General features: G+C 62.9%; 51 protein-coding genes, 2 tRNA genes and 1 riboswitch (1 of these 54 only partly in view). Of the genes, 24 read left to right on the top strand and 29 right to left on the bottom strand.

Going from position 1 to position 56,273, the window contains the following annotated elements:
* From ACIQLI_RS21385 to ACIQLI_RS21370, 4 genes are all read left to right on the top strand, one after another.
* Positions 1-1,721: RHS repeat-associated core domain-containing protein (locus ACIQLI_RS21385; protein WP_400392211.1), on the top strand; the 1,721-nt coding region annotated here is incomplete at its 5' end.
* A complete protein-coding gene (locus tag ACIQLI_RS21380; protein ID WP_400392208.1) occupies positions 1,722-2,102 on the top strand; it encodes a hypothetical protein in 381 nt (126 codons plus the stop codon). It begins immediately after the preceding gene.
* A gap of 80 nt (positions 2,103-2,182) precedes the next feature.
* Positions 2,183-2,533, top strand: a complete 351-nt coding sequence (locus ACIQLI_RS21375; RefSeq protein ID WP_400392205.1) for a hypothetical protein — start codon at positions 2,183-2,185, stop codon at positions 2,531-2,533.
* A gap of 277 nt (positions 2,534-2,810) precedes the next feature.
* Positions 2,811-3,365, top strand: coding sequence for a DUF805 domain-containing protein (locus tag ACIQLI_RS21370; protein WP_400392202.1), 555 nt, complete (start codon positions 2,811-2,813; stop codon positions 3,363-3,365).
* Positions 3,366-4,798: 1,433 nt separating this feature from the next.
* Here ACIQLI_RS21370 and ACIQLI_RS21365 read toward each other — a convergent pair.
* Positions 4,799-4,888: transfer RNA gene (locus ACIQLI_RS21365), tRNA-Ser, on the bottom strand.
* A gap of 138 nt (positions 4,889-5,026) precedes the next feature.
* Here ACIQLI_RS21365 and ACIQLI_RS21360 point away from each other — a divergent pair.
* Genes ACIQLI_RS21360 through ACIQLI_RS21350 form a run of 3 tightly spaced genes read left to right on the top strand, consistent with a single transcriptional unit; the run spans position 5,027 to position 7,453 of the window.
* Entirely contained in the window at positions 5,027-6,040 is a 1,014-nt protein-coding gene (locus ACIQLI_RS21360; protein WP_400392199.1) for a zinc-binding alcohol dehydrogenase, read from the top strand.
* Between the two features lie 3 nt (positions 6,041-6,043).
* The gene (locus ACIQLI_RS21355; RefSeq protein WP_026547653.1) at positions 6,044-6,442 is read left to right on the top strand and encodes a 6-carboxytetrahydropterin synthase; all 399 of its coding nucleotides are present in this window, start codon (positions 6,044-6,046) and stop codon (positions 6,440-6,442) included.
* Positions 6,443-7,453, top strand: coding sequence for a glycosyltransferase family 4 protein (locus ACIQLI_RS21350; RefSeq protein WP_400392196.1), 1,011 nt, complete (start codon positions 6,443-6,445; stop codon positions 7,451-7,453).
* Here ACIQLI_RS21350 and ACIQLI_RS21345 read toward each other — a convergent pair.
* From ACIQLI_RS21345 to ACIQLI_RS21335, 3 genes are all read right to left on the bottom strand, one after another.
* Positions 7,431-7,721, bottom strand: coding sequence for a hypothetical protein (locus ACIQLI_RS21345; protein WP_261611438.1), 291 nt, complete (start codon positions 7,719-7,721; stop codon positions 7,431-7,433). The genes ACIQLI_RS21350 and ACIQLI_RS21345 overlap by 23 nt on opposite strands.
* Before the next feature lie 156 nt (positions 7,722-7,877).
* The gene (locus tag ACIQLI_RS21340) at positions 7,878-8,258 is read right to left on the bottom strand and encodes a VOC family protein (protein ID WP_400392192.1); all 381 of its coding nucleotides are present in this window, start codon (positions 8,256-8,258) and stop codon (positions 7,878-7,880) included.
* 27 nt (positions 8,259-8,285) lie between these two features.
* Entirely contained in the window at positions 8,286-8,822 is a 537-nt protein-coding gene (locus ACIQLI_RS21335; RefSeq protein ID WP_400392189.1) for a nucleoside deaminase, read from the bottom strand.
* A gap of 22 nt (positions 8,823-8,844) precedes the next feature.
* On the opposite strand from ACIQLI_RS21335, the gene upp reads away from it, so the two are divergent.
* From upp to ACIQLI_RS21315, 4 genes are all read left to right on the top strand, one after another.
* Positions 8,845-9,480: a uracil phosphoribosyltransferase gene (gene upp, locus ACIQLI_RS21330; protein ID WP_090825061.1), complete on the top strand. Its 636-nt coding sequence runs from the start codon at positions 8,845-8,847 to the stop codon at positions 9,478-9,480.
* A gap of 47 nt (positions 9,481-9,527) precedes the next feature.
* Positions 9,528-9,905: a glyoxalase superfamily protein gene (locus ACIQLI_RS21325; protein ID WP_089593728.1), complete on the top strand. Its 378-nt coding sequence runs from the start codon at positions 9,528-9,530 to the stop codon at positions 9,903-9,905.
* A 45-nt stretch (positions 9,906-9,950) separates the two neighbouring features.
* Positions 9,951-10,634, top strand: coding sequence for an HAD-IA family hydrolase (locus ACIQLI_RS21320; protein ID WP_400392186.1), 684 nt, complete (start codon positions 9,951-9,953; stop codon positions 10,632-10,634).
* A gap of 65 nt (positions 10,635-10,699) precedes the next feature.
* A complete protein-coding gene (locus ACIQLI_RS21315) occupies positions 10,700-12,091 on the top strand; it encodes a pyridoxal phosphate-dependent decarboxylase family protein (protein ID WP_400392183.1) in 1,392 nt (463 codons plus the stop codon).
* On the opposite strand, the gene ACIQLI_RS21310 is transcribed toward ACIQLI_RS21315, so the two are convergent.
* The 4 genes from ACIQLI_RS21310 to ACIQLI_RS21295 all read right to left on the bottom strand — a co-directional run bounded on the left by ACIQLI_RS21310 (position 12,088) and on the right by ACIQLI_RS21295 (position 16,636).
* A complete protein-coding gene (locus tag ACIQLI_RS21310) occupies positions 12,088-13,098 on the bottom strand; it encodes a dolichyl-phosphate beta-glucosyltransferase (protein WP_400392180.1) in 1,011 nt (336 codons plus the stop codon). The genes ACIQLI_RS21315 and ACIQLI_RS21310 overlap by 4 nt on opposite strands.
* A gap of 170 nt (positions 13,099-13,268) precedes the next feature.
* Positions 13,269-14,096 (bottom strand): hypothetical protein, encoded by an 828-nt coding sequence (locus ACIQLI_RS21305; protein ID WP_400392177.1) that lies wholly within the window; start codon positions 14,094-14,096, stop codon positions 13,269-13,271.
* A 3-nt stretch (positions 14,097-14,099) separates the two neighbouring features.
* A riboswitch (cyclic di-AMP (ydaO/yuaA leader) is annotated at positions 14,100-14,287 on the bottom strand.
* Between the two features lie 108 nt (positions 14,288-14,395).
* Positions 14,396-15,892, bottom strand: coding sequence for a sensor histidine kinase (locus ACIQLI_RS21300; RefSeq protein WP_400392174.1), 1,497 nt, complete (start codon positions 15,890-15,892; stop codon positions 14,396-14,398).
* A gap of 3 nt (positions 15,893-15,895) precedes the next feature.
* Entirely contained in the window at positions 15,896-16,636 is a 741-nt protein-coding gene (locus ACIQLI_RS21295) for a response regulator transcription factor (RefSeq protein WP_354232720.1), read from the bottom strand.
* A 652-nt stretch (positions 16,637-17,288) separates the two neighbouring features.
* Between ACIQLI_RS21295 and ACIQLI_RS21290 the strand changes: the two genes are divergently transcribed.
* Together ACIQLI_RS21290 and ACIQLI_RS21285 are read left to right on the top strand one after the other, a co-directional pair.
* Positions 17,289-18,155, top strand: a complete 867-nt coding sequence (locus ACIQLI_RS21290; protein ID WP_354232719.1) for a winged helix-turn-helix domain-containing protein — start codon at positions 17,289-17,291, stop codon at positions 18,153-18,155.
* 271 nt (positions 18,156-18,426) lie between these two features.
* Entirely contained in the window at positions 18,427-18,951 is a 525-nt protein-coding gene (locus ACIQLI_RS21285; protein ID WP_400392170.1) for a SixA phosphatase family protein, read from the top strand.
* A gap of 47 nt (positions 18,952-18,998) precedes the next feature.
* Here ACIQLI_RS21285 and ACIQLI_RS21280 read toward each other — a convergent pair whose 3' ends face one another.
* A complete protein-coding gene (locus ACIQLI_RS21280; RefSeq protein ID WP_354232717.1) occupies positions 18,999-19,325 on the bottom strand; it encodes a hypothetical protein in 327 nt (108 codons plus the stop codon).
* Positions 19,326-19,451: 126 nt separating this feature from the next.
* Complete coding sequence (locus ACIQLI_RS21275; RefSeq protein ID WP_400392167.1) at positions 19,452-20,369, bottom strand: LysR family transcriptional regulator; 918 nt, start codon at positions 20,367-20,369, stop codon at positions 19,452-19,454.
* Between the two features lie 73 nt (positions 20,370-20,442).
* Here ACIQLI_RS21275 and ACIQLI_RS21270 point away from each other — a divergent pair, with 73 nt between their 5' ends.
* Complete coding sequence (locus tag ACIQLI_RS21270; protein WP_400392164.1) at positions 20,443-21,357, top strand: EamA family transporter; 915 nt, start codon at positions 20,443-20,445, stop codon at positions 21,355-21,357.
* Between the two features lie 54 nt (positions 21,358-21,411).
* On the opposite strand, the gene ACIQLI_RS21265 is transcribed toward ACIQLI_RS21270, so the two are convergent.
* Both ACIQLI_RS21265 and ACIQLI_RS21260 read right to left on the bottom strand, forming a co-directional pair.
* Positions 21,412-22,890 (bottom strand): gamma-aminobutyraldehyde dehydrogenase, encoded by a 1,479-nt coding sequence (locus tag ACIQLI_RS21265; RefSeq protein ID WP_400392226.1) that lies wholly within the window; start codon positions 22,888-22,890, stop codon positions 21,412-21,414.
* Between the two features lie 113 nt (positions 22,891-23,003).
* A complete protein-coding gene (locus ACIQLI_RS21260; RefSeq protein ID WP_400392161.1) occupies positions 23,004-23,681 on the bottom strand; it encodes a TetR/AcrR family transcriptional regulator in 678 nt (225 codons plus the stop codon).
* 179 nt (positions 23,682-23,860) lie between these two features.
* On the opposite strand from ACIQLI_RS21260, the gene ACIQLI_RS21255 reads away from it, so the two are divergent.
* Genes ACIQLI_RS21255 through ACIQLI_RS21230 form a run of 6 tightly spaced genes read left to right on the top strand, consistent with a single transcriptional unit; the run spans position 23,861 to position 32,216 of the window.
* Positions 23,861-25,573: an amidohydrolase gene (locus ACIQLI_RS21255; protein ID WP_400392158.1), complete on the top strand. Its 1,713-nt coding sequence runs from the start codon at positions 23,861-23,863 to the stop codon at positions 25,571-25,573.
* Entirely contained in the window at positions 25,570-27,255 is a 1,686-nt protein-coding gene (locus ACIQLI_RS21250) for an ABC transporter substrate-binding protein (protein ID WP_400392155.1), read from the top strand. The genes ACIQLI_RS21255 and ACIQLI_RS21250 overlap by 4 nt, the downstream gene beginning before the upstream one ends.
* A gap of 1 nt (position 27,256) precedes the next feature.
* On the top strand, positions 27,257-28,285 hold the full coding sequence (locus ACIQLI_RS21245; RefSeq protein ID WP_400392153.1) for an ABC transporter permease: 1,029 nt from the start codon (positions 27,257-27,259) through the stop codon (positions 28,283-28,285).
* Positions 28,282-29,139, top strand: coding sequence for an ABC transporter permease (locus ACIQLI_RS21240; RefSeq protein ID WP_400392150.1), 858 nt, complete (start codon positions 28,282-28,284; stop codon positions 29,137-29,139). Before ACIQLI_RS21245 ends, ACIQLI_RS21240 begins: the two co-directional genes overlap by 4 nt.
* Positions 29,136-30,758 (top strand): dipeptide ABC transporter ATP-binding protein, encoded by a 1,623-nt coding sequence (locus ACIQLI_RS21235; RefSeq protein WP_400392147.1) that lies wholly within the window; start codon positions 29,136-29,138, stop codon positions 30,756-30,758. The genes ACIQLI_RS21240 and ACIQLI_RS21235 overlap by 4 nt, the downstream gene beginning before the upstream one ends.
* Before the next feature lie 39 nt (positions 30,759-30,797).
* On the top strand, positions 30,798-32,216 hold the full coding sequence (locus ACIQLI_RS21230) for an NAD(P)/FAD-dependent oxidoreductase (RefSeq protein WP_400392144.1): 1,419 nt from the start codon (positions 30,798-30,800) through the stop codon (positions 32,214-32,216).
* An 81-nt stretch (positions 32,217-32,297) separates the two neighbouring features.
* Here the strand turns inward: ACIQLI_RS21230 and ACIQLI_RS21225 are convergent, their stop codons facing one another.
* The 5 genes from ACIQLI_RS21225 to ACIQLI_RS21205 all read right to left on the bottom strand — a co-directional run bounded on the left by ACIQLI_RS21225 (position 32,298) and on the right by ACIQLI_RS21205 (position 38,095).
* Complete coding sequence (locus ACIQLI_RS21225) at positions 32,298-32,921, bottom strand: hypothetical protein (protein ID WP_400392141.1); 624 nt, start codon at positions 32,919-32,921, stop codon at positions 32,298-32,300.
* 144 nt (positions 32,922-33,065) lie between these two features.
* On the bottom strand, positions 33,066-33,698 hold the full coding sequence (locus tag ACIQLI_RS21220; RefSeq protein ID WP_354232706.1) for a TetR/AcrR family transcriptional regulator: 633 nt from the start codon (positions 33,696-33,698) through the stop codon (positions 33,066-33,068).
* Positions 33,695-35,731: a YhgE/Pip family protein gene (locus tag ACIQLI_RS21215; protein WP_400392137.1), complete on the bottom strand. Its 2,037-nt coding sequence runs from the start codon at positions 35,729-35,731 to the stop codon at positions 33,695-33,697. Before ACIQLI_RS21215 ends, ACIQLI_RS21220 begins: the two co-directional genes overlap by 4 nt.
* The gene (locus ACIQLI_RS21210; protein ID WP_400392134.1) at positions 35,728-36,567 is read right to left on the bottom strand and encodes an ABC transporter ATP-binding protein; all 840 of its coding nucleotides are present in this window, start codon (positions 36,565-36,567) and stop codon (positions 35,728-35,730) included. The genes ACIQLI_RS21215 and ACIQLI_RS21210 overlap by 4 nt, the downstream gene beginning before the upstream one ends.
* Before the next feature lie 70 nt (positions 36,568-36,637).
* Entirely contained in the window at positions 36,638-38,095 is a 1,458-nt protein-coding gene (locus tag ACIQLI_RS21205; RefSeq protein ID WP_400392131.1) for a dihydrolipoyl dehydrogenase family protein, read from the bottom strand.
* 155 nt (positions 38,096-38,250) lie between these two features.
* Between ACIQLI_RS21205 and ACIQLI_RS21200 the strand changes: the two genes are divergently transcribed.
* Positions 38,251-39,081: a sulfurtransferase gene (locus ACIQLI_RS21200; RefSeq protein WP_400392128.1), complete on the top strand. Its 831-nt coding sequence runs from the start codon at positions 38,251-38,253 to the stop codon at positions 39,079-39,081.
* Positions 39,082-39,142: 61 nt separating this feature from the next.
* Here ACIQLI_RS21200 and ACIQLI_RS21195 read toward each other — a convergent pair whose 3' ends face one another.
* The 7 genes from ACIQLI_RS21195 to ACIQLI_RS21165 all read right to left on the bottom strand — a co-directional run bounded on the left by ACIQLI_RS21195 (position 39,143) and on the right by ACIQLI_RS21165 (position 47,414).
* Positions 39,143-39,829: an N-acetylmannosamine-6-phosphate 2-epimerase gene (locus tag ACIQLI_RS21195; protein WP_354516750.1), complete on the bottom strand. Its 687-nt coding sequence runs from the start codon at positions 39,827-39,829 to the stop codon at positions 39,143-39,145.
* Between the two features lie 22 nt (positions 39,830-39,851).
* Positions 39,852-40,832, bottom strand: coding sequence for an ROK family protein (locus tag ACIQLI_RS21190; protein ID WP_400392224.1), 981 nt, complete (start codon positions 40,830-40,832; stop codon positions 39,852-39,854).
* A gap of 19 nt (positions 40,833-40,851) precedes the next feature.
* Positions 40,852-41,769 carry a dihydrodipicolinate synthase family protein gene (locus ACIQLI_RS21185; RefSeq protein ID WP_400392125.1) on the bottom strand — a complete coding sequence of 306 codons (918 nt, stop codon included), beginning with the start codon at positions 41,767-41,769 and terminating at the stop codon, positions 40,852-40,854.
* A gap of 37 nt (positions 41,770-41,806) precedes the next feature.
* Complete coding sequence (locus tag ACIQLI_RS21180) at positions 41,807-42,613, bottom strand: ABC transporter ATP-binding protein (protein ID WP_400392122.1); 807 nt, start codon at positions 42,611-42,613, stop codon at positions 41,807-41,809.
* Positions 42,610-44,730: a dipeptide/oligopeptide/nickel ABC transporter permease/ATP-binding protein gene (locus ACIQLI_RS21175; RefSeq protein WP_400392119.1), complete on the bottom strand. Its 2,121-nt coding sequence runs from the start codon at positions 44,728-44,730 to the stop codon at positions 42,610-42,612. The genes ACIQLI_RS21180 and ACIQLI_RS21175 overlap by 4 nt, the downstream gene beginning before the upstream one ends.
* A gap of 3 nt (positions 44,731-44,733) precedes the next feature.
* Positions 44,734-45,690, bottom strand: a complete 957-nt coding sequence (locus tag ACIQLI_RS21170; RefSeq protein ID WP_354516758.1) for an ABC transporter permease — start codon at positions 45,688-45,690, stop codon at positions 44,734-44,736.
* 101 nt (positions 45,691-45,791) lie between these two features.
* On the bottom strand, positions 45,792-47,414 hold the full coding sequence (locus tag ACIQLI_RS21165) for an ABC transporter substrate-binding protein (RefSeq protein ID WP_400392115.1): 1,623 nt from the start codon (positions 47,412-47,414) through the stop codon (positions 45,792-45,794).
* A gap of 339 nt (positions 47,415-47,753) precedes the next feature.
* Between ACIQLI_RS21165 and ACIQLI_RS21160 the strand changes: the two genes are divergently transcribed.
* Positions 47,754-48,482, top strand: coding sequence for a FadR/GntR family transcriptional regulator (locus tag ACIQLI_RS21160; RefSeq protein WP_354516761.1), 729 nt, complete (start codon positions 47,754-47,756; stop codon positions 48,480-48,482).
* A 159-nt stretch (positions 48,483-48,641) separates the two neighbouring features.
* Here ACIQLI_RS21160 and ACIQLI_RS21155 read toward each other — a convergent pair.
* Positions 48,642-48,715 (bottom strand) — tRNA-Arg (locus ACIQLI_RS21155).
* A gap of 284 nt (positions 48,716-48,999) precedes the next feature.
* Here ACIQLI_RS21155 and ACIQLI_RS21150 point away from each other — a divergent pair.
* Positions 49,000-50,826, top strand: coding sequence for a phosphoenolpyruvate carboxykinase (GTP) (locus ACIQLI_RS21150; protein ID WP_017198121.1), 1,827 nt, complete (start codon positions 49,000-49,002; stop codon positions 50,824-50,826).
* A gap of 115 nt (positions 50,827-50,941) precedes the next feature.
* On the opposite strand, the gene ACIQLI_RS21145 is transcribed toward ACIQLI_RS21150, so the two are convergent.
* The 4 genes from ACIQLI_RS21145 to ACIQLI_RS21130 all read right to left on the bottom strand — a co-directional run bounded on the left by ACIQLI_RS21145 (position 50,942) and on the right by ACIQLI_RS21130 (position 54,640).
* On the bottom strand, positions 50,942-52,099 hold the full coding sequence (locus ACIQLI_RS21145; protein WP_400392110.1) for a globin domain-containing protein: 1,158 nt from the start codon (positions 52,097-52,099) through the stop codon (positions 50,942-50,944).
* A gap of 147 nt (positions 52,100-52,246) precedes the next feature.
* Positions 52,247-52,717, bottom strand: a complete 471-nt coding sequence (locus tag ACIQLI_RS21140) for an Rrf2 family transcriptional regulator (RefSeq protein WP_354232694.1) — start codon at positions 52,715-52,717, stop codon at positions 52,247-52,249.
* 40 nt (positions 52,718-52,757) lie between these two features.
* The gene (locus ACIQLI_RS21135) at positions 52,758-53,213 is read right to left on the bottom strand and encodes a hypothetical protein (protein WP_354232693.1); all 456 of its coding nucleotides are present in this window, start codon (positions 53,211-53,213) and stop codon (positions 52,758-52,760) included.
* Positions 53,214-53,221: 8 nt separating this feature from the next.
* Positions 53,222-54,640 carry a phosphomannomutase/phosphoglucomutase gene (locus tag ACIQLI_RS21130; protein WP_400392106.1) on the bottom strand — a complete coding sequence of 473 codons (1,419 nt, stop codon included), beginning with the start codon at positions 54,638-54,640 and terminating at the stop codon, positions 53,222-53,224.
* A 125-nt stretch (positions 54,641-54,765) separates the two neighbouring features.
* Here ACIQLI_RS21130 and ACIQLI_RS21125 point away from each other — a divergent pair, with 125 nt between their 5' ends.
* On the top strand, positions 54,766-56,273 hold the 5' portion of the coding sequence (locus ACIQLI_RS21125; protein WP_400392104.1) for a RecQ family ATP-dependent DNA helicase. The gene runs 658 nt beyond the window's last position; the window shows 1,508 of its 2,166 coding nt (coding positions 1-1,508); its start codon is at positions 54,766-54,768; its stop codon lies off the right edge, out of view.

Below are 56,273 nucleotides of genomic sequence, written 5' to 3'. Positions count from 1 at the left end.
CCGCCACCACCACAGAAACAGGAACCACCGCTGCGGTGGTGGGGTGGGAATACGACGCCGGTGGGCGGCTGCTCCGCGAAACCACCCCCACCGGGACGCGTACCTTTGAGTACGACGCCGCAGGCCAGCTCCTCGCGCTCACGGAACCTGATGGGTCCCGGACTGAGTTTGTGTATGACGGGTTGGGCCGCCGGGTCAGGGTGATCGGGGCGGACGGGTCCTGGACCGAATACGCCTGGGGCCCCACCGGGTACCTCGCCGGCACGGTCGAAAAGGACCCGGACGGGGCCGAACGAAACCGGCACCGGCTCCACGTCGACGCGCTCGGTGAACTCGCCACCGTGGACGGGACACCGTTGTGGTGGGACACCGCAGCACCCGTGCCGACCCTCGCCGGTGTCAACACAACCCAGGTGTTGTCCCTGCCCGGCGGGGCCACCGGCATCGGCGACGCCTTCACCGCGCAGGGGTGGCGTGCCGCGCGCCCCACGGACCAGCACGATCCCTGGGCCGTCCTCGGCACCCCCACCACCCCCAACCCGGGCAGCCCCACACCAACCAGTACAGGGGTTGGGTTCGGTGGTGTGTTGCCTGCCGGTATCGGCCTGACCGCTGGTGGCGGGATCGACATCGCCGGGCTCGAATGGCTCGGCAAACGCGCTTACGACCCGGCTACCCGGGGCTTCCTCTCCACCGACCCCCTCGCCCCCGTCCTGGGCGCGGGCTGGGACGGCAACCCCTACTCCTACGCCGGAAACAACCCCCTCAACACTTCTGACCCCACCGGCCTGAAACCCCTCACCGATGCCGACCTGAAAGCCTACGACGGCTCCTCCCGCGGCGCCCTCGCCGCAGCGGGGGACTGGCTCGGAGACAACTGGGAATACGTCGTCGGCGGTGCCGCTGTGGTGGGCGGGGCCGTGTTGATGTTCGTCCCCGGCGGACAACTCGCGGGCATGGGATTGATGAGCTTCGGCGCCGACGTCGTCATCCAAAAAGCAACCACCGGCCAAGTGGACTGGGGCCAAGCCATTGGGAACGGCGTTATGGGTGTAGCGGGCGGTGGCGCGGGAATGTTCGTTGCTAAGTCTGCTTCTCTCGTTGTTGGAAGAGTGGTGGCAGGCCAGGCTGCGCGAAGTATGGCTTCAAATGTTGCGACTTCGACGTTGACTCGTGCCACAGGCAATGCCGCTGTCATTGCACGGAGGTTCGGCGCTAATTTGTTGAAAGACATGGTCGGCAGTGGTGCGGCAGGAGGTGTAGCCGGAACCGTAGATTATGTCCGTGAACGCGTTCAAAAAGGTGGCCCCTGGACAGCCCAAGGATTGCTGGGTAGCGCGGCTGGAGGTGCCTCCACAGGTGTCATCAGCGGGGCACTGAGCCCTGCGGCTGGGCACGCCGCTAACAAGGGCCTCCAGTTTGGTTCGACATTGGGCATCAATATCGGGGCTGGATTCGCGGGAGAAGCTGTGAAGAGTGGCGTGAATGGTGAAGCCTTCGACCCGATTAAGTCCGGGGTGTCGTCCGTCATGGCGGGCGCAGGGACTTCCACTTTGTCCGCAATTCGTGGCAAAATTCCACAGGGCTACGGGGATCTTATCGGACCCAGCGCACCTTCCCCGGTTGAATACTTTACCAAGAGCACCGTGATGACCGAGACTGCTAATGCACTGATAGGAAGCGGTGCAAATTTTTACACCGACGAAATGTGGACGAAGTAAATGAAGAATGAAAGCGACAAAAAGGCAATCCCCAGCAAACGAGTCGCTCCGGAATGGTATTACTGGACCGGGGTCGTTATACCGGGAATTCTCATGCTGGTTCTGTGCGTCAATAGGACTGAAGAGTTTGGAATATCCGTGTGGATTGCTAACATTATTGTCCTTATTGCTAGCGCCCTTGGCATTGGATTTGTAACGTATAGGAAATCCAACTTCGCCGCCACGCTGTCCTTCGGTGCCACCATCATCTTAGGCAGCTTAGCCTTCGCTGCTCTTTCTAATGTTATCCCGGCGATTGGCTTGACGGGTGGTGCGCTGTGGACGGGCTGTCCTCTCGGTCTATTGGTTGGACTGACGCTGACCGCCGGAGAAGAGCGTTAATGCTCAGTTGGTGACGGTATTTGTGTTCAGGGTCCCAGATGGCTTGAGCTGCCAAAAAGGAGGGTCGGCGGGGAGGTCTAGTGGAAGGAAGCATTCGATTGGAGAAAAAGACGAGTAGCTACCTGGACGTCATGTGTCTATTTGGCGTCTTGGTGAGCCTTGGTATTACTACATTTGTTTTCATGAATGCTCCGTTGAGTGCCGAAGTAGCCTATCACGGCGGATCAATTCCTGCAGTGTTACTTCTACTCCTGTCCGCACTGGGTATACTCCTGTTCTGGATTTCTGAACGGTTATTGGGGACCCATCCTACTCGTGGCCAGGCGCGTACGCTGGTTTTTATTTCGGGCCCAGCTACCATTCTGGTGTGTATTTCCTTCCAGGCATTTCTAGCCGTGATCGTGCTGGATGAGAGTGGATATTTTAGGTGAGTAGCACACTGCCGCTCATCAGTTTTGAGGCTCGGAAGGCTTGCCTTGGCGACTGACGCGATGCTGGGATAGCTCGAGTCACAGCGTGCCTAACCGGTGCACCTGGGCAGTTCCGGAGATGCGTGAGGTTTCCTCTTCTGATCAGTGGTTATTCGTTCTGCTCATTCAAGTTATCTTTTACGGAAGAGATTATCGGGCGCAGAACGTTTGCGTTCGGAAGATAGTTGTTTGTTGGTTTCTATAGATATTTCTGGGAAGGACATGAAGACAGATGGATATGAAGACTGTTGATCCTGCAGGCGGAGGCGTTGCGGAGGTCAAAGGTTCGGGTGAGCTGGCTGGTCCTCTATATGGAGCGTCGTTTGGTAAGTCGGTGAAGCGATTCTTTGCCAAGTATGCGAAGTTCGCTGGTCGCGCCTCGCGGAGTGAGTTCTGGTGGAGTCAGCTTTTCGTTTTCCTGGTGATGGTGGTCCCATACCTCGTGATGACTGTCGGGTTCGTGGCCAGTACTGCCTGGGCTCAACAGAACCCTAATGTGCAATCCATGGGTTTCGATCCGGCCACCGGTAAAGAAGTGTTCTATGAGGCCGCTCCTGGTATCGTGAATGCCCCGGCTGGAAGCCTCATGGTGGTAGGTTTCATTCTCGTCGTTGTTCTGGGGCTGGCCATTGTGGTGCCTCAGCTGTCGTTGCTTTGGCGGCGTTTGCATGATGCAAATCTTGCGGGTCCGCTTGCGTTCGTTGGGCTTGTTCCGATGGTCGGCGGACTGGCTGTTTTGATTCTGGCGCTTATGCCGTCCAAGGAGGAAGGTCGGCGCTTCGACCCCCGCTGACGGGCGACGGCAGTTCGCTGGGTTACACTGGCGATCGCTCGACGGAACCTTTCGTCAATTCATTGCTTGCAGCTATTAAGTACTAGTTCCAGCATGCTTACTGGGCTCATCACTGCGTGAACGGCGCCAGACCGATGCGTTCCGGTGCAATTTGCGGAACAGCCAGATGCACTTAATCCAGCACCATCCAGTGGCATCGGTGTGACAAGGAGACGATGTCCAATAGAAATAGACCTTCTGAAGGCAAGGCTCCCAGGCGGAAGTTTCAGAGGCTCTGGAAGGTAGCAGGAGTCCTCATCCTCCTCGGGGGTATCTTCGTTCTCCTCATTCCAGTATGGGACTCCATTGCCGTAGAAAGTATCCGATGCGAGGTGGTTTCGACTGAGCCGCGTACGAGTTCAGGCGGATCGAGGGGGTCAGCATCTACTGCCGGTGTTTTAGTGCAGACTTCTAATTGCGGAAGCATTTCGGTGTCCCAAGGAGTAACTTTCCAAAATAAAGAGAAGATTGCGTCGTCTTTCATGAAAGGCAGCGTGTTCGAGTTCGATCTGGGTTGGTTCTCTCGTGTCGTCATGAAGGATTTGAGGAACGAGATTCCGTCAGCGCACGACTACCGCTTGGCGGGATAACTTCGGGTTCACTGCTGCAGCACAGAATAGGGAAAGAAGCGATGACCAGAGGCAACACTCCGGATCATCCTTCCGGCCGACCAAAATTGAAGTGGTTTTGGAAGTGGCCTGGTATCGCACTTCTGGCATTTACCGCATTTTACGTGATGATGCCAGCACTTGATTCCATCGCTGTGGAGAGTCTGCGATGCAAAATAGTCTCCGCGAACGCTGAATCCAGCTCAGGAGGGACCCGAGGATCGGCCTCCACTGCTGGCGTTCTCATCGAGACATCCAACTGCGGAAAAATCCATATATCCCGTGGGGTGACTTTCGATTCACAAGTTGCGGTCGCGTCATCGTTTAGCGTGGGTAGTGAATACGATTTCGATCTCGGCTGGTTTTCGCGGGTTGTGACTAGAGACCTGAGAAAGGGTATCCCTACTGCACGGGAGTACAGATTAGTACGGTAATGCCTGCCCAACTTGTCCGGAGGTGATCACACCTGACGATGGCAAGCGTTCGAAGCGCGTGCGGCAGCCAACAGAAGGGCCCCGTGACCTGAGTTACGGGGTCTTTTTGAGCCCTTGACGGGTGATCAGGCGAGCGTGGTCTCTGTAGGAGGTACTTGTCTGAGACGCGGTCCGTCTGGATTCGCCCGTGGCGGCTTTGCCGTCCGGTTTCCCGCTCCAGTACCGACACCCGTCGTCATGTTTGCTCCAGTCGCACGCAAGAGCGCCCTCGGATGGTGGAAGCCCTGTTCTCTCTGATAGAGGAAAAGGCCCCGCCTCCCTTGTAAACAAAGGGAAGCAGGGCCTTTCTTATTGGCGGTGACGGTGGGATTTGAACCCACGTTGGCTTTTACACCAAACAACATTTCGAGTGTTGCACCTTCGGCCGCTCGGACACGTCACCAACTGAAATAGGCTACCCGAGATTGGCCCGGTTCCCCAAAACGAGCCCCTCTGGACCCTGCCCAATAAGCAGGTGGCGCACCCTTCAATCCACGCCAACTTCCGTCCACAGCTCCGCACCGATAGATTCGTAAGCATCATGACGATTTCTCAGGAACACGAACGGAAACAAGAGCACGAAGCCCACGCCTACTGGGTCACTGAGACGGGCGATGGTGAGCTGCGCCCGGAAGACCTGCCAGCAAGGCAAGAAGGAGAAGCCCTCGTCAGGACCCTGTACTCAGGCGTCAGCCGAGGCACGGAGCGCGTGGTCCACGAAGGCCGCGTCCCGGAACGCGTCGCAGATCTGATGCAGGCCCCAAATCAGGAAGGCGACTTCCCAGGCCCGGTCAAGTACGGCTACCTGAGCGTCGGGGTAGTGGAACAAGGACCAGATGAATGGCAGGGAAAGACTGTGTTCAGCCTTCATCCGCACCAGGACTTCTTTATCCTCCCCACCAGCCAGCTCACGGCAATCCCCGAGGACGTCCCGGCCAAACGCGCCGTTCTCACTGGCATCGTCGAAGTCGCCATCAACGCCCTCTGGGAAGCCGGACCGCGGCTGGGTGACCGGGTCGCCGTCGTCGGTGGTGGTTTGGTGGGTGGCGTCCTGACGACGCTCCTGCGGAAGTATCCGCTCGGCCGGCTGCAACTCGTTGACGCGGACCCGGAGAAGCGCAACCTCGCCGAAAAGCTCAGCATCGAATTCGCCGAACCAGAGGATGCAAAAAACGACAACGACATCGTTTTCCACTGCTCCGCCTCCAACGAAGGCCTCAAGCTGAGCCTGCAACTGGCCGGCGACGACTCCGACGTCATCGAGCTCTCCTGGTTCGCCGACAAGGAAGTTACCCTTCCACTCGGCGAAGACTTCCACGCCCGCCGGTTGAACATCCGCTCCAGCCAGGTCGGCGCAGTCGCCCTTCCGCGACGGCACCGGCGAACGAATGCCCAGCGCCTGCAGGAAGCGGCGAACCAGTTGAAAGACCCACTGTTCGACACGTTCCTGACCAGCGAATGCCAGTTCCAGAACCTGCCCACCACACTTGTTAAATTGTTCGAACGGCCCGGCGGTTTCTGCCACGTGGTCGCCTATCCCACCCCGGAGGATTAGTACATGTTCAGCCTGACCGTCCGACGCCACTTCATGATCGCCCACAGCCTTCCCCGCGAAGCGTTCGGCCCGGCCCAAGGCCTCCATGGTGCAACGTTTGTGGCCGAAGTCAGTTTCCGCCGCCCGGATCTCAATGACGACGCAATCGTTCTGGACATTGGCGCCGCGGGCGGCATCCTTGAGGAAATCCTGGAGGACCTGAACTACAAGAACCTCGATGAGCACCCGGCATTCAAGGGCAAGCTCTCCACCACGGAGGCCCTCGCCAAGCACATTGCCGACGCCATGGCCACCCGGATCCAGGACACCGCCGACGGACCGGCGCTTAGCGGCATCGACGTCGTCCTCCGCGAAAACCCCGACGCGTGGGCTGGCTACTCGCTGGAGCTTCCGGTGAAGTAAGTGCACATCCGCTTCATGGTCCCGGGGAACGTCCGGCACGGCTCCGGCGGGAACAAGTACAACGCCAAGCTCGCCGAGCATCTGACCGCCTTGGGCGCGGACGTCGAGACTGTAATCGTCGACGGCGATTGGCCGGTTGGGAGCCCGGCAGACCGGCAGCGGTTCGCGGAAGCGCTCGACGGCGGCACAACAGTGATTGCCGACGGCTTGGTGGCGAGCGGGGCACCGGATGAAATCGCCGGCGCCGCAGGCAAAGGAACCAAGGTTTGGATCCTGTCCCACATGGCGTTGGCGGACCACCATGACCTTGAGGCCAAGGCGCTGGCTGCCGCCACGGGGATCATCTGCCCGAGCGCCCACTCCGCGGTGGTACTGCAAGCCAGGCATGGGATGCGGGACGTTGTGGTGGCCAGGCCGGGCGCAGAGCCAGGGGAGGTCAGCCAAGGCTCAGAGCCCAAGCACATCGTGGCCGTCGCCGCGTTGTTCCCCAACAAGAGCCAAACCGCAATTGTGTACGCGCTGAGCGCTGTCCAGGACCTGCCCTGGACAGCAGCCCTGGTCGGTTCCCTGGACGCAGACCCGATGTACGCAGCTGAGGTGACGGCCGCCGTCGAGCATTACATGCTGCAGGACCGCATCAGTGTCACCGGCGAGTTGACGGGTGAGGCGTTCGAAGACCAGTGGCACAAAGCCGACCTCAGCATCCTCCTGTCCCGCTCGGAGAGCTTTGGCATGGTGGTGACGGAATCGTTGGCCCACGGCGTCCCGATGATTGTCCGGCAGGGGACCGGTGCAGTCGAGGCCCTCGGCGACACAAGAGCGGGTGCGGCCCTGGACGTCGCCACCGGAGACGAACCAGCCCACACACTTCGGAATTGGCTCACCAACCCGGAGTTGCAACAGCGCTGGCGCAACAACGCCCTCCAAGCCCGCCAGCATCTACAAGGCTGGGACACCACTGCCGCCACTGTCCTCAGCGCGCTGGGGACTAAACCACAAAGTTTGCTGTAGCACTGGTCGAGCAGGCAGAGGGATCGAACGGCGGATCCCACTCCAACTTGGCGGTCGTCTTCGCAAGGGGCGTGGTGGAGCCCGTGAGGTAGACCGTTACTTCCATGGTTTTTGTTCCGGCGGCGATCCATAGGGGGTTGTCGGCCACAGCGGCGTGGCGCTCGGTGTCAGAGTCCGGCGTGTACACACATGCTTCCTGCCCCGGACAGTTGACGGTGTACTCCAAGGTTTCCCACGACGCGCCAAGCCGGGAAAAATCGATACTCACGTCAGTGCGCCGAAGCATCGAATCGCATGCCTGTTGTCCGCATGCCGTCATAGTTCCGGCGACCACCACAGCAGCAAGACAAAAAGCTCCCCACGACTTTTCGAGCACGAGCCAGTCTAAGCTCAACCGTCGGCCGCGCGGGCAAAACGGTCAGAGTCAGCCCGAACCGTACGGCCGCGTGATCGCCTCAAGGAAATGCCCATCGGGGTCGCAGAAGTAGATTCCACGGCCGCCGTCGTTGTGGTTGATCTGGTTTGCTCGGGAACGGGCAGGGTCCGCCCAATAGGGAATGTGCTCCGCGGTGATTCGCAGGAAGATCTGGTCGAATTCCTCTTCGCTCACCAGAAAGGCGTAGTGCTGCGGGGCGATGGCACCGCTCGCCTCAAGGAAGTCCAACGTGACACCGTTGTCCAACGCCACCGTGACGAAGGACCACATGGGTTGCGGCTTCGGAAGGCCGAAGATACGGACGAGGAACTCCGCGGAACGGTGCTTGTCCGTGGCGTAAACGATGGTGTGGTTGAAACTGACAGGCATGGCTTGCTCCCGAAATGTTCGGCTACGTCAGGCGGGTGGGCGGTGCTCCGGTGCCGGCAGCCGGTGAGAGGCGAAGAACTCCTTGAGCAGGGCCGCGCATTCTTCCTCCCGCACGCCCACGTAGACCTCCACCCAGTGATTGAGACGGCGCTCGCGGAGGATGTCGAACACGGAACCCACCGCTCCCGCCTTCTCGTCCCACGCGCCAAACACGACGCGGGGGATCCTGGCCAGGACGATGGCCCCGGCGCACATGGCACACGGCTCAAGGGTTACCACCAGGGTGCAGTCCTCAAGCCGCCAGCCGTCTCCGTCGGTGCCCATGTCCCGGGCACGTTGGCGCAACGCCGAGGCCGCCTGACGGATGGCGACCACCTCCGCGTGGGCGGTCGGGTCCCCATGCGCTTCCCGCTCGTTGCGTCCGGAACCCAGCACGCCGCCGTCGGGCCCCAACACCACGGCGCCGATCGGTACGTCGTCCGTTTTCAGCGCCAACCGGGCCTCGTCCAGGGCAAGGCCCATCCAGGCCATGTGGTCTGCGTGATACGGCTCGGTGGCGCTCATGTCTCAATGATAGTTTTGGGGGATGCGCACACTCGTCGTGGACCACCCGCTGGTCGCCCACAAGCTCACCGTTCTGCGGGATAAGAACACCCCTTCACCGGTCTTCCGGCAACTCACTGAAGAACTCGTCACCCTCCTGGCCTACGAAGCCACCCGCGAGGTCAAGACGCAGCCAGTGGAGATCGAGACCCCTGTCACCAAGACCATCGGCACGGCTTTCACCAAGCCCACGCCGCTGGTGGTTCCCATCCTGCGCGCAGGCCTCGGCATGCTCGAGGGCATGACCAAGCTGGTCCCCACCGCCGAGGTGGGCTTCCTGGGCATGGCCCGCGACGAAGAAACCTTGGACATCATCACCTACGCCGAGCGCCTCCCCGAGGACCTCACCGGCCGCCAGATCTTTGTCCTGGACCCCATGCTTGCTACCGGCGGCACCCTGCGCGAGGCCATCAAGTTCCTCTTCAAGCGCGGCGCCTCTGACGTCACGTGCATCTGCCTGCTTGCCGCTCCCGAGGGTCTGGCCAAGCTGGAAGAGGAACTCGCGGACGCCAATGTGAAGGTTGTCCTCGCCTCGATTGACGAGAAACTCAACGAGAAGTCGTACATCGTGCCCGGCCTGGGCGACGCCGGCGACCGCCTCTACGGCGTGGCCGGCTAAAGGGAGACCCCTACCGGTTTCCGGCGCGCCCCGTTAGCCTGTGGCGCATGGACTGGAAACTTGAACTGGTATTTGTCCCTGTCTCCGACGTCGATCGCGCGAAGGACTTCTACGTCAACAAGGTTGGTTTCAACGCCGATTTCGATGAGCGTCCCATGGACGGCATCCGCTTCGTGCAACTGACACCTCCGGGTTCGGCGTGTTCCATCGCCATCGGTGAAGGTCTCACCGACGCCCCTCCGGGTTCTGCGCCCAACCTGCAAGTGGTGGTGGCGGACATCAACAAGGCCCACGAGCACCTCAAGGCCAACGGCGTGGAGGTCAGCGACGTCGACGTCCAGGACTGGGGTCACTTCGTTTACTTCGCTGACCCTGACGGCAACCAGTGGGCGGTGCAATACCTTCCGCAGCGGCCGAACGGCTAAGTCACACTTCAGCACCACCCCATGAGCGTGCGGCAGGATGGAACCATGAGCCATCCTGCCGCACCCGTGCTGACCGTCCGCGCCGTCCTCTTCGACATGGACGGCACGCTGGTGGACTCGACGGCGGTGGTCGAGCAGGTCTGGCTTGAATTCGCCGAGCGCTACGGCCTGGACTACAACGAAATACTCCGCACCTCCCACGGCGTCCAAGCCGGCGATACCGTGCGCCGCTATGCGCCCCCCGGCGCTGATTTCGAAGCTTTGACCGCTGAACTTGGCGAGATGGAACGCTCCCGGACCGATGGTGTGATCGCGCTTCCCGGTGCCGAAGCCCTGCTGGCCGGCCTTCCCGATGATGCCATCGCCTTGGTCACCTCAGCAGACCGCATCCTTGCTGATATCCGCATGCAGGCGGCCGGGCTCACCATGCCGTCCACCGCCGTCACCGCGGAGTCCGTCACCCGGGGCAAGCCGCACCCGGAGGGCTACCTCGAGGCGGCCGCCCTGCTGGGAGTCGACCCGGCCGACGTCGTGGTCTTCGAAGATGCGCCCGCCGGTATCGCTGCGGCGCGCGCAGCCGGAATGCGGACCGTGGTGGTGGGCAAGGCCGCTGCCAGTCACAATGCGGAGCTGGAGCCGGGCATGTGGCGGATTCCGGACTACTCGGCCGTGACGGTCACCGCAATGAAGGACGACGACGGCGGGCATCTCATCACGCTGACTCTCTAGTAACGCAGCTGGTACCGCCGGGTTAAAGTCTGTTCCACGCGGTAAACCCGGCGTAGGCTGTGCGCATGTCTGCGATGCCGGAGGCGTACGGTGCGGCACTGGAGCGGGCCATGGTCCACGCCGGTGACTGGCTTGCGTCGGTCCCAACACGTCCAGTCCGCCCGTCCTCCGATGCCGATCAGGTAGCCAAGAGCATCCTGTCGCGACTGCCGGATGAAGCCACCGATGCCGCCGAGGTAGTTGATGAGCTTGCGGCGCTGGCTGAGCCGGGCCTCATGGCAATCCAGTCCGGACGGTTCTTTGGGTGGGTCATGGGCGGAACCCTGCCCGCGGCCATGGCCGCAGACTGGCTTGTTTCGGCGTGGGACCAGAACACCGGGCTTCGATTCGCCACACCGGCGGCAGCCGCGGTCGAGGAATCGGCCGCCGCCTGGCTGCTGGACCTTCTCCACCTTCCTGCAAGTGCCGACGTCGGATTCACCACCGGTGCCACCACCGCCAATTTCGTAGGGCTGGCGGCCGGGCGCCAATACTTGATGGACGAGGCAGGCTGGGACCTGGAGGCTCTTGGGCTGACCGGCGCCCCGCGCATCACCACCTTTGCAGGCCGGGAGCGCCACGCCGCAGTGGATTTGGCGTTGCGGTATCTCGGCTTGGGGGCGTGCGTCCCTGTAGACGCCGACGACGAAGGACGAATTTTCCCCGACGCGCTTGCCGAGGCCATGGATCAGCAGCCCGGACCGTCGCTGGTCTGCCTTCAAGCGGGCAACCTGCATTCCGGCGCCTTTGATCCCATGGAGGAAGCCATAGCCGTGGCCCACGATCGCGGAGCCTGGGTGCACGTGGATGGCGCTTTTGGTTTATGGGCCGCTGTCAGCCCGACGCTGCGGGCCCGCCTGGCCGGAGTGGAAGAAGCAGATTCCTGGGCCACGGATGCCCATAAGACCCTGAACGTTCCTTACGACTGTGGCTTGGCAATCGTCGCGAGGCCGGAAGCCTTGAGGCGTGCTTTCAGTGTTCACACGAGTTACCTCATTGCCACGGATGCCGGTCCGGGAGATCCTTTCGAGAAAGTGCCTGAGATGTCCCGCCGTGCCAGGGGCATCCCTGTGTGGGCGGCGCTGAGGCAACTGGGCCGTAACGGGGTGATCTCCATGGTGGAGCGGCTCGCTGCAAACGCCCGCGCGTTGGCCGAGGGGCTCGCCGCGATCCCGGGCGTCGAGGTGCTCAACGACGTCGTGTTCACGCAGGTATCGGTGAGCTTCGGCAGTGATGACCGCACACACCGTGTCACGCAACGGCTGATGGCCGAGGGCGCGGTGTGGATGTCCGGGTCCTCGTGGCGTGGCCGTGAAATCCTCAGGATCTCAGTGAGCAACTGGACCACGGATGCCGGAGATGTTGCGGCGTCCATTGCCGCCGTGAGGGGTGCGGTGGACGCCGAACCGGAGTCCTAGCCCACGACGTGGGCCGCGTGGAGGACGACGAACACTACGGCCGCGGACAACGCGGCCCAACCAGCCAAATGCAGAAGCGGTCCCAGACGCGCCGCCGCCGTTCCCGACGCCGGTGTCCGGCCGATCTCCCTGCGCACCTCCTTGTAAGGAACACGCCCGCTGCCAAGGTCGCGAGCCAAGCGCACCAGGCCGCGCAGGTCGGCAAGCGCGGTGCGTACGACGTCGACACTCGAGGTGGGATCGTCCGTCCAGTCGACGGGTACTTCATGAACGCGCAAACCACACCGTTCGGCGATCACCAGGAGTTCGGTGTCGAAGAACCAGCCATCGTCCTTGGCATAGGGAAGGATCCTGTGCGCGACGTCGGCGCGGACGGCCTTGAATCCGCACTGGGCATCGGAAAAGCGTGCCCCCAGAACCGCGTGCAGCAGGAAGTTGTAGCTTCGGGAGATGAATCCGCGCTGGGGACTGCGGGCCGCCTGTGAGCTCCGTGCCAGCCGCGTGCCGACCGCTAGATCCGAATGGCCCGAGAGCAGAGGTGCAATGAGGGGAGCGAGGGCCGACAAGTCCGTGGAAAGATCTGCTTCCATATAGGCGAGCACGGGTGACGGCGAGACCTGCCAGATATGGCGGAGTGCGTTTCCGCGACCCCTTTGCTGGAATCGAACCACCGTCAGTTCAGGCAGTTCGCGGGCCAAGCGCTCGGCGATCCTCAGGGTGTTGTCCGTGCTGCAGTTGTCCGCCACCGTGATCCGGAAGGTGTGCGGAAATGAATCTGCAAGGTGCCCGTAGAGCCTGCGCAGGTTCTGTTCCAGGCGGGCTTCCTCGTTGAACACGGGAAGGGTGACGTCCAGCACAGGAACGGCAGCGCGGGTGTCAATGGGGGAGCGTCGGGCTTGTGGCCCTGCTTGGGCGCCCTGCTGTGTGGTGCTTAACGCCGCGCCACCGAAGCGCGCCGAATGGAAGCGTCGTGGTGGAGCGCTGGCGGTTGGATCGGTGAGCGTCATGTTTCCAGAATGGGCCCGCCGATTAGGAGGGTTTTAGGTGGAAGCTGTGACCCCACTGTGAACCATGGACGGCACCTGTGAAACGCGAAAACCGCGCCGCTTCCCGCCATCCGCTCCAGTGTGTACTGGTGCGAACGGCGGGAACCGGCGCGGTGATCAAGCAGTCTGGCTTAGTACCAGTTATTTGCCAGGTGGAAGCCCAGGGCGGCCGACGGGGATCCGTAGCGTTCCTTGATGTAGTTCAGGCCCCACTTGATCTGGGTCTGGTAGTTGGTCTGCCAGTCAGCACCCGCAGTTGCCATTTTGGTAGCAGGCAGCGACTGGACAATGCCGTAAGCACCACTGGAAGCGTTGGTGGCAGTGGTCTTCCAGTTGGATTCCTTCTCCCACAGGGTGTTCAGCGCAGTCATTTCGCTGGCGCTCCAGCCGTAGTTGCCAAGGATGCTGGCAGCGTAGGCCTTGGCGGCGGCGGGGTCGTCCACGGCCTTGGGGGCGGCGGCAGCAGCTGCAGCTTCGGCAGCGGCGGCGGCGGCTTGCTTGGCTGCAGCATCAGCGGCGGCCTTCTCGGCAGCGGCTTGATCGGCTGCGGCCTTCTCGGCGGCAGCTTTTTCAGCAGCAGCCAGGTCGGCAGCGGCCTTCTCGGCGGCAGCTTTTTCAGCAGCGGCCTTGTCTACGGCAGCCCGGTCAGCAGCGCCCTTTGCGGCGGCTGCGTCCAAGGAAGCGGAGATTTCGGCTGTCTTGTTGGTGCTGACCTGGGCAGCTGCCTGGGTCTCTGCAACGCGGCTCGCCTCAGGGAGGTTCAGGGTGGCGTTGGCAGCAGTACCGAGCGATGCGACGCCCAGCGCAGCGGCCACGACGCCGGCAACAACCGACATGCGGTGGCCGGACTTACCCTGGCGGGCAGCGTTCTTGAGGACGGTTTGCGACTTGGTCAACGGTGCGTTGTGCTCATCGCGGTGACGCGCGGAAGGGCGCGTCTGATCATTGAATTCAGACATGTGTGATTACCTCTCAGCGCCTGCGGAGTTAGCTGTCGGGTTCGGATGAGGTCATCCGGCCGCGCATCACGCTGCGGCTTTACCCCAAGGGTCCGGCATAAATGCCTGGGCCCGGAGACTCTGGGTCCCCCGTCTCTGCCTCGGAGTAAGAACGGACTCCGGGAAGTGGCAGAGCTCGGCGCATCCCGGATGCGGGCCAGTTGGGGCGACCCACCCTTTCGACGGTACAGGAGGAATTCGCAGAAGTCACATTTAGGTAACAGAGATCACGACGTCGGTGAGTCGCCTTGCCCGTTTCGTTACATCTCTTCGGTACTGACGGTAGGGAGTCGCAGGGCGAACTCGGTGCGACCTGGACGTGACGTCACTTCCACGCTTCCGCCGTGCGCTTCCACGATGGATTCCACGATCGACAAGCCCAGTCCGGACGTGCCCTCAGACCCCGATCGCGCGGCATCGGCGCGGGCAAAGCGGGAGAAGATCCGGCCTTGGAAATCCTCTGGAATGCCGGGCCCGTTGTCCGTCACGGTCACTACTGCGCTGCCATCGGCCGAGAGCATGACGCCGGTGACAACAGTCGTACCGGCATCGGTGTGTTTGCGGGCATTGGAGAGCAGATTGGCCAACACTTGGTGCAGCTGCGTAGCGTCGCCGCGGACCGTGACGGGCTCATCAGGCAGTTGAAGTTGCCAAATGTGGTCAGGTGCCATGACTTTCTCATCGCTGACAGTTTCGATCACCAACTGGGTGAGGTCCACGTCCGTGACCTTGACCGGCTGGCCTTCATCCAGCCTGGCAAGCAGCAGCAGATCCTCCACCAAGGTGGTCATCCGTTCGGACTGGCTCTGGACGCGTGCCAGCGACTTTCGGCCGTCATCGGTGAAGTTCTCGGTCATCCTCAGCAGTTCGGTGTAACCGCGGATGGCCGTCAGCGGCGTTCGGAGTTCGTGCGACGCGTCCGCGACGAACTGGCGTACTTTGGTCTCGCTTTCCTGGCGCGCTTCCAAGGCATTGGAGACGTTGTTCAGCATCTGGTTGAGGGCATGGCCAACGCTGCCGACTTCCGTTCCGGGATGAGAGGCCGACGGCGGTACGCGCACCGCAAGTGCCACCTCACCGGCGTCGAGCGGAAGACGTGAAACCTTGGTGGCCACCTCGGAGAGTTGCTCCAACGGCCGCATGGTCCGCCGGATGATCACTGTTCCGGCGAGGCCGATGATGATCAGTCCGCCCAGCGATACCAGCACCATGGTCCAGACCAACGACGCCTCGGCGCTTTGCTTGTCCGCCAAGGGCAACCCCGTCACGATCACATCGCCATTGGTTTCGACGGCCACCAAACGGTAGTCGCCGTTGGAGAGCGAACGGTCCACAGGGCGGTTGTCCTTAGGGAGGGTCAGCAGCACCTGCTCGTCATCTGCGGAGAGCGAAACGCGCTTTCCCTGGGCGTTGATGAGCCCCGAACTGCGGACGGTGGAACCGTCGATCCTGGCGTTGAGCGTTCCCGCGGCCTGGCCCCGCGCCTCCAGGGGATCCGGCTTCCCCGAAGGTGAGGACGGAAAGCTCGACGGCGGCCTGCCGAAGTCATTCGCGCGGCTGGACGCCTGCTCCAGCTGCCTGTCGAGCTGCCGGTTGAACACCATGTCCATGGACGCATAGCTCACCACGCCCACTGCCCCGCAAATGGCGACCAACAGTGCCATGGCCACCAGGACCAGCCGGGTGCGCAAGTGCCAGGTGGAGGGATTGAGCCAGCTGCGGCCGGACTTCCTGGCCACTCCTGAAAGTGTGCTCAACGCCTAGTCCGCGGGTTTGATGACGTAGCCGGCGCCACGGATGGTGTGGATCATCGGCGGATGGTTGGCTTCGATTTTCTTGCGTAGGTAGGAAATGTACAGCTCCACGATGTTGGCTTGCCCGCCGAAGTCGTAATCCCACACCCGGTCCAGGATCTGGGCTTTGCTGACCACCCGTTTGGGGTTTTCCATGAGGTACCGCAAAAGTTCGAACTGGGTGGCGGTGAGGGGAATGTCCTCCCCGGCACGCGTGACTTCCCGGGTGTCGACGTTCAGGGTGAGGTCACCCACCACCAGCTCGGCGGTGTCCATGGCGGCGACGCCGGATCGCTGGACCAGTCGGTGGAGCCGCAGGAGGACTTCTTCCATGCTGAAGGGTTTGGTGACGTAGTCATCGCCGCCGGCAGCCAGGCCAACAATGCGGTCCTGCACGGCGTCCTTGGCCGTGAGGAAGAGGGCGGGAACTTCGGGCGCGAACGTGCGGATGCGGTTGAGGACCTCCACGCCGTCGAATCCGGGCAGCATGACATCCAGAACCAGGACGTCGGGCCGAAAATCCTTGGCGAGCTTCACAGCATCGGGGCCGTCTCCGGCAACGGCTACCGACCAACCGGCCATGCGCAGGCCCATGCTCATGAGTTCGGCCAGGCTGGGTTCGTCATCCACCACCAAGGCGCGGATCGGTGAGCCGTCCGGGTGGGACAGCTGGGGGAGATTGTTGGTCATGGAATGCGAGGAGGCCATGGGACAACCTTCTGTTCTGCGGATTGGCGACCGCTTTGCCTGCCCTGTGAGGATGCTGTGAAGTCAACACTAGCGAGATTGGAGTCTGGAAGCCGCGAGCCCAAAGAATCCCGTTTCTACAGCTTGTAGCAGATTTTCGGCAGAAAATTTCCGAACCGGGCTCCCGGCGATTGGACAACAACTGTTTCAGATCGTGAGATTCCGCAGCTGGGTGCTTCGCGGGAATGTCGATGCACATCATGCCCGATTGGCCGAAGAAAATTCAGTACATGGCGAATATTTCCTGCCCCGGTCGAATGAAATGGCGTTCATTTATCATCATGGCTGAATTGTGATTTACGGCACAATAGACCTCTCCGTCTCAAAATGTGGACGGTTCGGCGCTTTGTTACTTGCGTGTTGCCATTGTTACGTTGCACACTTCCAATGTGAACAAGAACTCAACAGCACCTGCAGCCGCAGCAACCTGGTCCAGCACACCCGCTGGCCATGATGATCGCTGTTGTCGAATGCAAGCCTAACTTTCCACCCCAAGAAGTTTCAGGCATTCGCCCCCTAGCCCAGCGTTGGGCGCCCATCCCCAAACTCATTGCGGGGACAACCAGCATTCGAAGCCGCGATGACGGCTATTCACTTTTGAGGTAAGCACTCCATGTCAGTTGCATCTGGATACGTCCACATCTCCGTCCGTAACGCCAACAAGGCCGCCTCGAACGCAGGGCTCCGCCCCGGCTTCGGCAACCGCCCCGGCTACGCCCCCGCCCAGCAAGGCGCAGGCCAGCAGGCCCCCGGTTACGTTCCGCAGGGTTATAATCCCAACTCCTATGGTCAGTTGCGCGCAGTACCTGCCGCAGAGCCGGCACCCATGACTGCGCCCACTCCGGTGATTGCCCAGTCCGACAGGCTCCGCCCCGTTGCCAACGACAATGTGGCCCGTGGCTTTGTGCTCTACATGGGCATTGACGAAGAAACCGCAGCAGCAGCCGGCACCTCCATCGCCAAGCTGGCCCAGGAAATCCGCGCCTATGCGCAGTCCCTCGTGACCGGCGCTGAGAGCTATGCTGCCGTGGCAGTTGCACCGGCCGGCGCGCCCGGGTCCGCACTCGACGTCGTGCGTTCAACCTTCGGCGACCCCACCGTCGCCGCACGCCAGCGCACCGAAGCTGCCCGTCCGACGCCGCAGCAGGAATCCCGCCCCTCCGGTGTGCTGATCGACCTCGCCCGCCGCGAAGTGCACCTCGACGGCGAATCCCTGAACCTGACGTTCAAGGAGTTCGAGCTCCTCAACTACCTGGTCGAGAACGGCACCCGCACAGTGGGGCGCGACGAACTCCTTGAGGGTCTGTGGCGCAACGCCGAAGAGGTGCCCAACGAGCGCACCATCGACGTCCACATCCGCCGCCTCCGCTCCAAGCTTGGCCGCCTCGCCAACACCGTCCGCACGGTCCGCGGCCAGGGCTACCGCTTCTACGAGCACCCCGAAGTTATTGTCTGGGCCGCTCCGGAATACTCGATCTAAGTAACGCTGCAGCCGAAAGGCGGCATCATCCCTCTGCGCCTGCGCTCATTCTTCGCGCGACAACGGCGCTGTCGGGATATGCCGCCTTTCGGCTTTTTCGTGCCCTGACGAGGATTGGCCTCCGCGGCTGAGGGGACCGGGGTGCGTGGGGTCGTGACCCTGTTTGATGCGCCGGAAGCCCTTGGGCAACCGCATCAGGTTGCTAATAGCCTGTTCTATTCTCAAAGAAGGTCAGGAACCCCCGCGAGCCTTGGGCGGATAGGGTTGGTTCATGAGCGACCACCACATCAAGCGCCTCGTGATCATGCGGCATGCCAAGGCTGATTGGCCCATGGGCGTGCCCGATCATGAGCGTCCCCTCGAAGAGCGTGGGCATCGTGAGGCTCCGCTCGCGGGCAAATGGTTGCTCCAGCAGGGCGTGGTACCGGACTTTATCCTGTGCTCGTCCGCGCTGAGGACCCGCCAGACCTGCACCTGGGTCTGTGATGAGCTGGGTGACAAAGCGCCGACGCCGAAACTTGAGGACGGCCTGTACGCCGCCTCCGCGAACCGCATGTTGACGGTCATCAATCATGTTCCTGACACAGTGACCACGCTGATGGTCATCTCCCATATGCCCGGCGTCCAGGATCTCGCCATGCACTTGGCTTCGCGGGATTCAGACCACGACGCCTACATGGATGCCGCTACCCGATACCCAACGAGTGCGTTGACGGTACTGGAGACGGAGAAGTCCTGGGCTGAGCTGGATGGGCAGGACGCGCGGCTGACGCATTTCACGGTTCCCCGCCACTGACCCAACTGGCTGGCAGCAGTGGTCGTTTTGCGGGCTGGGAACAACCGCTATTGCGAGGTACTTGGGTCCCCGTGGGCCAACTGCGGCATGCACATGCAGCGAATCTCGAACACGGGCAGACCCGCTGCTTCGTCTCCGTGCCCGGTTGCGATCAGATACTCGCCGTCGAACATGTAAACCGGCAACTGCGGTGCCATGTATTCGTTGTAGCGGCTGGGATACACCCATTGCCCGCGGATATCGAACGCCGGCAGTGCGTAGGGATCGCGCCGGTTGTGGGCACTCGGATACAGTCCGTCGTCGATCATGATGTAACTCACCAGGCCATAGGTGTGATGGTGGTTCATGTCCGTGGGAAAGAGGATTGCTTCCACAGTTGGGCCCCTTCAAAAGGTTCGACAATCGCGCTCCGGGCGGCGCGGACAGCTAGGTAAGGTTAGCCTAAGCTAACAGCCGGTTGGACGTCGAATGTTCCCCTGTGTGACGTTGATCGCTCCCGGTCAGCCTTGGGGCAGGGGCAACTCACCCGCAACCTCGCGAAGCATCCGGACGGCGATCCGGATGTTGGGGCTCGCAGTCATCGTTTTCCGGTACACCACACCAACTGAACGTTGCTGGATGGGGTTCATAACAGGAATCGCAACCACCCCCGGTGGGAGCTGCGGCCTCCCCAGGCGCGGCACCAGTGCCACGGCAACCCCTTGCTCCACCATGGCGAGGTGCGTGGAAAAGTCGGGATCGTAGATACGGATATCGGGAATCCGCCCCAGTCCGGCGAAGATCTGCAGCAGGGCCTCGTTGCAGATAGCCCCCGCCGGGGTGCTGATCCAAGTCTCGTTGAGCAAGTCTTCACGTTCGACGGCGGTGCGGGACGCGAGTGGGTGGGTGCTGTTGACCAGGACATCGGCTTGATCGATGCAGAGATCCTCGTGGACCAGGTTCTCTGGGATTACCAGGGGCACAGAGTTCCAGTTGTGGACCACTGCCAGTTCCGCCTCGCCGGATGCCACCCTCTGCACCGCTTCGCGGGGGTCCTCTGCCAGCACTGTGATCTCTACAGTGGGGTGTGCGGCCGCCATGCGCCCGAGCATGGGTCCCACCAGTCCGCGGCATGCGGTGGAGAAGGCCACCAATCTCAGCAGGCCCGTCGGCTTGGCGGGATCAGCGAGCAGCGTTGCCTGAAGTTCCTCCAGTTCACCCATGATCCGACGGCCATAACCGGCCAACGCCAGCCCTCGCTCGGTGAGGAGCACGCCGCGGCCATTACGCTCCAGGACGGCAACACCGGTCTGCTTTTCCAGTTTTTTGATCTGCTGTGACACCGCCGAGGGGCTGAATCCCATCACATCTGATGCCGCCACTACCGAGCCGTGCTGCTCCACGGCAACAAGCGCCCTCAGGGCGGAGATATCAATCATGAAGCAAATCTACGCGGTTTCATACAGAATTCAACGCTGGTGCTTCACGCTAAAGAGGGTCAGAGTGTATTTTGTGAACCTTCGCCATTCTGCCCTTGCCGTCCTGGTCGCCGTCTTATGGGGCATCAACTTCGTAGCCATCGACCTCGGCCTGCACACGAACGGCAGGGACGTCCCTCCGCTGCTCTTCGTGGCGATGCGCTTCCTGCTCGTCGTTTTTCCGTTCATCCTGTTCATCCGCAAGCCGGACGTGGGCTGGAAGGCGATAGTCGGCGTCGGACTCTTCATGAGCGCCGGTCAATTCGGCCTCTTGTACCTGGGCATGGCGCTCGGGATGCCGGCGGGCCTGGCCTCGCTGGTCCTCCAGGCGCAGGTCCTGTTCACCATCCTGCTGGCGTCAAAGTTCCTGGGGGAGAAGCCCGGTCGTCGTCAGATGGCAGGCGTAGTGCTCGGCGTCGTCGGCCTGGGCGTGGTGGCGCTGGGGCGCAGCGCTGTGGCCCCGGTCCTCCCGCTCATGATCGTTTTGGCCGCGGCGTTGTCCTGGGCTGTTGGCAACGTGGTGGCCCGGCACTCCAAAGCCGCTTCCGGTTTGGGCCTGGTGGTGTGGTCCGGTGCAGTGGTTCCTGTTCCGTTGGCGGGGTTGTCGTTGCTAGTGGACGGGCCTGGTGCGGTGTGGGCAACGCTCACGGATCTGCAACCGGCAACCATCCTCAGTGCGATCTACACGGCGGTGTTTGCGTCCCTGATTGGTTACGGCATCTGGAACCGGTTGTTGTCGCTGTACCCGGGTTCCGACGTCGTGCCCTTCACGCTGTTGGTCCCCGTAGTGGGGATGACGGCGGCGTGGCTGGTCTTGAATGAAGTTCCCACGCTGACCGAAATCATGGGCGGGCTGATCCTGCTGCTCGGGGTGGCCACGGCAGTGCTCGGTGCCGGACGCAAAATCCGGCCGAAATCTCCCGTTGTGAGGCCCGCTCTGCGCCTCTAGATTCCGCGCAAGCGCGCAGAGCGGGCCCCACAACACGCCCCAACAGCAGGAGGATCAGCGCAGTGTGAAGATGGTCCGGTGCCAGTCCTTCTCGATGACGCCGTCCAGCTCCACCATCACGTGCTTCACCTGGGTGTATTCCTCAAAGGAGTACACGGACATGTCCTTGCCGAATCCGGACTGCTTGAAACCGCCATGGGGCATCTCGGAAATGATCGGGATATGGTCGTTGACCCAGACGCAGCCCGCCTTGATCTCGCGGGTGGCGCGCATGGCGCGTTGGAGGTTGTTGGTCCAGGCCGACGCCGCCAGTCCGTAGACGGTGTCGTTGGCCAGGCGGATCGCTTCGTCATCCGTATCGAAGGGAAGAACCACCAGGACGGGGCCGAACACCTCGTCCTTGACGATCTCCGAGTCGGGGGCCGCGTCCACCACCAGGGTGGGCCGGTAGAAGGCGCCGTCGCCGAGCCCGCCGTCCGTCGGAGCGTAACCCCCGGCCACCACTTTGCTGTAGCCGCGGGCTCGATCCACCATTCCCGCCACATGGTCCCGCTGCTTGAAGGAGACCAGCGGGCCAAGGTCCGCGTCGGTATCCCCGGGAGCACCAAGAACGATCCCCTCGAAGCGCTCGGCGACCTTCGCCACGAATTCCTCGTACACACTCCGGTGCACAATGGCGCGGGTGGCTGCAGTGCAATCCTGTCCGGTATTGATGAGCGAACCTGCCACGGCGCCATGCACCGCGGCGTCCAAGGTGGCGTCATCGAACACTACAAGAGGTGCCTTTCCGCCCAGTTCAAGGTGCACGCGCTTGGCGTTGACGGCAGCAGCTTCCAGGACCGTGCGGCCGATAGCAGTGGAGCCCGTGAAGGACACCATGTCCACGTCCGGGTGCTGCATGAGTGCTGCCCCAACAGAGGCTCCGTTGCCCACCACCACGTTCACCACGCCGTCGGGCAGCCCGGCATCCGTGAGCGCCTGCGCGAACATGAGCGATGTCAGCGGCGTGATTTCCGCGGGCTTGAGGACGATGGTGTTGCCGGCAGCGATCGCGGGCAGAACTTTCCATGCTGCCATCTGCAGCGGGTAATTCCACGGCGCGATGGACCCCACCACGCCGATCGCCTCGCGGCGGATGGAGGAGGTGTGCTGGGGTGAGTACTCGGCTGTGGCTTTGCCTTCGAGGTGGCGGGAGGCTCCTGCGAAGAAGTCGATGTTGTCGATGGTGCCGGGGACGTCGAATTCGCGGGTCAACCGCAGCGGCTTGCCCGTCTGTGAACTCTCCACCCGGGAGAACTCCGCGGCCCGTTCCTCCATGATCCGGGCGAACTTCTGCAGGATCCCGGCTCGTTCTCCTGCGGTGGTCCGGGACCATGCCGGGAAGGCTGAACGGGCTGCTGCCACCGCGGCGTCCAGGTCCGTCACTGAAGCGAGGCGTACGGTTTCCACCACCTCCGACGTCGCGGGGTTGATGACGTCCAGGGTGTTGCCCGAGGTGCCGGACAGGAGTTGTCCGTTGATGAACTGATGCATGTGGGTGCCGTGCTTTCCCTGCCGGGCGTCGGTGTCCGGGCAGTGGTGAAGGAACGACGCCGGATGGTGGCGTCGTGCGGGGAAGGTGCGTTGCGTTGCCAAGCAGGCAGGCGTCAGGCCTGCGTGCTTTCGCGTTCGGCGCTGTCCAGAATGGCCGCGAGTCCGGCCTGGAATGCTTTCAATGAGTCGAGGTTTTGCAGTGCGGCATGGTGCTTTTCAAGGAGGGGGTGCCCGGTGATGCGCGTGAAGACCCTGGGGTTGAGCCAGGGATCGTGGCCCTCGGAGTCCGGGAGCCGCTGGATTTCGACCGCAATTCCGGCGCCGAGTGCAAGGGTGTAGCTTTCAAGGGCGGCGTAGTAGTGCACCACGCGGTCCTCTTTTAGCCCGGCGTCGGTGAGGCACTGCAGGACGAATTCGATTGCTTTCAACTCGCCGGGGCCGTAGGTGTCCGTGGCGAATGACTCGCTGCCCAATGAGGGGTGCTGCATGAAAACCCTGAGGAGCTCGTCCAGATAGGCCTCGAGCCGGGTTCGCCAGTCCTGATCGCGCGCCACAGCCAGTGTGCGCTCCACCGATGTCATGAACAGCTTGTCCAGCGCTGCCCTGACGATTGCGTCCCTGTTCCGGAAATGCCGGTAGACGGCGGTGGCATCGACTTCGAGTTCCTGTCCCAGCCGGCGGACGGTCAACCGTTCGCCGGGTTCCTGGCGTGAAATCCGGAGGACGGCGTCAATGATGGTGGCTGGGTCCAAGCGCGTGCGGCGGTCCGTCGACTGTGCTGGCTGCACCATCTGTTGTCCGCCTTCCATTTGAGCCCCGGTTGATTATCAACCTACATGATTCATGGCCACCTCCTTTCGAGGACAAGTCAAAGTCTTTGTCAGCACTGATGTCAACACTGTTGACTTTAATGTGATCCGGCTCATAGTCTGTCTTCCAGAGTTGAATTTCCCCACGAAAGGACTCGATCGTGCACGCAGAGATTTTGTTGGAGAACGGATGGGTGTACACCGGCAAAGACGCCGGACCCATCCGCGCAGATATAGCAATAGAGGGCGGCAGGATCATCGCCGTCGGCAGTGCCGACGAACTGGAGCCAACAGCGACGCCGGATACCCGCCGCGTGAACCTGGACGGGCAACTGGTGCTTCCCGGGTTCCAGGACGCCCACATCCACCCCATCTTCGCTGGGATAGAACTGCTCCAGTGCGACCTGACGGAGGTGGCCGGCGCAGAAGAGGCTGTGGCAAGAGTTGCCCGCTACGCCGCGGACAATCCGGAGCAACCGTGGATCCTGGGCGCAGGCTGGTCCATGGATCTGTTCGCCGGCGGAACCCCTGGGCGGGAGCTGCTGGATGCAGTGGTCCCGGACCGGCCCGTGTACCTGGTCAACCGGGACCACCACGGCGCCTGGGCCAACACTGAAGCGTTCAAAGCCGCCGGGATCACCAAGGACACCCCTGATCCGGAGGGTGGTCGGCTGGAACGCGAGGAGGACGGCACGCCGGCAGGCACCGTCCACGAAGGTGCCATGGACCTCTTCAACGCGGTAAAGCCTGCAGTGCCCTACGAGTTGGCGTACCAAGGCCTGCTCGCATCCCAGAAAGTGCTGCTCGCCCAGGGCATCACGGCATGGCAGGACGCCTGGGTTCCCATCCCGGAGGGCGAACATGCTGATCACCTGGAGATCTACCAGGACGCCGCGAAGGTCGGGGACCTCAAAGCCCGGGTCACGGCATGCCAGTGGTGGGACAGGACCGCGGGCATGTCCCAGCTGGACGCAATCGTGGAACGCCGCAACCGGGTGGCCGGAACATTCGACCCCCTGCAGCTCAACGCCAACACGGTCAAAGTCATGGTGGATGGCGTGGCTGAGAACTACACAGCCGCCATGCACCACGTCTACCTGGACCACCACGGCCACCACACGGAGAACCGCGGCATTGAGTTCTTCGAGCCGGAGCAGTTGAAGGAGTTCGTCACCGCGATCGATGCCGAGGGCATGCAGGTTCACTTCCACGCCCTCGGCGACCGCGCAGTCACGGATGCCCTGGACGCGCTGGAGGCGGCCCGGAACAGCAACGGCGCCAACGATCACCGGCACCACCTTGCGCATTTGCAGGTGGTCCGCAGCGAGGACATTCGCCGCTTCCCTGAGCTCAATGCGGCCGCCAACGTGCAGGCTCTGTGGGCCTGCCACGAGGAACAGATGGACACCCTGACGCTTCCGTTCCTGGAACCGGGCGCAGAGGACAGGCACTATCCCTTCGGTGAGCTCGCTTCTGCGGGCGCCCGATTGGTGGCGGGCAGCGATTGGCCGGTCTCCACTGCCGACCCCATCGCGGCCATCCATGTGGCCGTGAACCGAACGGCTCCCGGCGAGGACCTGCCGCCGCTTGGCCCGGAACTCCAAAAGCTCAGTCTCAAGCAGATCGTGGACGCCTACACCCACGGCACGGCGTGGATCAACCACCTGGACGCCGCAACGGGAACCCTGGAACCCGGCAAACTGGCGGACCTCGCCATCCTGGACGTCAATCTTTTCGAACTCCCCGTGGAGGAACTGCACCGGGCAGTGGTGACGCAGACGTGGATTGGGGGCGAGTGCGTCTACGACCGTGCAGCAGCCCAAAGCCCACTCACGGAAACAACCCGCAGCCACCTGTCGGCAGTGACGCAGTGAGGGCGGCAACAGCGGGTGGGACCCGGAGCCGCAAACAGCGGACGACGCCGTCGCGCATCACCGCGGTGACGGTGGCCGGCGTCGTGCTCGGCTTGGTCCTGGGCGGCTGCGGCACTCGGCCCGCCAGCGTGATCGACGCCGCGGGCGGTGCCAAGTACACCCTGTCCGACTCCACAGAGGAGCCCACCCGGGAGATCGACAACTTCAACTGGGCCATGTATGCGGAGCCATTTTCCCTGGACTACGCCTACGCCTTCGATTACCCGGACAACACCGTTCTATCCAACGTGTGCGAGTCGCTTTTCCGCTGGAACGCGGACCTGTCCACCTCGCCCGGCCTGGCCACGGGAGTGGAGAATCCTGATCCACTCACGTGGATCTACACCATCCGCCAGGGCGTGAAGTTCCACGATGGCACCGAGATGACGGCGGACGACGTCGTTGCATCTCTGAGCCGCCACATCGACCCTGAAGTGGGGTCGTTCTGGGCGTCGTCCTACCAAAACGTGGAATCAATCGAGAAGACCGGCGACTACGAAGTCACGGTCACCACCACGCGTCCGGACTACGTCTTCAACAATTCACTGGTTGGCGCCCCGGGTGTGGTGGAGTCCGCAGCAACCCTTGAGGAAGCAGGCAAGGACTACGGCAACTCGAAAGCGGGCGTGAACTGCACAGGGCCGTTCCAGTTCGGTCAGTGGGAAGCGGGGGAGAGCATCACCCTCAAACGCTTCGACGACTACTGGGATCCGGACCTGAAGGCCAAGTCGAAGCAGGTCACGTTCACCATGCTGCCGGACGCCACATCCCGCATCAACGCCTTCCAGACCGGGGAAATCGACGGCGGCTTCGCGATCCCGTCCAACGCGATCGACATCCTCAAGGCCAACAAGGATGCCGGGTCCCTGTACTTCGGCAATGACACCTCCGTGCAGAGCATGGTCTTCACCAACCTGGCCGGGACCTTCCAGGATGTCCGGGTGCGCAAGGCACTCATGATGGCCATTAACCGGGACGCGCTGATCAAGGCGGCGGAGCAGGGGTACGCGAAGAACACGGACGCACTGACCACCAGGAATGTGTGGAAGGACGTCCCGGCCACCACTGCTGATGAGGCTTTTGATGGCCTCCTCTCCACTCCCTATGACCTGGAAGAGGCAAAGAAGCTGGTGAAGGAAGCCGGGGCCGAAGGCAGCAAGTTCGTCTTTGCCACCGCTTCCCTGAATGCCGCGTTCGACATCACGGCACGGGCCATCGCGTCCGCGGCCAAGGAAATCGGCTTGGAACCGGAAATCCAGACCATGTCCAACGACAAATACACCACCCTCTTCTCCGACCCGGAGGCCCGCAAGAACGTGGACCTGCTGGTGACGTCCTGGTACCTCTCCAGCACCGAACCCCTGGAAATGTACAGCGTGCTGCGGACCGGGGACTTCAGCAACTACGGCGGCTGGAGCAACGCCGAATTCGATGACCTGGTGAACTCCTCGTACAGCGTGCAGGACCCCGAAGCCCGCGGCAAACTGACCGGCCAGGCCGCCAAGCTGGCCAGCGAAGACGTGGTCTGGGGACCGCTCTACGAAACTGTCACCTCCATGTGGCTCGGCAAACGCATCACCGGTGCGGACCCGTCCATCAACTACATGTACTACCCGTGGGCAGCCCAGATAGGAGGTCGCTGATATGACCGCTACGGAACAAGTCCAGGCTGCCAACGCGCCGGATGCTCCCGGCCACAAGCGGGACAAACGCAGGGCGGTCCGCCCGGCGGTCTACATCATGAAGAAGCTGCTGGCCCTGGTGCTGACGTTGTTCGTTGCCTCCGTGGCCGTGTTCTTCTCCCGTTTCCTGGTCCCAGGAGACCCGGCCCGCTTCCTGCTCAGGGGACGCAGCCCCAAACCCGAGGCACTGGAAGAGATCACCCGGCAGTTCGGACTGGATAAGCCGGCCTGGGAACAGTACCTGAACTGGCTCGGCGGCATCCTGCACGGGGACTGGGGCCGCTCACTGACCTACCGCCAGGACGTTTCCGACGTCTTGCTCGGACGCCTGCCCACCACCCTGCAACTCGTCGCCTTGGCCGCCGTTTTCATCACCGTCCTTGGCTTGTTCGCTGGAATCGTCGCCAGCCTGAACAAGGGTTTCAGTGACCGCTTCATCCTCATTACCCTCACTGCAGCCGGGGCTGTCCCGCCCTTCGTTGCAGCCATTGCCCTGGTAGCGCTCTTCTCCGTAGGCCTGGGCTGGTTCCCCTCCTTTGGAAGCGGCGACGGCGGATGGGACAGGATCTGGCACCTCACCCTCCCGGCGCTCGCCTTGGGCATCACCTACATCGCCATGGTGGCCAGGGTGACGCGGTCCTCCATGAACGAGCAACTGCTCCGCGAACACGTGGAGGTGGCAACCAGCCGTGGACTCACCCGTGGGTCCGTAGTGGCACGCCACGTCCTGCGCAACGCCATGGGACCCATCCTCACCGTCAGCGGCGTGCTGGTGGCCGGCCTCCTGGTCTCCAGCGCCATCATCGAGCGGACGTTCGGATTGTCCGGCATCGGCCAACTCCTGGTCCAGTCCATCGACAGGCTCGACTTCGGTGTTGTCCAAGCGATCGTCATGGTGGTGGTTGCGGCCTTCGTCCTGGTCAACACCGTGGTGGATCTTCTCCAACCCCTTATTGATCCGCGGATCGCGGCCGGAACGGAGTCCCGATGACGTTAGCCATCCAGCTGCCACAGGCGGGGCTTCGCCGTTACGGCAGCCTCCTGTCACCCATGGCGTGGGGCGCGCTCGCCGTTGCCGCCGCCGTCGTCCTTCTTTCGCTGTTCGCTCCGGTCCTGGCGCCTTACGATCCGGACTACGTAGACCTCAACAACGTCCTGGCCGGTCCCAGCGGGCAGCATCTGCTGGGTACGGACGCCTTGGGCCGCGACCTGCTGAGCCGGATCATGCACGGTGGCCGGACCTCGCTCCTGGGACCCACCATCGTGGTGATCGGATCCACTGTTCTGGGTCTGCTGCTTGGCCTGGTGGCCGGCTGGTCCGAAGGCTGGCTGGGCAAGATCCTGGGCCGTCTTTTCGATCTCCTCTTTGCTTTCCCTGCGCTGCTCATGGCCATGCTGGCCATCGCGTTGTTCGGTAAGGGGTTGTTCGCGCCAATTCTGGCCATGACCATCGCCTATGTTCCGTACGTTGCCCGGCTCGCGCAGTCCTTGGTGGTGGCAGAACGCAGCAGGCCGTACGTCCAGGCGTACCGGGTGCTCGGATTCCGGACGCCCTGGGTGGTGCTGGGACGGGTTCTCCCCAACCTCATTCCCACCGTTGGCGCCCAATCAACACTGAATTTCGGCTACGTGCTGGCAGACCTTGCGGCGCTCTCCTTCATTGGGCTCGGGGTTCAACCGCCCACCAGCGACTGGGGCGCCATGATCGAGGAATCCCGCGGCGCTTTGCTGGGCGGATACGTCCTGCCCGCCTTCTGGCCGGCTTTGGTGGTGGTCCTGGTGGTGGTGGCCGTCAACGTCATCGGCGAGGAAATCTCAGACCGCATCGGAGGAAAACTTTCATGAGCCAGCTCTTGCAGATCGAAAACTTTACGCTCGGTTTTCCGGGCAGGCCGCCGCTGCTGGACAGCGTTTCCCTGCACGTGGACGACGGCGAAGCGGTCGCCTTGGTGGGGGAGTCCGGCTCAGGCAAGTCGCTGACCACCCGGGCGGCGCTGGGGTTGTTTCCCGGCGGCGCACAGTCTTCCGGACTCGTGTCCGTGAAGGGCCTGGATACCCTGACTGCCAGCAAGCAACGGCTCAAGGAGCTGCGCCGCGGACATGCGTCGATGATCTTCCAGGACCCGCGGGCCGGCATCAACCCGGTCCGGACCGTGGGGGACTTCCTCACTGAAACCCTGCTTCGCTTTGACGGTCTTACCCGCGCCGAGGCCACCGAACGCGCCGTGAAGCAGCTGGAGCAAGTGGGGCTTCGGCGGGCCAAGGAACTCATGGACCAGCACCCGCACCAACTCTCCGGCGGCATGCTCCAGCGCGTCATGATTGCCGCGGCCCTCCTGAACTCGCCGGACCTGTTGCTGTGCGACGAGCCCACCACCGCCCTGGACGTCACCACCCAGGCCGGGATTGTGCGGCTCCTGCGTGACGAGCAGCAGTCCCGCGGGATGGGCATGCTGTTCATCACCCACGACCTCAACCTCGCCGCGAGCCTGTGTGAGCGGGTCTATGTTCTCCGGCGCGGGGAAGTAGTGGAACACGGACCAACCCGGACCGTGTTCATGACGCCGCAGCAGGACTACACCCGGCAGTTGGTGGAGGCAACTCCTGTCATAGAGGTGGGGTCTGGCTCGGCCTTGGCTGCGGCTCCCGGGCTTGAGCCGGCAGGGTCTGCCTTGCTGGAGATTACCGGGCTGTCCAAGACGTACCACCTGCCCCGCGGAGAAGTCATCACTGCCCTGGATAACGCCCACTTCAGCTTGCCGGAGGGCGGGTCCCTGGGCATCGTGGGCGAGTCGGGTTCCGGAAAATCCACGCTCGCCAGGCTGGTGCTGGCGCTGGAAACCGCCACAGCAGGCGAACTCACCCTTCGCGGCGTCACCAGGCCACACCGGCCCCTGAAGGCATCCGAACGGAAAGTGCTGGCCAAGGAAGTACAGATTGTTTTCCAGGATCCGTACCTGTCTTTGGATCCCCGGATCGCTGTTGGCAACGCTGTGGCCGATGTTTTCCGGCTGCACCAAAAGCAAGGACGCAAGGAATCCAAGGACAGTGCACGCGACCTCCTGGCAAGGGTGGGGATCGGGCCCGAACGGTTCGACGCCAAGCCCCGGGCCCTCTCGGGTGGACAGCGTCAACGCGTCGCCTTGGCCAAGGCCCTTGCTGCCCGCCCGCGCCTACTGGTGCTGGACGAGGCCACCAGTGCATTGGACGTCTCCGTCCAGGCCCAGGTGCTGGAACTCGTGGAGGAACTGCGGCACCAACTCGGACTGACCATCCTGTTCGTCACCCATGACCTGGCCGTGGTGTCACGCCTCTGTTCTGAGCTCATCGTGATGCATCAGGGACGGATCGTGGAGCAGGGACCCACAGCGCGAATCCTTGAGGACCCTGGAGATGAGTACACGCGGAACCTCATCGCCTCCCGTCCCCGGCCCTTGTGGGACGCCGAGCCGGTCATTGCCTGACCGGCTGGGAATACAACCATTGAAACAGGAGAACCTCCCGTGAAGACCACCGTTTTCGAACGGAATGTCCCGCAGACCGCCGTCGTATCCCATGCGCTGGAAGGTGCCGCCCACCGGCCCTTCTGGATCGACGACCTGAAGGACTCAGCAACTCATTATCCGCAGCTCGACGGCGACGCTGCCGCCGACCTCGTGATTATCGGCGGCGGATACACCGGCCTATGGACAGCTCTGCGCGCCAAGGAACGCGACCCCGGCCGCACGGTCATCCTGCTCGAAGCGGAGCAGGTGGCGTGGGCGGCTTCGGGCCGCAACGGCGGTTTCTGCGAAGCCAGCCTCACCCACGGCCATGAGAACGGCAAGAACCGCTGGCCCGAGGATCTTGAAACTTTGGACCGGCTGGGCATGGACAACCTGGACCGCATGCAGGAAGCCGTGGAGAAATACGGCATGGATTGCGATTGGGAGCGGACCGGTGAGCTCAACGTCGCCGTCGAACCGCACCAAGTGGTCTGGCTCCAGGAGGACGACAGCCCCGGCAGTGTCTTCCTGGACCAGGATGCCGTCCGGGCGGAGGTTAATTCCCCCACGTACTTGGCGGGGCGTTGGCACAAGGACTCCGTGGCGATGGTCCATCCGTACAAGCTCGGCCTTGAACTGGCGCGGGTGGCAACGGAGTTGGGCGTGGTCATCCATGAAGGCACCCGTGTGCGTGAACTGAAGGACCATGAGCTGGGCGTCACCGTCGTCACGGAACGGGGCAACGTAGAGGCCGGGTACGTGGTCCTTGGCACCAACGTGTTCCCGTCCCTGCTCAAGCGGAACCAGCTCATGACCGTGCCGGTGTACGACTACGCGCTCATGACCGAACCCCTTTCGGCAGAACAGCTGGAGTCCATCGGTTGGAGCAAACGCCAGGGAATCGGCGATGTTGCCAACCAGTTCCACTACTACCGCATCACCAAGGACCACAGGATTCTTTTTGGCGGGTACGATGCCCTCTACTTCTGGGGCCGTCGCGTGGACCAGCGGCACGAATACCAGCCGGAGACCTGGGAGAGGATCGCCTCCCACTTCTTCACCACGTTCCCGCAGTTGGAGGGGTTGAAGTTCACGCACAAGTGGGCTGGTCCCATCGATTCGAGCACGCAGTTCTGCGCGTTCTTCGGCACTGCCCGAAAGGGGCGGGTGGCGTACGCGGCTGGTTTCACCGGGCTGGGAGTCGGGGCCACAGCGTTTGCGGCGGACGTCCTCCTGGACCTGCTGGCCGGCCTCGACACCGAGCGTACCCGGGTGGAGATGGTCCGGAAACGGCCGCTTCCCTTCCCTCCTGAACCACTGGCCTCCCTGGGTATCAACCTGACCCGCTGGTCCATGGACAGGGCCGACCACAACCAAGGGAAACGGAACCTCATCCTCAAAGCGCTCGACGCCGTAGGGCTGGGCTTCGACTCCTGACCCATTTCGTTGAGGGGCCTGCCGTGCGTGTTTGGATCTCGTGTTGGCGCGTAGAGCGGGCCCCGCAACGCGCAGGGGTGGTTAGCGCTTGGGGGACGCTTTGCGTTGGGTAGAAGCGCTCGACGCCGGACGCTTGGCCTGCGTCGTTGGCGTACGGGGCGCGGGGCGCTTCACAGCAGGGCTCTTCGCTCCACTGGAGGGACGCGGCGTCGCAGCAGCGGCACGCTTGGATGGGGCGACCGGGCGCGAGGTCGCGGGTTTGCGGGGCGCCGGGGTCCGCTTGGCTGGAGTCGCAGGTCGTCGGGCGGGAGCAGCGGCACGCGATCCAAACGACGGCACCACCGCGCCGAGGAACAGCACCGCCAAGGTCCCTACCCCTGCCGCGGCAGCCAGGTAGAAGTAGATGTCGGAATCCTGGGTGCTGCCGGCACTGCCCAAGGCGTTGGCATCCTGGCTGAAGGCAATGCCCCACATCCTCAGGAACGCGATGCTGCAACCAATGAAGAGGCTGGTGCCCACGGCGCCCAGAAGGATCACGAAGTAGCGTCGCCGGCTGAAGACCTGCACGAGCGACGCCAGATAGCAGACCAGCACAGAGCCCAGGAACAGGTACAACACGAGTTCCTCGAGCACCACCGCGGCCAGCACCAACAGCCCGAGCGAGACGAACGCGGCCACCACCGCAAGCTTCCCGCTGTTCCCCATGTGACGCATGAGGTTAATCATCGCCGACCAAGTGGCCGCGCCACGCCGTCGTACATTGCAGTTGAATACCGTTGTGAGGCCCGCTCTGCGCCCTAAACACCAGTGGGAGCGTGCAGAACAGGCCCCACAACGGGCCGGCCAAAGCTACTTGATGACATATCCGTGCATGATGGTCATCACTGCGGCCACGCTCTGCTCGCGGGTCCGCTCCGGGTTGTACGTCTGGCGGTCGAGGCCCACTACGAAGATGGCGCCGAAGATCGCCGCCTCCAAGGACCCGCGGGCAATGGACTCGTTGACCTTGTACCCGGAAGCAACACTTTCCACTGCCGAACCAATCACGGCCAGAAGCTCACCGCGGAGTTCAGCGAACACGGCGCTCCACTCGCCGGGGGTACGCCAGTTTTCGCTGACCCACAGGCGGGCGAAGGAGGGGTAGTCGTCCATGAATTCCATGGCCTGGCCCACCATGTTGTTCATGGATTCCAGGGGGTCGCTGGCCTGTCCGCGAACGTCCTGGAGCCGGACCAGCATGATGTCCACACCGTGCCGAAGCAGCTGGGCAATCAGGTCCGATTTACTGCCGAAGTTGTAATAGACAGTCCCTTTGGACACCCCAGCCGCGGCCGCGATTTCGTCCACCGTGACCCCCGCGGCGCCGCGCTCGCCGATCAATTCCATGGAAGCCTCGAACAGGCGCTGCTTGGTGGCGTTGGTGCGGCCGGGGCGGAGCTTCTTTTCTGCAGGGCCGGTGGGGACGGGCTCGGTGGTGCTCATACTGCGATCTCCGGCTTCAGCGTCTTGAGGGTCCACACCTTGTGCTTGCGGACGGCGAGCGTGGACAACGCCATTCCCAGCAAAGTGTATCCAAGCAGGCCCAGGACGGTGGGCCAGATCATGCTGAGCTCACCTCCGTAGATCAAGTGCCGCATGCCGGTGACCACGTAGCCCATGGGCAGGACCTCGTGCACCACATGCAGCGGCATGGGGGTGGTTTGCCACGGGAACGTTCCGCCCGAGGACACCAACTGCAGGACCAGCAGGATCAGCACCACGAACTTGCCGGGTGTCCCCATCAGCGCCACGATGCCCTGGATGATCGCGCTGAAAGCCATCACCGCGGCCAACATGAACAGCCACATGCCGATGGGGTGGGCGGGGTTCAAGCCCAGGCCGAGGTTCACCACCAGAGTGAGGATGGTGGCCTGCAGCACCGAGACCACGAAGAACGGCAGCCAGCCTCCGACGGCGATTTTCCAGGCGGGGGCGTTCGACGCCAGGGCCCGCTGGGTGATGGGCCGCATGGCCTGGACCAGCATGAACACGCCGATCCACAGTGCCAGGGTCAGGAAGAACGGGGCGAGTCCGGCGCCGTAAGAGCCTGCCTTGGCCTGCGAGACGTTGTCCACCGCCACGGGATCAGCAATCACCTTGGACACGCTGTTCTTCTGCTCATCGTTCGGGTTGGGGATATCTCCCGCACCCTTGGCGAGCTCGGTGGCGAGGGTGTGTGAACCATCGGCTGCGGTCACTGCGCCGCTGGCAAGCTGTCCAGCGCCGTCGTCCAGTTGGCGGGCGCCGTCGTCGAGCTTGGCCGCGCCGTCCAGAGCGGTCTGCTGTCCTGCAGCCAGCGTGGCCGCGCCGGTGTTCAGCTGTCCGGCACCTGCGGCGGCTTTCGAAATCGCGTCGGTAAGTGTTGGCGTGGCGCCGGCGAGTTTGGCGGCCCCGGCGCTCACGGCAGCCGAGCCGTCAGAGAGTTGCTGGATCTTGGCAGCGTCGCCGGAAATCTTGGCCTTGGCGTCCGTCACGGGGCTCGATGCCGCGGCGGCGTCGAAGTCCGCCAGGACCTTGGCGGCCTGCTCCTGCGTCAGCACGCCGGCGGTAACCAGCCGTGCGTTGGACTCGACCACCCGGTTCCGGAGGCCTTTGTCTGCCGCTTCGAGCTGCCCGACGACGTCCTGGACTTTCGCGTTCAGCTCGGCGTTTCCGGCGGCTACCTGGGCGGCACCGTCGGCGAGTTTTTTGGAGTCCGCAGGCAGCGTGGCCGTCTTGTTCTTCAGTTCTGTGAGGCCTGAGCTCAACTGGCTGGCGCCGGTGTTGAGCTGGACCGCGCCGTCGCGCAGTTTGGTCTGTCCGGCCACGAGTTGGTCGGCGCCGGTCACCAGTTCGGTGGTGCCGCCGTGGAGTGTTGCGGCTCCGTCGCTCAGCTTTCCCACACCCGTGGCAAGTTCGGAGGCTCCGTCTGCGGCTTTGACGATGGACGCGTGGATGGTCCCGAAGCCTGTGAGGAGCTGGTTTGCCGTTTCCTCGCCCACCTCCTTGGCCACCGTGGAATGAACCGCTGTGGTGAGCTTGTCCACGATGGTGCTCAACAGGTAGTTGTTGGCGTCGTTGGTGGTGACGTGCAGCATGGCCTGGTTGGCGGCGTCGAAGCTGCCGGGCGAGACCAGGTTGGCGGAGAAGTCCTTGGGGATGCGCAGCGCGAAGGCGTACTCACCCGTGCGAACACCGGCGTCTGCGTCCTCGGCGCTGGAGACCGGCTTCCAGTTGAAAACGTGTCCCTCCACCAGGCTGTCGGCCACTTTTCGTCCCGCCTGCAGCTCGGTGCCGTCCGACGACGTTGCTCCCGTGTCCTCCACCACCAGCGCGGCGTCGATCTGGTTCAGGTTGCCGTACGGATCCCAGTTCGCATAGAGATACACGGCGCCGTACAGCAACGGAACCATGGTCAGGGCGAGGATGGTCAGCTTGGGCAGTAGCCCGCCGGTCATGCGCTTGAGTTCGGAGCGGGCGAGCCGCAGAACAGTCACTTTGCAGTCCTTTGGAGGTTTTCGGATTCGGGGTCAGCGGCTGCCTGGGGCGCCGCTGGAGTTTGGAGCGTTTCCGGCTCTTCAGCCACCGGCTCGGCAGCATGTTTGGCTTTGGGTTCGACGGCGGCAGCCGGCTTGGGTCGGGCTGGTTCGACGGCGGCAGCCGGCTTGGGTTCGGAGTGCGCGGCATCCGCCTCCGGTTCGGGCGGATGCATCACGGAGTTGCCGATCACCGCGGCGGGTCCGGTCCAGTTGTCCGGAAGGGCACCGACGACGGCGACGACGGCAAGTGGCCGCCCGGCGTCGGACGCCAAAGCCTGAAGCCTGGGCAACCACGCTGCGGGATCTGCGCTGTGGCGATCGGGGGAGTCCACCACGAGGAGGTCCGTGGCCGGATCTGCGAGGGCGAGTGCGGTCAGGAGTTCGAGCCGGCGGACGGCGGGAATTTGTTCGATCCAGAGTCCCGCGATGTCCTCGAAGCTGTTGACCTTCAGCCACGGCTTGCTCAACAACGCGCCACGGTAGCGGCGGGGGATGAGGGAGAGGTCTTCGGTGACCAGGTCACGGACGCTGAGGTGCTGCTCGGGTTCGTTGACGCCGGGGGAGTCCACCAGGGCACTGGCAAGCCGGATCTTCTTGGTTTTGGTGGTGGTGTCCCAGCTGAGGACGCCGTTGCTGGGCTTCATTCGGCCGCTCAGGGCCAAGGCCAAAGCGGTCCGCTGGTCCTGGCCCTCTCCGGCAACGAGCAGAAGTTCGCCGCGGCGGACCTGAAGTGACGTTGCCGGCAGGAGATCGTCCCGGCGGCCGTTGATCTGGAGTTGCTGTACGGACAGCACAATGAAGCCTTTCGCAGAAATGGTGTCTGCTGAAAGTCTAACTAAACTGACTGGTCAGTTCAAATAGAGATTAGAGTCCGTACTTCTCCAGAAGCCGCAGCCATACTTCGCTGATCGTCGGATATGAAGGAACGGCGTGCCACAGACGGTCCAGCTTCACTTCACCCACGATCGCAATGGTTGCTGAGTGCAGCAGCTCTGCAACGCCGGGGCCCACGAAGGTGGCGCCGACAATCACCTGCCGATCCTCATCCACCACGATCTGGGCCCAGCCCTTGTAATCGGGGGAGTGCAGTTGGGAGCCGGAAACGTTGATGGGGAGTTCCACACCGGTGACATTCTTTCCCTGCAATAAGGCCTGCTCCAGGCTCGGCCCCACGGAGGCCACCTCGGGGTCGGTGAACACCACGCTCGGGACGGCGTGATCATTGGCAGTATGGGCCCACGGGCTCCACGGTTTCGGTGTGCCCTGGAGCTTGCCATTGGCCCTTGCTACGATCGCGTCGCCGGTGGCGCGGGCCTCGTACTTGCCCTGGTGGGTCAGGAGGACTTTTCCCGCTGCATCCCCCGCGGCATACAGCCAGAGCCCGCTCGTGCCGTCGCTGGCCGGGCCTTCAACCAGGCCGCTGGCATCGGTCGCGAGGCGGAGCGGCTTGCCGTTCTGCGCCTCGACGCCAACAGTCTCCAAGCCCAGATTGGCCAAGGCGGGGTGCCGGCCTGAGGCCACCAAAAGTTTGTCAGCGGTGACAGTTTTGCCGTCGAACGCGACTGTCACTGTGCCGTCGTCGTTCTTCCCCACCTTCTGGACATCGGTGTGAACGTGGACGGTGACGCCGTCGGCGCGGAGTCCGGCCAGGACCAGAGTGGCCGCCTCTTCCGGATAGCTGCTGAGCAGTCGGCCGCGGGCAATCAGGGTCACATCCGAGCCGAGCCGGGCGAATGCCTGCGCCATCTCCACGCCCGCCACACCCCCGCCGAGCACGGTGAAGCGCCTGGGGATTTCCTTGGCTGCTGTGGCTCCGCGGGTGGTCCAGAAGGGGGCATCCTTCAAGCCCTCGATGTCCGGGATGGTGGGGGTGGAGCCGGTCGCGACCACCACGGCATGGTGCGCCTTTAGTGCATAACTGTTGCCATCGAGGCCATCCACCTGAACCTCGCGCGGGCCTGTGATGCGGCCGCGTCCACGGATGAGCTCGATGCCCGCGCTGTCCAGCCAGTCAACCTGGCTGCCGTCCTGCCAGTTGTTGGTGAACCAATCCCTGTTCTTCAGCGCAGCCTGGGCGTCGACCACTCCGGTAACAGCCTCGCTCGCGCCGGGCACCACCTGTGCGGCGTGGAGCACGCTCCCCGGACGGAGAAGCGCCTTGGAGGGGATGCATGCCCAGTATGAGCATTCACCGCCCACTAGTTCGCTCTCGATAATCACCGCCGTCAGGCCGCCGCGAACCACCCGTTCCGCCACGTTTTCCCCTACGGCGCCGGCGCCGATCACGATTACATCGAATTCCCGGGAGGTCTCGGCAGTCATGGGAGAAGCCTACAACCGGCGCCCGTGCGTTGTGAGGCCTGCTCTGCGCGCCTGGGGTGGGTTTTGGTGCGCAGAGCAGGCCCCGCAACGCAGGGTGCGTCCAAATATTGGGATCTGTATCTCAAAATATGGATCATGCATCTAGGCTGCTGTGCATGGAAGAAGATCTGAGGCCTTTTGTCGACTGGAGTTGGTGCGCGGGCAACCCCGGGAAATTCGTTCTTGCAGATTGCCGCTGGTATCTGGACGGATCTTCGGGGAAGGATGCCTTCGGGAGCGGCCATCTTCCTGGTGCTGTATTCATTGACCTGGACCAGTGGTTGTCCGGCCCCGCATCCCCGGAAGCAGGGAGGAACCCGCTGCCCGATCCCGAAGTGTTCGCCGAAGGCATGCGGCAAGCAGGGTTCAACGACTCGGACACGGTGATCGCCTACGACGACGCAGGTGGAGTCATCGCGGCCAGACTCGTGTGGATGCTCCGGTCTACGGGACACAACGCGGCGATACTCGACGGCGGCATGGCCGCTTACCAAGGTGAACTCACCAGGGATTACTCACCAGGCACCCGGGGGAGATTCTCGGCCCAGGCCTGGCCTGCGCATCTACTGGCGGATATCTCCGAAGCCTCGTCTGCCGCGTACCTGAGAGTGGACGCGAGGAACCGTGACCGCTTCGAAGGACTTCAGGATCCTGTTGATCCCCGCCCTGGGCACATACCCGGGGCCGTAAATGTGCCGTGCCGCGAGAACCTCGACTCAACGGGACACCTGATCCCGGAAGTGCAGGTTCGAACGAACTTCGAGCATGCCGGCGTCCTGTCCGCGGGGACCGCTGTCTCCTACTGCGGTTCCGGAGTGACGGCCTGCCACAACCTGCTGGCTATGGAGCATGTGGGTATGGGCCAAGGCAAGCTGTTCGTTGGCGGGTGGTCGCAGTACTCCCGGGCGCAGGAAATGCCAGTGGCTACTGTCTCACCGGAGCTGTGAGGCCTGCTTTGCGGGTCTGGCGTGAATTTTGGGGCGCAGAGCGGGCCTCGCAACGCGACAACTACGCGTGCATCGCACCCTTGAACCATCCCGTGATGCTGGCCGGGTGCGTAATGGCGGTGCCGACCACCACGGCGAACGCTCCAGCGTCGAGGGCTTGCCGTGCGTGCGCAGGGGTATGGATCCGGCCTTCCGCAATGAGGGGCTTGCCCAACTCAGCGAAAGCGATCTGCTCCAAGAGCTCCAGGTCCGGGCCGTCTGTCTTGGGGCGCTCGCCGGTGTAACCGGATAACGTGGTGCCGATCAGGTCAGCACCCGCCTCGACGGCGGCAACGGCGTCGTCGAAGGACCCGCAATCTGCCATGACCAAGGCCTGGGATTCCGCGTGTATGCCGGCCACCGTGTCTGACAGGGAAAGCCCATCCGGGCGGGCCCTGCGCGTTCCGTCAATCGCCACAACGTGCGCTCCGGCATTCGCCACAGCCAAGGCATGACGCAGTGTGGGAGTAATGAACACGCCGTGGTGCCCGTCCTTCCAGAGGCCAATGACAGGAACCTCGACGGCGGCACGCGTGAACTGCACGTCGGCCGAGCCTTGGACGCGGATCGCCGCAGCGCCTCCGATGACGGCCGAGGCCGCCACCTGGGCGGTGGTCCGGGGATCGCGCATGGGTTCGCCGGGGTAGGCCTGGCACGAGACGATGAGTTGGGAGCGGAGGGCCTCGAGGCCTTCGGGTGTGAGAATCATGATGTCTCCCTTTACTTACGGACTACTTAAGGACGAGTTTCGCGGCGCCAACAATGGCCGCTGTGTTGCCCAGCGTTGCCCGCAGGACAGGGATGGAAACCAAGGGAACCAGGAGTTCTTGTCGGAGCGCAGTTTCCATGGGCTTCCACCACGGTTCACCGGCATCGGCAAGGCCACCGGAGATCACCACGGTTTCTGGATCAAGGATGTTGATAAGCCCGCCCACAGCCTGTCCAGCAGCGGCCGCGCCAATGTCGATAGCACGCAAAGCTGCGGCGCGGCTGTCCGCAGAGCCTGCGGCAGCACCGCCGTCGTGAGCTTCAGTAGCGGCAAGACCGAACACGCCCCGGGTGTCCGCTGCGTCCAAGGCAGAACCGCCAAAGCGTAGAAACGCTTCATAGAGTGCGGGCCCGGAAGCCACAGCCTCAACATGCCCGGAACCACCGCATACGCATGGCAGCGGAACGCCGTCAGAGTAGGCGTAGGGAGAAGCGAAATGCCCCACGTGCCCACCCACAAAACGGTGACCCACTGCAGGAACGCCGTTCAGCACAAAACTCCCGCCAACTCCCGTTCCGAAGGCCACCGTGAGTGAACTCGATGACCCGGCGGCTGCGCCAAGCCACGCTTCTCCGAGCGCGTGTGCGTGGACGTCGTTGACGGCACGGACGGCCGAAGCAGGAAGCGAAAGACGCACGGCAAGCCCGGCCACAAGAGAGGTCCCGGCCCAGCCATGAATCGCGTCCGTCGCAGACACCACGGTCCCGGAAGAAGCGTCAATCACCCCGGCGGAGCCGATGCCGACGCCGGAAACTTTCATTCCTGCGTCGGCAGCGCGCTCCACCAGGCCCGCGATCAGCGCAGCGGTGGCGTCGAGGATGGCTTCGCCGCCGGCCCTGTTCAACGTCGGAATGGTCTCCGACATCAACACTTCGCCAGAAAGGTCAACAACCCCGGCGGCGGTTTTGGTTCCGCCGAGGTCAACGCCGATCACGTGGTTCATGGAAGCGGTCATGGAAAACCTAGACCAGCCCGTTCCGCTCCAAAATTGAACGAATGAGAGCAGTCTCGGAGTCGTTCAAGGAAAGCATGGGCTGGCTCATGGTGTTGGACTCGATAACGCCCATCACCTGCAGCGCGGTCTTGAAAGCGCCAAGACCGGCGGCACCGCCGGAAACACGGCCGTTAGGGGTGTAGACGATCTCGAAGACGTCGGCCAGGCGGTCCTGCTCCCTTGCCGCGAGAGCCCAGTCACCGGACTGGGCGGCGTCGAACAGGCGGCGGTAGCCTGCTGGATCAACATTGCCGAGGCCCGGAACAACGCCCTGAGCGCCGCCGAGGAGAGCGCCGTCCACCACAACTTCGTGCCCCGTGAAGATGTCGAAGTTGGGAATGTCCTTGGCTGCCAGGAGCAATTGGCGGAAGGAGACGTCATCGCCGGAGGAGTCCTTGACGCCGGCAATGACGCCATCGCGGCCGAGACGGACCAGCAGGTCGGTGGGCAGCTTGAAGTGCGTGCGGACCGGAACGTCGTAGGCGAAGATCGGCTTTTCGATGGCCGCGTGGATGCTGCGGAAGTGCGTTTCTGTCTCCGCTGCGTTGCCGATTGCGTAGTACATGGAGGTGACCACGATCGCGTCGGCACCAAGGTCGATCACCTTGCGGGCTTCCTCGATGACGCGGTTGGTGGTTTGCTCGTTGGCACCCACGATCAGCGGAACTGCACCGGCGTTGGCATCGGCGATCGTGGAGACCACCAGCTCACGCTCGTCGTTGGTCAGGTAGGGGACTTCGCCGGAGGAGCCCAAGACGAAAAGCCCTGACACTCCACCATCGATCAGGTGCTTGGTGACGTTCTTCAGCGACGCGGTGTCGATGCTGCCGTCGGCGTGGCGGGGGGTGATGACCGGGGGGATGACGCCCTGGAACTGAGTGGACACAGAATTCTCCGTTGTTTGTAGCGTGTGAAGGGAAAAACTAGATGTGGAGCAGGCTCGGGGCGGCGCCCAGCAGCTTCTTGGTGTAGTCGTTGCTCGGGTCGTCGAAGACCTGCGCGGCGGAGCCTTGCTCGACGATCTTGCCGAAGTACATGACGCAGATGCGGTCCGAGACATAGCGGACGGTCTGGATGTCGTGCGAGATGAAAACCATGCCCAGGTTCAGCTGCTTCTTCAGGTCGGACAGCAGGTTCAGGACCTGCGCCCGGACGGAAACGTCCAGGGCCGACGTCGGCTCGTCCGCCACGATGATGTCCGGGTCCAACGCCAGCGCCCGGGCGATCGCCACGCGCTGGCGTTGACCCCCGGAAACTTGCGACGGCGTCACCTCGGCTGCCGATTCCGGCAAGCCAACCAGCGCCAACAGTTCCTTGACCTTTGCAGCGCGGGAGGCGGCGTTGCCGATGCCGTGGATCTGCAGCGGATCGGTGAGGATGTCCTGGATGGTCATGCGCGGGTTCAGGGCCGTTGCCGGGTCCTGGAAGACCACGGAGACGGACCGGCCAAACTGCTTGCGCATCGAGGCGTTCCGCTTGATGGCCGGTTTTCCGTGGAACAAAACCTGGCCCGACGTCGGCGGTTGAAGTCCCACAAGCACTGACGCGAGCGTGGACTTGCCGCAGCCGGACTCGCCAACGATGCCCACGGTTTCGCCGCGGCTGATGGTGAAGTCCACGCCGTCCACGGCTTTGACGATGTTCGGACGGAACAGTCCGCCGGTCCGTGCATGGTGGTAAACCTTGACGTCCTTGAGTTCGATGACGGGCTTCCCGGTGGATTCACTCATTTCGCGTCCTCCTTCAAGTGGCTCGCCCAGTAGTGGTCGGCATCGCCGCCGTTGGCCGCGTCAACCGAAGAAACAGCGGTGAGGACCAGCGTCTGGTGGGGGTCGGCGTCGGGCCTCAGTGAGCGGGCAGCGAAGCGGTCTCCCGTGGCGAAGTCCCGCGGTGACGGAACCGTGCCGGGAATCTGGTGCAGGCGGACTGCATCGGCCTCTATGGAGAGGACAGCACCCAGCAGGCCCCGGGTGTACTCGTGCTTGGGGTTCTGCAGAAGCTCTGAAGCTTGTGCGGATTCCACCACCTGACCGGCGTACATCACGGTAATGCGGTGGGCGAGGGAGGCCACCAATGCGAGGTCGTGGCTGACGAACACCATAGCGAAGCCGAGCTGTTCCCGTAGTTCGTTGAGGAGGTCCACAACCTGTTTCTGGACAGTGACGTCCAGGGCAGTGGTGGGCTCATCAGCAACAACGATCTTCGGTGAACGGGACAACGCCATGGCAATCAGCACGCGCTGGCGCTGCCCGCCGGAGAGCTCGTGCGGGTAGCTGGCGAGGGTCCGGACGGGATCCAGTTTCACCATCTCCAGCAGCTCGGCGGGAGTCTTGCGGCCGCCGCGTTTGGTCAGCTGCTCCAGCTGGTCCTTGATCTTCATGGACGGGTTCAGCGAGCTCAACGCGTCCTGGTAGACCATGGCGATCTGCTCACCGCGAAGGCCCTCGTAGGCCTTGGGATTGCTGTGTTTGGTGTCGGAGTCCAAAAGTTCCTTGCCGTCGAACATGATGGAACCGGTGACCTGGGCGGTCTTGGGCAGGAGCCCCATCACAGCAAGTGAGGTGATCGACTTACCGCAACCGGATTCACCTACCAAGCCCATGGTTTCGCCTTCCCGGACGGTGAAAGAGACGTTGTCCACGATCGCGATGTCGCCGAAGCGGCCTGGGAAACGGATGGACAGGTTCTTCACTTCCAGGACATTGCGGGCTCCCGGGGAGACCTGCGGGAGCCGGTCGGTGCGCTTCGCCTCGATGGCTGCAAGCAGTTCCAATTCGCGGTCCAGAAGGAGGTGCGGGTTTGCCGCGGCCAACTTGACGTCGGTGAGGACAGTTGCCGTACCCGCATCAGAAGTGACGCCCTCACCGGAAGCCGCACGAACGCCGTCGAGCTCGTGTTGCTCAACCACGGAGGGCTGGGCCACGGACGTAGCAACTTCGGTGTCCACGGCGACGACTGCCGCAGAGCCGTCGTCGTCCTTCACCACCGGCGCGCGCCGGAGCTTCGGGTTGACCATGGCGTCGGTGAGGCCCTCGGCCAGGATGTTCAGGGACAACACGGTCAGCAGGATGGTCAAACCCGCGAAGGTGGTCGCCCACCAACCGCCGGAAAGGACCAGGTTGCGGCCGTAGGAAATCACGTTGCCCCATGACGGTGCGGGGTCCTGGACGCCTGCGCCCAGGAAGGAGAGCGAGGCTTCGAGGATGATGGCGTCAGCCACCATGACCGTGGCGAACACCAGCACGGGAGCTGCGGTGTTGCGGACGATGTGCTTGACCAGGATGTAAAAGCGTCCGGCGCCGATCACGCGTTCAGCACGGACGTAGTCTTCGCCGTACTGTGCCAGCACGTTGGCGCGGACTACGCGGGCAAGCTGCGGTGTGTAGATGATGGCGATGGCAATGATGATGGTGGGAACCGAATTGCCGAACGCGGCCAGCAATACAGCCGCGAGGGCGATACCGGGGAACGCCATGAGGATGTCCATGAGCCGCATGATGATCTCATTGACGGACTTGCTGGACGTCGCGGCGAAGGCACCAAGGAGCGCTCCGGCCAGGATGGCCAAAGCGACCGCGCCAAGACCGATCATCAGCGAAGACTGCGCGCCGAACAGGAGGCGGGAGAAAATATCGCGGCCAAGGCGGTCCGTGCCGAAGAAGTGTTCAGCCCCTGGCGGGGTGGCTGGAATGAAAGTCTCCAGCGGATCATGCGGTGCCAGGACCGGTGCGAAGATGGCCGCGAGGACAATCATGATGAGGAAGAGCAGGGCGGTGCGGGAGCCCCAGGGCAGGGCCTTGAAGCGGATGCCCGGGGCACTTAGCCGTTCTGCGAGCTTGCTGCGCATGAGCTATACCGTCCTGATTCGGGGATTGATGAGCAGGTAGAGAAGGTCCACCACGATGTTCACCAGAACGAAGGTGACCGAGATGGTGAGCACCACGCCCTGGACCAGGTTGACGTCCAGGTTGGTGATGCCGTTGAGGATCAGTTGGCCCATGCCGGGCAGGGCGAAAATCATTTCAATCACGACGGCGCCGCCCAGCAGGTAGCCAACGCGAAGTCCCAGCACGGTCACCGGGGTGACGAGGGCGTTGCGGAGGACGTTCTTGGAGACCACCTCGCGGTAGGGGACGCCGTTGCCGATGGCAGTGCGTACGTAATCGCGGTCCAGTTCTTCCACCATGGAGGTGCGGACCACACGGATCAGGGACGCAGACACAGGGATGCCGAGTGCCAAGGCCGGGAGGGCCATGGAGTTGAGCCAACCGCCGAAGCCGGACTCCGGCGTCGCTATTCCGCCTGAGGGGAACATGGGGTTGGCGCCCAGCGCGAACCACTGGATGAGCAGGATGCCCAGCCAGAACGACGGCGTAGCGATCGCTGCTATGGAGAAGACGCGGACCAGCTGGTCCTGCCACTTATCGCGATGGAGGGCGCCGAGGATGCCGAACGCGAGTGAAAGCACGATCGCGATAAGGACACCCAGGAAGGTGAGCTGCAGGGTCAGCGGGAACGCCGAGCCGATCATGGATGCCACCGATTTTGCCGGCGGGGTGGTGACCCCGAGGTCGAACTGCAGAAGCTTGCCGAGGAATCGGAAGTACTGCAGGACCAAGGGATCGTTCAGGCCATTCTCCTGGCGGTACTGCTGCTTCGCTTCTTCACTGGCGCCATCGCCGAGGGCCGAGCTGGCCTGGTCGCCGGGAGCGGCCTGCAGGACGAGGAAGACGAGCAACGTGATGCCCAGGATCATCAATGGCAATGCTGCAAGTCTGCGACCAAGCAAACGCAATATCGTGACCAATTTGTTCTCCGGTTGGTTGGGGTGGTGCTGGTTGTGGGGCCCACTCTGCGGGCTATTTGGGGGATTCAGGCCGCAGAGCGGGCCTCACAACTCGAGGGTGCTTAGGCAGTTCGTCCGACGTCGATGAACGACAAGCCGGTGGTGGGCAGGGGCTGGAAGCCGTTGAGCTTCTTCTCGTCCCAGGCGCTGGGGAGTTGGCGGTGGAAGACCGGGTACAGCGGAACTTCATCGGAGACCATGTCCACGATTTCGCCCACGATCTTCTTGGCCGCGTCACCGGATGCCTGGGAGCCCTTGTTCATGAGCTCCTGCAGTTTGGTACGTTCCGGGGTGGTCCAGAAGGCGCGCTTGTCCATCCAGGTTGCGCCCGAGTAGAACCAGCTCAGGAGCAGGTCTGCATCATTGCCGAAGACCGAGGGATCGCCCGGGGCAGCGACCACGGAGTAGTCACCCTTGCCAACACGGTCGCTGTACAAAGCGCCGGATTGAAGGCTCTTGACGGTGACCTTGACGCCCGGAATCTTGTTCCAGGATTCGAGGATCAGCGGTGCAACGTCCTTGACCCAGGCGGTGTCCGTGGTGAGGAGCTCGAACTCGAGGTTGGTGACGCCGGCCTGCTTCAACAGTTCCTCAGCCTTGGAGGTATCAAAGCCGTAGACGTTCTTGGCCTTGACGTAATCCGGGTGGCCTTCCTGGAAATAGGACGTGGCGGCCTTGGCGTTGCCGAACAGGGCCTTCTTGATGATGGATTCTTTGTCCATGCCGTAGTGCAGGGCCTGGCGGACCAGCTTGTTGTCGAACGGGGCCTTGGCGCAGTTGAACATGAGGAACAGCAAGCCGAAGGATTGGACGGATTCAACTTTGACCTTGGACTTCAGTCCGTCGACGTCAAGGTAAGGAACATCTTCGATCGCTTGGACACGGCCGGACTGGACCGCCGTGACACGGGCTGCGGCATCGGAGAGCAGCAGCCAGGTCATGCCCTTGGCCAGCGCAGGCTTGGGGCCGTTGTAGTCGGCGAACGCCTCGAAGACGATCTTGTCGTCCTTGACGGCGGAGATCAGCTTGTACGGTCCGGAGCCGACCGGCTTGGCATCGAAGGCCTTCAGGTCGGTGGCCAGTGCTTTGGGGACAATCTTGACCACAGAGATGCGTGGTCCAAAGCCAGGGAAGGCGTACTTAAGGGTGAACTCCACCGTCTTGGCGTCCAGCGGCTTGACGTCCTGGATGAAGGGAATGAACTGGGAGAACAAGGACTTGTTGGCTGGATCCATCACACGGGTGAAGGAGAAAGCGACGTCCTCGGTGGTGACGGGGGAGCCGTCGTGGAATTTCGCGCCCTCGCGAATGGTCACCTGGTAGGTGGTGTCGTTGACCTTCTTCGGATCCGTGGCGGCCAAAGCATTGTATGGCTGACGCGTGGCTGGGTGGAGCTCGATCAGACCTTCGAAGATGTGCAGGTTGGCGGCCATCGGGGTGGCTCCGGACGAGCTCAGGGGATCGAAGCCGGTGGACAGTGCGTAGGAGATGCCGGCCTCAATTGTGAGGTCCTTGTTCACGGCCGCCGTGTTGGTGCCGGTACCCGTGGTGGTGCTGGCAGCGCCGCCGCACGCAGAGAGGGTTGCCGTGAAGGCGGCTGCTGCACCAACTGCGCCGCTTAGCTTCAGGAAATTCCGGCGGCTGGCATCGTTGACCAGCGGCAGGCTGTGGATCGTCTTGCTCATAGGGTGCCTCACCATTCGCGTTTCGTGGGTTATCGGATGTAGGACGTCCGATGCTCGTATGGAAACTGTAAGGGCGGTCACAACGGAACGTCAAGTGAGAATGCGCGCTTGGGTTGCTGCCGCGCGCCTGGCGGCCTGCCGGCTGCGGCCGGTCCTGAGGGGAAATCTCAACGATTTCCCAGTACGTAGCTATGACGGAGGTGGGACATCCGATATTGTATGTTGCGAGTCACTCATTCTGGGGTGGGCACTAAGCTCGCCTCAATATTAACACCGCACCTGCTCTCGGAACCGGCCTTTGCCGGTCTGCGGGGCCGGTGCATCGGCAAGGAGAAAGCCATGACAACTTCCGGTGTAGTTCCGCAGGCGCGGTTCAGTGCACAGGCCCGGCTGCGTGCGTTGCAGTCGGACATTATGGAATTGATTCTTGAGCGCGAGCTCGAGGCAGGCGATCCGTTGCCGACCGAGAGTGAGCTTTCCGGTGCCCTGGGCGTGGGCCGCAACACGCTCCGCGAGTCACTCAAGGTGCTGCAGGCCTTGGGTGTCATCGAAATCCGTCACGGCTTCGGCATGTTCGTGGCGCCGAGTAACTTTGACGCACTGGCTGACGGCCTGACGTTCAGGGGCCGGCTCTCCCTGCGGCATCAGGGGCTGGAGGCCCTGCAGCTGGTGGATGTGCGCCAGGCGTTGGAGTCCGGCCTGATCGGCTCGTCCATGGATGTCATGACCAAGGATCAGCTCGCTTCCATAGAAGAAGCCGTGAAGCAGATGGAAGAGTTGGCTGCTGCCGGTGAGAACTTCGTGGCCGCAGACGCCGAATTCCACCGCCGACTCTTCGAACCCCTGAACAACGAGCTCCTGATCAACCTCATGGGTGTGTTCTGGAAGGTGTACCGGAAGATCCATGTGGAAATCGGTCCAGGAAACGAGGACCTGGCGAAGACTGCTGCGATGCACCGGGGCATTTATGGAGCCGTGGCGGCAGGGGACAAGGTCCTGGCGTCCGAGCTGCTCAACCGGCACTTCGATGGCATCCGCCGCCGCATCAGCGAGGCAGTCGGGGAGTAAGCGCTCCGCACTTAACTCAAGGGCCGCCGTCGTACTTTTGAAAAGTACGACGACGGCCCTTTCCGTTCGGCGTGAAGGTCACCGCACATGCAAGTCAGTGGGGCTGGCCCGGGAACAACAAAAGACCCGCACCGGCGAACCGGTGCGGGTCTTGATTTGTGCGCCCAAAGGGATTCGAACCCCTGACCTTCTGTTCCGTAGACAGACGCTCTATCCAGCTGAGCTATGGGCGCATTTCGTGTGATTCTCGGCGGTCTGTTTCTCTGACCCCCTCGAACCTCAATAAACTTTACAGAAGTTCATGTGAAGTTCCAAATCGAAAAGCTGTAATCTGCGCAACTAGACCGGTCTACGTGACCTTAGTCACTTAAATCTCTGTTCTGGCTAACACAACCCCTTATTTCTAGCGGTTTTTACTTTTGGGCTGTGTGGATGTCCGATGTCTGACAACGGATTGGTCTGGTCCGCGGCCCCTATCGTTTAGGACACACCACTGAACCCGAGGAAGGGAACCGCAATGGGCGATCTGGCGCGACTGCCGCTGCTTGAGAAGGCACCTACTACGCATGCACGCCTGCTGGCCTGGGTTGAGGAAGTTGCCGAGCTGACTCAGCCGGACCGCATCCACTGGGTTGATGGCAGCGAAGCAGAAAACAAGAAGCTCACCGACGAACTCGTTGAGGCCGGCACGCTGAAGCGGTTGAACCCGGAAACGTTCCCGAACTCTTTCGCGGCGTTCTCCGACCCCGCAGACGTTGCCCGTGTAGAAGAGCAGACCTTCATCTGCTCCGAGAACGAGCGCGACGCAGGCTTCACCAACAACTGGATGGCCCCGGCCGAAATGAAGCAGAAGCTGCGCGGACTGTTCGCCGGCTCCATGCGCGGCCGCACCATGTACGTCATTCCGTTCGTCATGGGCCACCTTGACGCCGAGGACCCCAAGTTTGGCGTCGAGATCACCGACTCCGCCTACGTTGTTGCCTCCATGCGCATCATGGCCCGCATCGGCACGGACGTCCTGGACCGCATCACGCAGACCGACGCTTTCTTCGTCCCCGCCCTCCACTCTCTGGGCGCACCGCTGGAAGCCGGCCAGGCTGACGTTGCCTGGCCGTGCAACACGGACAAGTGGATTGTGCACTTCCCCGAAGAGCGCTCCATCTGGTCCTTCGGCTCCGGCTACGGCGGCAACGCCCTCTTGGGCAAGAAGTGCTACGCGCTGCGCATCGCCTCGGTGATGGCCCGCGATGAAGGCTGGCTGGCCGAGCACATGCTCATCCTCAAGCTGACCTCGCCGGAGCAGAAGACCTACTACGTCTCCGCTGCTTTCCCGTCCGCCTGCGGCAAGACCAACCTCGCGTTGCTCGACCCCACCATCAAGGGCTGGAAGGTTGAGACCCTCGGCGACGACATCACGTGGATGCGCTTCGGCAAGGAAGGCGAACTCCGCGCCGTCAACCCCGAGGCCGGCCTCTTCGGCGTAGCTCCGGGCACCGGTTGGGGCACCAACCCTAATGCCATGCGCGCCATCGCCAAGGGCAACAGCATCTTCACCAACGTGGCACTGACCGACGACGGCGGCGTCTGGTGGGAAGGCATGACGGAGGAAACTCCGGCGCACCTGACCGACTGGCGCGGTGAGTCCTGGACTCCGGACTCCGACGCCCCGGCAGCGCACCCGAACTCCCGTTTCTGCACGCCGATCGACCAGATCGACATGCTGGCCGAGGAATACTTCAGCCCGGAAGGCGTGGAGCTCTCCGCGATCCTGTTCGGCGGCCGACGCAAGACCACCATCCCGCTGGTCACCGAGGCCCGCGACTGGTCCAACGGCATCTTCATGGGTTCCACGCTGTCCTCCGAAACCACGGCTGCTGCCGCCGGTGCCGTTGGCGTCGTCCGCCGCGACCCCATGGCCATGCTGCCGTTCATCGGCTACGACGCAGGCGATTACCTGAACCACTGGGTGAACCTGTCCGCAAAGGCCAACCCGGAGCGACTGCCCAAGATCTTCCTGGTCAACTGGTTCCGTCGCACGGCTGAAGGTGGCTTCGCCTGGCCTGGCTTCGGTGATAACGCCCGTGTGCTCAAATGGGCCATCGAGCGTCTCGAGGGCAAGGCCGACGCTGTGGAGACTCCGATCGGCTTCGTACCGACCGGTGAATCCATCGACCTCGAGGGCCTGGACATGACCCCGGCAGAGGTTGAGTCGGCTGTTCGTGTGGATCCCGAGGAATGGGCAACTGAGTTGGCCTCCATTGAGGAATGGTTCGCGAACTTCGGTGAGTCGCTCCCGGCGGCGCTCCAGTCCGAGCTGGACGGTCTCAAGACCCGTCTGGGCTAGACCTCTTAGGAACAACGGCGTTCTTAAGTGAACGACGACGGCCCGTCACCTTTCGTTTGAAAGGTGGCGGGCCGCCGTCGTTCCTGCTGCAGTTGTCCCCGGTGGTGTGCCTGCCCTAGTTGGCGAGCCACACGTCCGGGCCGAAAACTTCGTAGTGGATCCGGGTGGAGGGGATCCCTGCGTCAATGGCTTCGTCGCGGATCTTCTTCATGAAGGGAAGGGGTCCACAGAGGTACAACGACGCGTCGGCGGGGACGTCCACTTCCCGCAGAGACATGAAACCCTGGCTGGTTCCGGGATGGGGAGACTCGAGCCAAAGCTGCAGGTCCGCATTGATCCGCGCCGCGTCCGCGGTCATCTGGCCGCTGAGTGCCCAGTTCCCGATTGACTTCTCGGCGTGCAGGACCAAGACCTGCCGGTCAGTTCCGGTCTTGGCGAGCGAACGCAGAATGGACGCCGTCGGTGTGCAGCCAATACCTGCCGAAGCGAGAATGACCGGGCCGACGCCCTCTTTGAGCGTGATCTCGCCGTAAGGGTTCGAGATCTCCAGAACGTCACCAGGTTCGACGCCGGCGTGCAAGGCGGTGGACACCTCGCCACCGTCATTGAGTTTGGTGGTGAAAGTCCGGCTGGTGCCCGTGTCACCGGACAGTGAATACTGGCGCACCTGGCGGAGACCGTCACTGAGGAGGACTTTGACGCTGATGTATTGGCCCGGCATCGCGGGGGTGACCGGGGTGCGGTCCGCAGGTTCCAAAGTGAACGTCATGGCGTCCGTACCTGCAGGCTCCTTGGCGGTGACGCGCCAGGGCATCCACATTTTGCTGTTTGCTTGGGAAGCGTAGAGATCCTTCTCAAGCTTGATCAAGGCATCGGCCATGAGCCAATAAACCTCAGTCCAGGCCTCTGCGATGTCCGGCGTGATGACCTCGGCAAGGTCTGCGGCGATTGCTGCGAACAGGTGTTCGTAGACCACACCGTATTGGTCCTCGGTGATTCCGAGGGAGGCGTGCTTGTGGGCGATCCGGGAAAGGACCTTCTCCGGAAGGGTTCCTGGGTTGTTGACCAGATGGGTTGCGAAGGCCGCGATGCTCCCGGCGAGTGCCCGCTGTTGATCACCTGAGCGCTGGTTGGAACGGCTGAAGAGGCCATCGAGCAACTCTGGATGTGCCGCGAAAAGTCGCTGGTAGAAGTCAGCAGTGATGGCGCCGATCCGTGAACCCACCAAGGGGAGGGTTGCTTCGATGATGGGGCGGGACTTTTCCGAGAGCATGGTTCTCCTGGGTGTAGGGGCCAGCCTGGGCCGACCGAAATATATAAGCATTTAGAATGCGTATATTTATACCTCAATTTCTACACTTCGTAGAAGACTTGCGCAAACTGGGAGTCAGGTGCCGGAAGCGTGATTCCAGGTGGCCGGTTACGGCTGGGTGGCCGGTACCCTGAACTCCGGCCGCAGCCCGATGGACTGGAACACCGGGTTCATCTGGCGGGCGTGGGGGAGGGAAGCGATCACCACGGTATCCAGTTCGGCGTAAAACGCTTCCCTGGCCCGATTCATCGCGTGGCGCAGGCCGCACTCAGTGATGAGCGGGCAATTCTTGGTGGGAGATTGGCACTCCGCTGGATCCTGTCGGCTGTCCAGATGCCTGAGGACTTCCCCTACCGTGGCTCGCCGCCCTGATTCGTTGAGCCGGGAACCGCCCAGCCGTCCCCGTTCAACGTCGATATATCCCAGGGCACGCAGGCGGACCATCGCCTTGCTGACGTGGTTATACGGCGTACCCACGGCGTCCGCCACCGCCTGGGTGGTCATCAGCAAACCTTCGGGGGCCGCGGCCAACACCATGATGGCGCGGAGGCTGACATCTGCGAACGCGTTGATTTTCATGGCATCAGCTCACGGGTAGGGTCCAGCAAACGGGCAGGGTCTAGTCCACCCAGATGGATGGCTCGTGTGTATCGGGTTCCATGGCGCTGAAGGTAAAGCCCTCAGCCGTGGGAGCGTACGGAATGATCGCTGCCAGGACTTCGCCGTTCCGGTGTTCGGCTGCGCCATGGATACCGTCGGACCCATGGTCCGGCAGGCTGACGTCGCTCACCACTGCTACGGCCCGGTAATCGTCCCTGCCCTGGCGCAGCAGGTCATGGACGTCTGTCAGCATTTGGCCGGCGTCGACGTCGCCGTTTTCATCCGGCTCACCGGGAGCAATCATCACTATCCGCAGCTCGCCGTCGTTGGACAGCGTGATGCCGAAAGGGAAGAAACCACCGTTCTGCTGGATGTGCTCCTGAGCAGTTCCCAAAGCGGTGCCCAGGGTTTCACGGAGTTCGCGGTCGTGGTCCGTTTCTTCCGGGGCGTCTGAGGTAGCGGGGTGATCGTTCATGCCTGAACCTAGGCCCGGACCAGTGCGAGGACGCGGTCGCGGATCTTTTCCATGGTGGGCTGGTCCTTCGCTTCTGCATTCAGACGGAGGAAGGGTTCGGTGTTGGATGGGCGCAGGTTGAACCACCAGCTGCCGTCCTTGGCCGTGAAGGTGCTGCCGTCCATGTGGTCGATGTCGATATCTTCGGTCTCAAAGTCGACGCGGACGCGTTCAACGGCGCCAGCTTTATCCTCGATTTCGGAGTTGATCTCGCCTGAAGAGACGTAGGGCTCGTACTGGCGGCCGAGTTCGGACAACGGGCCTTCCTGCTCGCCCAGGGCAGCCAGGACGTGCATGGCGGCGAGCATGCCGGTATCGGCGTTCCAGAAGTCCCGGAAGTAGAAGTGAGCGGAGTGCTCCCCGCCGAACACGGCACCTTCTTCGGCCATGACGGCTTTGATGAAGGAGTGTCCAACACGGGTCCGTACCGCACGGCCGCCATCCTTGGCGACGAGCTCCGGGACGGCCTTTGAGGTGAGGAGGTTGTGGATGATCACGGGGGTTTGTTCCCCTGCAGCCTGGGCACGGGCGATTTCGCGGCGGGCCACCATGCCGGTGATCGCAGACGGCGAGACAGGCTCGCCCTTCTCGTCGATCACGAAGCAGCGGTCGGCGTCGCCGTCGAACGCCAGGCCGATGTCCGCGCCGTGCTTGACGACGGCGGCCTGCAGATCCCGCAGGTTTTCCGGTTCCAGGGGGTTGGCCGGGTGGTTGGGGAACGAGCCGTCCAGTTCAAAGTAGAGCGGGACAATGTCGAACGGCAGTGCCGGGAGCAGTTTGTCGCCGAGCACTGCCGGGGTGGTCAGCCCGGCCATGCCATTGCCGGCGTCGACCACGATTTTCAGCGGACGGGAGCCGGAAAGGTCCACCAGTTGGCGCAGGTATTCCGAATAGTCCTTCAGAACGTCCCGCACGCCGATCTCGCCGCGGGTACCCGCGGCCGGGATGGTCCCGGAGTTCAGGTACTGCTCGGCCAGGGCCTGGATTTCCTTCAGGCCGGACTCCGAGGAGATGGGCTGGGCGCCGGCTTTGGCCATTTTGATGCCGTTGTATTCGGCCGGGTTGTGGCTGGCCGTGAACGTGGCACCGGCGGCGTTCAACGCACCGCAGGCGTAGTAGAGCTCATCGGTGGAGATCAGGTCCAGCAGAAGGACGTTCGCTCCGCGCGTTGCTGCACCGTTGGCGAAGGCCTGGCTGAACTCCGGCGAGGACGGACGCATATCCCCTCCGACCAGGACGGTCTCGCCTTCGAGGCCCAGGACGTCGATGAAGGCAGCACCTACGGCCTCGACGATTTCAGCCGTGATGGACTCACCAACGATCCCACGGACGTCATACGCCTTAAAGGATGCCGAGAGGTCGAATGTCTTGTTCTGCTCGCTAGTCACGCGCTCAATCCTACTGTGGCAACGCAAACGGGCAGGAATGCGTGAGCCTGGCTTGTGGATAATCGTTGTCCACATAGCAGGCCCTGCAGGTTATGGCTGTCAGGGTCGGCTGGAATACTGGGGTGATGGCCAACAACTCCCAGAACGCTGCCGTTTCCGTGCAATCACCTACCCAGCAACAGGCCTTGGCCTGTCTGCGGGAGCTGGTGGGGCACCCGGAAGCCCAGTTCCACGACGGCCAGTACGAGGCCATCGAAGCGTTGGTTGATGCCGGCCGCCGGGCCTTGGTGGTTCAGCGTACCGGTTGGGGAAAATCGGCAGTCTATTTCGTTGCCTCGCTGCTGCTGCGCAGGCGGGGCGCAGGCCCCACTCTGATCGTTTCGCCGCTGCTGGCGCTCATGCGTGACCAGGTTGCCGCGGCCGCACGGGCAGGAGTGCGGGCTGTGGCCATCAACTCCGCCAATGCCCTGGAATGGGACACTGTACTTGCCCAACTGGCCGCTGACGAGGTGGATGTCCTCCTGGTCTCTCCCGAGCGGCTGACCAACCCCTCTTTCCGGGAGAACCAGTTACCGGAACTCATCCGCCGTACCGGCCTTTTGGTCATTGACGAGGCCCACTGCATTTCGGACTGGGGACATGACTTCCGTCCGGATTACCGCCGGATTGCGGACCTCATTGCACAACTGCCGGCGTCCGTTCCTGTCCTGGCCACCACAGCCACCGCCAATTCCAGGGTGGTCCATGACATCGAGGAGCAACTCGGTGATGGAGTGCTGACCATACGTGGCGCGCTGGGCCGTGAATCGCTGCGCCTGGGCGTCCTGACACTGCCCGATTCCCGGGACCGCTTGGGCTGGTTACTGACACATCTGGCAGATATGCCTGGCAGCGGCATCATCTACACGCTCACTGTTTCGGCGGCTGAGGATACCGCCAGACTCCTGGCCGAAGCCGGACACAATGTCCTCTCTTATACGGGACGCACTGACCCTGCCGACAGGGAGCGCGCGGAGCAACTCCTTAAGGACAACCAGGTAAAGGCCCTCGTGGCCACGTCCGCCTTGGGAATGGGTTTCGACAAGCCGGACCTGGGCTTTGTCATCCACCTCGGCGCGCCGTCGTCGCCAGTGGCTTACTACCAACAGGTCGGCCGTGCCGGACGTGGAGCGGCCAACGCAGATGTCCTGTTGCTTCCCGGCTCCGAGGACCGTGAAATCTGGCAGTACTTTGCCACGGCCTCCATGCCGTCAGCCGAGAAAGCGAACGCTGTCCTCACTGTCCTGGGCGAGGCCGGTTCTGCGCTGTCCACGGTGGCACTGGAAGCCAGGGTGGACCTTCGCCGAACACCGCTGGAACTCCTCCTCAAAGTCTTGGCGGTCGATGGAGCCGTGGAACGGGTTGGTGGGGGCTGGCGATCCACCGGGATCCCGTGGAACTACGACGCCGAGCGCTACGTACGGATCGCCGAGGCGCGGGTGGACGAGCAGGATTCCATGGTGATCTACCAAGACACCGCAGGGTGCCGCATGGAATACATCACCTCGGTGCTGGACGACGAAACGGCTGCCGCGTGCGGACGCTGTGACAACTGCGCCGGCCGATGGTTCCCCGTGGACGTGGCAGCCTCCGC

Origin of the sequence: Paenarthrobacter sp. NPDC091669 (assembly GCF_044756725.1) — a bacterium.
GTDB lineage: Bacteria > Actinomycetota > Actinomycetes > Actinomycetales > Micrococcaceae > Arthrobacter > Arthrobacter bambusae_C.
Note: the sequence above shows the minus strand (reverse complement) of the source record. Positions and strands in the feature narration are given on the sequence as shown.

Coding starts and splice junctions, on each gene's coding strand:
- upp (WP_090825061.1), top strand. CDS start 8,845: ATGCGCACACTCGTCGTGGACCACCCGCTGGTCGCCCACAAGCTCACC.
- ACIQLI_RS21150 (WP_017198121.1), top strand. CDS start 49,000: ATGGGCGATCTGGCGCGACTGCCGCTGCTTGAGAAGGCACCTACTACG.
- ACIQLI_RS21355 (WP_026547653.1), top strand. CDS start 6,044: ATGTTCAGCCTGACCGTCCGACGCCACTTCATGATCGCCCACAGCCTT.
- ACIQLI_RS21265 (WP_400392226.1), bottom strand. CDS start 22,890: ATGCATCAGTTCATCAACGGACAACTCCTGTCCGGCACCTCGGGCAAC.
- ACIQLI_RS21180 (WP_400392122.1), bottom strand. CDS start 42,613: ATGAGTGAATCCACCGGGAAGCCCGTCATCGAACTCAAGGACGTCAAG.
- ACIQLI_RS21245 (WP_400392153.1), top strand. CDS start 27,257: ATGACCGCTACGGAACAAGTCCAGGCTGCCAACGCGCCGGATGCTCCC.
- ACIQLI_RS21315 (WP_400392183.1), top strand. CDS start 10,700: ATGTCTGCGATGCCGGAGGCGTACGGTGCGGCACTGGAGCGGGCCATG.
- ACIQLI_RS21325 (WP_089593728.1), top strand. CDS start 9,528: ATGGACTGGAAACTTGAACTGGTATTTGTCCCTGTCTCCGACGTCGAT.
- ACIQLI_RS21235 (WP_400392147.1), top strand. CDS start 29,136: ATGAGCCAGCTCTTGCAGATCGAAAACTTTACGCTCGGTTTTCCGGGC.
- ACIQLI_RS21175 (WP_400392119.1), bottom strand. CDS start 44,730: ATGCGCAGCAAGCTCGCAGAACGGCTAAGTGCCCCGGGCATCCGCTTC.
- ACIQLI_RS21340 (WP_400392192.1), bottom strand. CDS start 8,258: ATGCCTGTCAGTTTCAACCACACCATCGTTTACGCCACGGACAAGCAC.
- ACIQLI_RS21190 (WP_400392224.1), bottom strand. CDS start 40,832: ATGAACCACGTGATCGGCGTTGACCTCGGCGGAACCAAAACCGCCGCC.
- ACIQLI_RS21165 (WP_400392115.1), bottom strand. CDS start 47,414: ATGAGCAAGACGATCCACAGCCTGCCGCTGGTCAACGATGCCAGCCGC.
- ACIQLI_RS21260 (WP_400392161.1), bottom strand. CDS start 23,681: ATGGTGCAGCCAGCACAGTCGACGGACCGCCGCACGCGCTTGGACCCA.
- ACIQLI_RS21200 (WP_400392128.1), top strand. CDS start 38,251: ATGGAAGAAGATCTGAGGCCTTTTGTCGACTGGAGTTGGTGCGCGGGC.
- ACIQLI_RS21145 (WP_400392110.1), bottom strand. CDS start 52,099: ATGCTCTCGGAAAAGTCCCGCCCCATCATCGAAGCAACCCTCCCCTTG.
- ACIQLI_RS21205 (WP_400392131.1), bottom strand. CDS start 38,095: ATGACTGCCGAGACCTCCCGGGAATTCGATGTAATCGTGATCGGCGCC.
- ACIQLI_RS21320 (WP_400392186.1), top strand. CDS start 9,951: ATGAGCCATCCTGCCGCACCCGTGCTGACCGTCCGCGCCGTCCTCTTC.
- ACIQLI_RS21240 (WP_400392150.1), top strand. CDS start 28,282: ATGACGTTAGCCATCCAGCTGCCACAGGCGGGGCTTCGCCGTTACGGC.
- ACIQLI_RS21360 (WP_400392199.1), top strand. CDS start 5,027: ATGACGATTTCTCAGGAACACGAACGGAAACAAGAGCACGAAGCCCAC.
- ACIQLI_RS21290 (WP_354232719.1), top strand. CDS start 17,289: ATGTCAGTTGCATCTGGATACGTCCACATCTCCGTCCGTAACGCCAAC.
- ACIQLI_RS21380 (WP_400392208.1), top strand. CDS start 1,722: ATGAAGAATGAAAGCGACAAAAAGGCAATCCCCAGCAAACGAGTCGCT.
- ACIQLI_RS21160 (WP_354516761.1), top strand. CDS start 47,754: ATGACAACTTCCGGTGTAGTTCCGCAGGCGCGGTTCAGTGCACAGGCC.
- ACIQLI_RS21275 (WP_400392167.1), bottom strand. CDS start 20,369: ATGATTGATATCTCCGCCCTGAGGGCGCTTGTTGCCGTGGAGCAGCAC.
- ACIQLI_RS21140 (WP_354232694.1), bottom strand. CDS start 52,717: ATGAAAATCAACGCGTTCGCAGATGTCAGCCTCCGCGCCATCATGGTG.
- ACIQLI_RS21285 (WP_400392170.1), top strand. CDS start 18,427: ATGAGCGACCACCACATCAAGCGCCTCGTGATCATGCGGCATGCCAAG.
- ACIQLI_RS21225 (WP_400392141.1), bottom strand. CDS start 32,921: ATGGGGAACAGCGGGAAGCTTGCGGTGGTGGCCGCGTTCGTCTCGCTC.
- ACIQLI_RS21295 (WP_354232720.1), bottom strand. CDS start 16,636: ATGGCCTCCTCGCATTCCATGACCAACAATCTCCCCCAGCTGTCCCAC.
- ACIQLI_RS21305 (WP_400392177.1), bottom strand. CDS start 14,096: ATGTCTGAATTCAATGATCAGACGCGCCCTTCCGCGCGTCACCGCGAT.
- ACIQLI_RS21370 (WP_400392202.1), top strand. CDS start 2,811: ATGAAGACTGTTGATCCTGCAGGCGGAGGCGTTGCGGAGGTCAAAGGT.
- ACIQLI_RS21310 (WP_400392180.1), bottom strand. CDS start 13,098: ATGACGCTCACCGATCCAACCGCCAGCGCTCCACCACGACGCTTCCAT.
- ACIQLI_RS21195 (WP_354516750.1), bottom strand. CDS start 39,829: ATGATTCTCACACCCGAAGGCCTCGAGGCCCTCCGCTCCCAACTCATC.
- ACIQLI_RS21135 (WP_354232693.1), bottom strand. CDS start 53,213: ATGAACGATCACCCCGCTACCTCAGACGCCCCGGAAGAAACGGACCAC.
- ACIQLI_RS21335 (WP_400392189.1), bottom strand. CDS start 8,822: ATGAGCGCCACCGAGCCGTATCACGCAGACCACATGGCCTGGATGGGC.
- ACIQLI_RS21220 (WP_354232706.1), bottom strand. CDS start 33,698: ATGAGCACCACCGAGCCCGTCCCCACCGGCCCTGCAGAAAAGAAGCTC.